Here is a 55,159-nt window from a genome sequence, read left to right as displayed (position 1 = left end):
CGCGCTCGGGCTGTATCTCGTGATGCTGCTGTTCGTGATCGCGACGGCCCCGGTGGCCGCCATCGGACCGATGAAGATCGCCCAGCACATTCCCCAGACGTGGTCCAACGCGATGAAGTACGGGTACTGGCCCGCGCTACTGCTGGGCATCGTGCTGGCCGTGACCGTGCTGTATCGCGTTGCGCTGCCCCAACCGCTGCCGACCCATCGGCTGCTGTTCGGCGCGGTGCTGGCGACCGTGGTCTTCGTGGTGGCGACGGTGGGCCTGCGGTTCTATCTGACCTGGATCACCGCGACCGGCTACACCTACGGCGCGCTCGCGACGCCGATCGCGTTCCTCCTGTTCGCCTTCGCGCTGGGATTCGCCATCATGATCGGCGCCGAACTCAACGCGGCGATCCAGGAGGAATGGCCGGCGCCGGACACCCACGCCCGGCGCCTGCGCGAATGGCTCGAAGAAAAAGCCGAGACCCTCACGGGCGATCAGCCCACCGATCAACCAGCCGAGCGGGTGGCCGAGCCGCCGGCCTGACCGGTTGCGGCTATTTCTTCATCTGTTCGTAGATGCGCTTGCAATCCGGGCACACGGGCGACCCGGGCTTGGGTGACTTGGTCACCGGGAACACCTCGCCGCACAGCGCGACGACATGGGTGCCCATGACGGCACTCTCGGCGATCTTGTCCTTCTTGACGTAGTGGAAGTGCTTAGGTCGGTCGTCGTCCGTACCGTCGTCGACCTGTTCATCGGAATCGGTGCGTTCGAGGGTGTCGGTCTGCATGGATTCATTGTGGCACCTCAGGCGAACCGGTCGCGGCGGCACTGAGCCAGATGTGGGACAGTGGAGCTATGAAACACGGCCCTGAGCTGAGTTTCGACGACGACGGTCGGCCGGTCCTCATCACTCGCGCAGCACCCGCCTATGAGGAGCAGCACCGCGCGCGCGTCCGTCGCTACCTCACCATCATGTCGTTCCGCGTGCCGGCGCTGTTGCTGGCCGCACTGGCCTACAGCATCTGGCACAACGGCCTGATCTCGCTGGGCATCCTGATCGCATCCATTCCCCTGCCGTGGATCGCGGTGCTGATCGCCAACGACCGCCCACCGCGCACCGCGCAGGAACCGCGCCGCTACGACGCGGCCCGCCGGGCGCCGATGTTCCCCACTGCCGAGCGGCCCGCGATCGAGGACCGGCACCCCGTCATCGACGGGGATATCGAGTCTTGACCTCTACCTGAGTTTCCTTCTTTCTCCTTTCTAAGGACATTCTCAGGTCGACCTCGAAAAACCGCTGGTCAGAGGCCATGAGCCAAGAGGGCCTCGGGAACTTCTCCTGCCGCTGGGGCGTTGAAGCAAGTGACAGTTCGAGCTGAGCACGAGCAGGAGGCCGCAAATGGCAAACGCCACCACAAGCCGTATCGATTCCGATCTTGACGCCCAGAGTCCCGCCGCGGACCTGGTGCGCGTGTACCTGAACGGCATCGGTAAGACCGCTCTGCTCAACGCCGAGGACGAGGTGGAACTGGCCAAGCGCATCGAGGCCGGCCTGTACGCAGCCCACCTGCTGGAGACCAAGAAGCGACTCGGCGACAACCGCAAGCGTGACCTGGCCGCCATCGTCCGCGACGGCGAAGCCGCACGCCGGCACCTGCTCGAAGCCAACCTCCGCCTCGTGGTGTCGCTGGCCAAGCGTTACACCGGCCGCGGCATGCCGCTGCTGGACCTGATCCAGGAAGGCAACCTCGGCCTCATCCGGGCGATGGAGAAGTTCGACTACGCCAAGGGCTTCAAGTTCTCGACGTACGCCACCTGGTGGATTCGTCAGGCGATCACCCGCGGCATGGCCGACCAGAGCCGGACCATCCGGCTCCCCGTCCACCTGGTGGAGCAGGTCAACAAGCTGGCTCGGATCAAGCGCGAGATGCACCAGAGCCTGGGACGTGAGGCCACCGACGAAGAGCTCGCCGAAGAGTCGGGCATCCCGGTCGAGAAGATCAACGACCTGCTCGAGCACAGCCGCGACCCGGTGAGCCTGGACATGCCGGTCGGCACCGACGAGGAGGCTCCGCTCGGGGACTTCATCGAGGACTCCGAGGCGCTCTCTGCCGAGAACGCCGTCATCTCGGAGCTGCTGCACACCGACATCCGGCACGTGCTCGCCACCTTGGACGAGCGCGAGCAGCAGGTGATCCGGCTGCGGTTCGGCCTCGACGACGGCCAGCCCCGCACCCTGGACCAGATCGGCAAGCTGTTCGGCCTGTCCCGCGAGCGGGTCCGCCAGATCGAGCGCGAGGTCATGTCGAAGCTCCGCAACGGCGAGCGCGCCGAGCGCCTGCGGGCCTACGCGAGCTGATCGCCGCCACCCAACAACTGCACACCCTGGTGCCCGCCGGAATATCCGGCGGGCACCGTTTTTTCCGGCCGGTCTGCCCGCCGTTGTCCGCCGCAGGAATCACAGCGTCGATCGGCCGTGGTGGATGCCTGTTGACCCGGCCAAACCGGTAAGCTGGGCACCGGCGGAGGCCTGGAGGAATTTGGCATGAACGATCTGATCGATACGACCGAGATGTACCTGCGGACGATCTACGACCTCGAAGAAGAGGGCGTGGTGCCGCTGCGTGCGCGCATTGCCGAACGACTCGAGCAGAGCGGCCCCACCGTCAGCCAGACGGTGTCGCGGATGGAGCGCGACGGGCTGCTGCACGTCGCCGGTGATCGCCACCTCGAACTGACCGACAAGGGCCGCTCGCTGGCCGTGTCGGTGATGCGCAAGCACCGGCTTGCCGAGCGTCTGCTGGTCGATGTGATCGGCCTGCCGTGGGAGGAAGTCCACGCCGAGGCGTGCCGCTGGGAACACGTGATGAGCGAGGACGTCGAACGCCGGCTGGTCCAGGTGCTCGACAATCCGACCACCTCCCCGTTCGGTAACCCGATCCCCGGCCTCGCCGAACTCGGCGTCATCTCGACCGGTGACTCCGACGTCAGCCTCGTCCGGCTCACCGAGCTGCCCACCGGATTCCCGGTCGCGGTCCGCGTGCGTCAGCTGACCGAACACGTCCAGGGCGACACCGAGCTGATCGCCCGGCTCAAGGACGCCGGCGTCGTGCCGAACGCGCGCGTCACCGTGCAGGCCACCGAGCAGGGCAGCGTGCTGATCGTCATCCCCGGCCACGAACAGGTCGAGCTGCCGCATCACATGGCGCACGCGGTTCGCGTCGAGAAGGTCTGACCCGGGCCCACGAGGCTCACGCCGACCTGCCGAAGATGCGCCGCGGCGGCATCTGCACGCCGAGGCGCTCGGCCAGCTTGTAGCCCGTCAGCGCCAACTCGCGGATGCGGTCCGGCCGCATACCGTTTTGCAGGGCAGCGTCGAGCATGCCCGCCATCCGGTGCCCACTGTCGACGTCCAGTGCGGCCTGCAACGCCACCCCGGCGAGCGGTCCGTCGCCCCGGGCGTACGCGCTGAACGCCAGCAACACCAATACCTCCACCCGCCACGGCGCGGGCAGGGTGCGGGTCAGCGCGGCCCACACCGACTCGGCCGCGGCCGCGCGCTCCCCGACCGCCAACGCGTACAGCGTGTCCCGCACCCGCGAATCCGTCACCGCGCACGCCAGGCGCACCGCGTCGTCGTCGGGTAGTGGCGAGCCGTCCGGGGACCCGGTGGCACACGCCACCGCATGCTCGATATCGGCGCGCACCTCGGCATCGGGACGCCCGCGGTAATCCACTGTGGCAGCGCGCTTTTCGATCGCCGGCCGCAACGCCTCGGCACGCCGCGCGTCGGTGACGGCGACGACGTCGACGAGGTCCGCGCGCCGGGCGTAGAGGCGCCGGCCGTCGAGCACCGCGGCCATGGTGACGGGTGACGATTCGGGATCCTCGACGACGCCGGCGTTCCCGCAGCCGTCGGCGCACTGCCAGCGGCCGCCGGCCGCCACCCGGTCGACGACGTGCACCGCGAGCAGTTCGATGCCGCGCTCGGCCAGCGCCTCCTCGAGTTCGTCGGTCACGTCGCGGTACATGTCCGCGCACATCACGCAGTCGACGCCGTGTTCGTCGACGATCACCCCGACGGCGGCGTCCGCATCTGCCGCGGCGGCCATGCCGGAGAGATGGCCGAGGGCCTCGGGCAGGGCCTCGAAGAATCCTGCCGAGAGGTCCACGCGCAGGACCGCGCCCATCTCACCGCCGATGATGGTGACGAGGACCAGCGACTTCTCGGGCGCGAACCCCAGGACCGCGGGCACTGCCGCGATCAGGGCGCCGGGCCGGTTCAGTTGGAAATCGAATGAGCTGAAAGTTGTCATGCCCTGAACGTGGCAGCACGGTCCGTCAGGAATCGTCGGCCGACACCGCCGGCGACCCCGGCTGTGGATGAACTCGGATCTGTGGATAACGGGCCGCACCCGTGGTGTTTCCGCAAAGTTCGCCGATGATCCGGCTGCATGATCACGCGTGCCGTGCCAACCTGGCTGTCATGGGTTCCACGCAGGAGTTCGACCTCGTCGTCATCGGATCCGGTCCCGGCGGGCAGAAGGCTGCGATCGCCGCCGCCAAGCTGGGAAAATCCGTCGCAGTCATCGAGCGTGGGCGCATGCTCGGCGGGGTCTGCGTGAACACCGGGACCATCCCGTCCAAGACATTGCGTGAGGCGGTCGTCTACCTCACCGGGATGAGTCAGCGCGAACTGTACGGCTCCAGCTACCGGGTCAAGGAACGGATCACCCCCGCCGATCTGTTGCGCCGCACCACGCACGTCATCGGCAGGGAACAGGACGTGGTCCGCAACCAGCTGCTGCGCAACGGGGTCGAGCTGTTCGAAGGCCACGGCCGGTTCCTCGACCCGCACACCCTGGTCATCGAGGACCCCACCCGCGACGAGAACGTCAACATCAGGGCGCGGTATGTCGTCATCGCCACCGGTACCAAGCCGGTCCGTCCGGCCGGGGTGAAGTTCGACGAGGAACGCGTCCTGGACTCCGACGGGATCCTGGACCTCAAGAGCCTGCCGCAGTCGATGGTGGTGGTCGGCGCGGGAGTCATCGGTATCGAGTACGCGTCGATGTTCGCGGCGCTCGGCACCAAGGTGACCGTGATCGAGAAGCGCCCGACAATGCTGGACTTCTGCGATTCCGAGATCATCGAGTCCCTCAAATTCCACCTGCGCGACCTCGCGGTGACCTTCCGGTTCGGCGAAGAGGTGACCGCGGTGGACGTGGGTCCCGGCGGAACCTTGACCACGCTCGCCAGCGGAAAGCAGATCCCCGCCGAGACGGTGATGTACTCGGCCGGCCGGCAGGGGCAGACCGAGCACCTCGACGTCGGCCAGGCGGGCCTCGAGGTCGACAGTCGCGGAAGGATTTTCGTCGACGACAACTACCAGACCAAGGTCGACCACATCTACGCCGTCGGTGACGTCATCGGCTTCCCGGCGCTGGCCGCGACCTCGATGGACCAGGGCCGGCTGGCGGCGTACCACGCGTTCGGCGAGCCCTGTAAGGGCATGACCGACCTGCAGCCGATCGGCATCTACTCCATTCCCGAGGTGTCGTACGTCGGCGCCACCGAAGTCGATCTCACCGACAGCTCGATTCCCTACGAGGTCGGGGTGTCGCGCTACCGCGAACTGGCGCGCGGGCAGATCGCCGGTGACTCGTACGGCATGCTCAAGCTGCTGGTGTCCACCGAGGACCTGACGCTGCTCGGCGTGCACATCTTCGGCTCCAACGCGACCGAACTGGTCCACATCGGCCAGGCCGTGATGGGGTGCGGCGGGACGGTGGAATACCTGGTCGACGCCGTCTTCAACTACCCGACCTTCTCGGAGGCCTACAAGGTCGCCGCGCTCGACGTGATGAACAAGCTGCGGGCGCTGAACCAGTTCAGACGCTAGGCGCTGCAGCCGTCGTCAGGGGCGCCGGTGGCGCGGTCCGCGGGACCGCCCTCCTGGGCTCGCTGATACAGCAGCTGGATCTGCACATCGAAGGGTGACGAGTACGACACGTCGTTGCCGCTGCAGCCACCGCCCTGCAGGCCGCCGACCACTCCCCTGACCTCGGTCGCCGACACCCACGGCGAGCCGCTGGTGCCGTCGACCAGGCCCGGGCAGCGCAGCGCCGGGAACCCGCGGTCGGGGCGTGATGTCGGCGCACTACAGCTGACCTGGTCCCCGCCGTCACCGAGCGGGTATCCCGTCACCGTGATCGGAACGTCGGGGCCCGGTGCGGCGCCGAGCACGAAGCCGCCGCCGGCGTGACGTTCCAGCGTCTCGGTCGTGGCCGCGCCGCCGTGGCTGACGCGGGCGATCGCGTAGTCGGCGGCCGGGTCCTGGCTGCGAACCCAGCGCGGGTCCAGGTACACCGCATCGATGTGCCAGAAGTCGCCGGGCACACCGCCGCGGTAACCGGGCGCGAACGTCGCGTCGAACGCCGCGTCCAGGCAGTGTGCGGCCGTGATGATCAGATTCCCGGCCAGCGAGTCGAGGACCGCGCCACTGCAGGTGTGCACGGAATCGCTGCCCAGGAACACCGCTCCGACGCGCGGATCGGGCCGGGGTCCCGGGACCACGGCCGCGCCGGCGGCGACCGTACCGGGGTCGCCGGCACGGGGATCGGCCTTGATCGCAGGCGGGCTGCACGCGGTGGCCAGCAGCGCGGCGAATGCGCTCACGGCCAGTCGGGTGCGAAGCATCTGTCCGATCTTGCCCGATACCGACGGCACGAGCAGCACCTGGTGCACCATGCGTACTGCGGGCCGACACCGGGAACAACACAAGAATGCGCGACACTTGTAGGAGACACATCCGGCGAGATGTGAACGCACGACGGCAAGGAGTGTGAAGGTGAGCGAGCACGACGGGAACGCGCGCAACGCGAGCGGCCAGCGGCCCGACAACAGCCGGGGCCAGCAGTATCAGCCCGAGCAGAGCGGTATGTACGAGCTGGAATTCCCCGCGCCCCAGTTGTCCGCCGCCGACGGCCGCGGACCGGTGATGGTGCACGCCCTCGAAGGCTTCTCCGATGCCGGTCACGCCATCCGGCTGGCCGCCGAGCACCTGAAGAACACGCTCGACACCGAACTGGTCGCGTCGTTCGCCATCGACGAACTGCTGGACTACCGGTCACGCCGGCCGCTGATGACGTTCACCACCGACCACTTCACCAAGTACGACGATCCCGAACTGAACCTGTACGCGCTGCACGACACCGCCGGGACGCCGTTCCTGCTGCTGGCCGGGATGGAGCCGGATCTGCGCTGGGAACGTTTCATCACGGCGGTGCGGCTGCTGTCCGAGCGGCTCGGGGTCCGGCAGATCATCGGGCTGGGCGCCATCCCGATGGCGGTCCCGCACACCCGCCCCGTCACCATGACGGCACACGCCGGCAACAAGGAGCTGATCGCCGATCACACGCCGTGGGTTGGCGAGGTACAGGTTCCGGCCAGCGTGTCGAACCTGTTGGAGTACCGGATGATTCAGCACGGCCACGAAGCCCTCGGCTTCACCGTGCATGTGCCGCACTACCTAGCGCAGACCGCGTATCCGCCCGCCGCCGAGGCGCTGCTGGGTGAGGTCTCCCGGATCGCGTCGCTGCAGATTCCGCTGCACGCGCTGTCGGAGGCGGGCGCCGAGGTGTACGCCAAGATCAGCGAGCAGGTGGAGGCCAGCGCCGAAGTCGCTCAAGTGGTCAGTGCACTGGAACAACAGTACGATTCGTTCGTCGCTGCTCAGGAAAATCGGTCGTTGCTGGCACGTGACGAGGAACTACCCAGCGGCGACGAACTCGGCGCACAGTTCGAGCAGTTCCTCGCCGAACAGTCCGGTGACGGATTCTCCGATCCCCAAGCCGGCGACGACGGCACTGTCGGCGACTGACCACGCGGTCGGCTTGGCCGACACCATGGGAAGGAGCTGGGACGATGTCCGATGGAAAGCCCAACCTGCACTCGGTGCGCGACGTGACGCCGCGGCTGGAGTACCGCACCATCCATGGTTACCGCCGCGCGTACCGGGTGGCGGGCTCGGGGCCGGCGATCCTGCTGATCCACGGCATCGGCGACAACTCCACCACGTGGGAAACCGTTCAGACGCGCCTCGCCCAGCGGTTCACCGTCATCGCCCCTGACCTGCTGGGCCACGGCCAGTCCGACAAGCCGCGCGCCGACTACTCGGTGGCGGCGTACGCCAACGGCATGCGGGACCTGCTCAGCGTGCTCGACATCGAACGCGTGACGGTCATCGGCCATTCACTGGGCGGCGGCGTGGCCATGCAGTTCGCCTATCAGTTCCCGCAATTGGTCGATCGCCTCGTGCTGGTGGGTGCCGGCGGTGTCACCCGCGACGTGAACATCGCACTGCGACTCGCGGCGCTGCCGCTGGGCACCGAAGCGCTGGCACTGTTGCGAATCCCGTTGGTACTGCCCGCCCTTCAGCTCGCCGGGCGTCTCGGCGGAGCGCTGCTCGGGTCGACCGGCCTGGGCCACGACCTGCCGAACATGCTGCGCATCCTCAACGACCTGCCCGAACCCAAGGCCTCATCCGCCTTCGCCCGGACCCTGCGCGCAGTGGTCGACTGGCGCGGCCAGGTGGTCACGATGCTGGACCGATGTTATTTGACCGAAGCCATTCCGGTGCAATTGGTTTGGGGCACCCAGGATGCCGTCATCCCGGCCGCCCACGGAGAACTCGCCCACGCCGCGATGCCGGGCTCCCGGCTCGAGTTCTTCGACAACTCAGGACATTTCCCATTTCACGACGACCCCGATCGGTTCGTGAAACTCATCGAGGAATTCATCGACACGACGGCGCCGTCGGTCTACGACCGTGATGCGCTGCGCGGACTCCTGCAGACCGGTGTCACCGCGAAGTCCATCGACGCCCCGCAAGATACGAAGTATGCGGTTCTCGACGCCATGGAGACCGACGAGCGCAGCGCGACCTAGCTGCCGTCAGCCCGACGACGTCACACCGCGGTGCGCCCGCAGCGCCTCGATTTCGCGTTCGAAGTCCTCCGCGGACGAGAATGAGCGGTACACCGACGCGAACCGCAGATAGGCGACCTCATCGAGGTCACGCAGAGGACCGAGGATCGCCAACCCGACCTCATGGCTCGGCACTTCGGGAGATCCGGTGGCCCGCACCGCATCTTCGACCTTCTGCGCCAACTGGTTCAGGGCATCGTCGTCGACCTGCCGCCCCTGGCAGGCGCGCCGTACGCCCTTGATCACCTTGTCCCGGCTGAACGGTTCGGTGACGCCGCTGCGTTTGACCACCGCGACGACTGCGGTCTCCACCGTGGTGAACCGGCGACCGCACTCCGGGCATGACCGGCGACGCCGAATCGCCTGCCCTTCGTCAGCTTCTCGTGAATCGACTACACGCGAGTTCGGATGCCGGCAGAACGGACAGTGCATCACCGCTCCTTCGCCGCACCGACAATCGACCGTTTCGAACGGTCTCGAGCCTACCCGTGCCGCTCTGACGCGGCCGGGCGCCGTGCCGATCGACGCGCGCACGGACTGTCCTCAGCCGACCGGCGCGATCAGCGTCTGCCCGGCGTTCAGGGCCACCGACGGGAGCTTGTTCAGCTCCTTGATGCGGTCGACGACGGCACTGACCGGCGCGTCGGGCGCCACCCGCCGCGCGACCTGCTGGATCGACTCCCCCGTCTGCACCCGGACCACCGCGAGCTGCGCGGGCACGGAGGCCGTCGAAGAAGTCGGCTGGACCGCTTCGCCGAACTGCGCCACCAGACCCAGCCACACCGTGATCCCGGCCGCGACCAGGGCCAGCATCACCGTGGTCAACGGGGTGATCGGATTGCGGCGGTGCGAGGCACGCGACGTCAGCACGCCCGTACCCCGGTGCCGGAAGGCCGCGCCCGAGGGACGCGCGCCGGCCGGCCGCAGCCGGGCCTGGCGGTGCCGGTTGACATCTGAACGCCGAGGCACGGTGCGGACGACGACGTCGGTCGGGTATTCGCGGGTGATGACGGTCATGTCGGTTCCTCTCAGGAGTTCGTACATAGGTTCGATCGCTCTTGTGTTCGACTATATCGCCCAAATGTTCGAAGGGTAGAACATGTGATCGAACTGTTGCGAACGATACGACCACCCACCGACAAGTTCCGTACCCCGACTCCGCCACCCCTTTCACGACGTCACCACCGGATCACGCCCGCGACACGCCGAGCCGCCCGATCTCGAACACATGTTTGATGAATCGGGTGCGCTGGGCTAGATTCGTCTCCATGAGCGACAGCACCGATACCCCGGACACCCAGGCAGGCGGACGGTCCAGCAGCCTCACCGAGCGCCAGCGGACCATCCTCGATGTCATCCGCACCTCGGTCACCACGCGCGGTTATCCGCCCAGCATCCGGGAGATCGGTGACGCCGTCGGTCTCACCTCGACATCGTCGGTGGCCCACCAGCTGCGCACATTGGAGAAGAAGGGCTACCTGCGCCGTGACCCGAACCGCCCGCGCGCGGTGGACGTGCGCGGCGCGGACGATTCGACCGGAGCCACCATCACCACCGATGTCGCCGGTTCGGACGCGCTGCCCGAGCCGACCTTCGTCCCGGTGCTCGGCCGGATCGCGGCCGGTGGCCCGATCCTGGCCGAAGAGGCCGTCGAAGACGTCTTCCCGCTCCCCCGCGAACTCGTGGGCGAGGGCTCGTTGTTCCTGCTGAAGGTCGTCGGCGAGTCGATGATCGACGCCGCGATCTGCGACGGCGACTGGGTCGTCGTGCGGCAGCAGAACGTGGCCGACAACGGCGACATCGTCGCGGCGATGATCGACGGCGAGGCCACGGTGAAGACCTTCAAGCGCACGAAGGGCCAGGTGTGGCTGATGCCGCACAACCCGGCGTTCGATCCGATCCCGGGCAACGACGCGGTCGTACTCGGCAAGGTCGTGACCGTCATCCGCAAGATCTGACGCCGGCCAGACCTACAGATGAGCCCCGCTGCAGTCGCTCGCAGCGGGGCTCAGTCGTGACTCCGGTCAGCCGCGGATGAACCCGTTGGTGACCGCGAATTCCTCACTGGCAAACCAGATTTGGACAGGCGCCTCGGCATATCCGGGAGACCCCGGCACCCAGTACAAACCCGACTCCGTATTGGCCTTGATGTCATAGCCCTCGGGCGGCTCGGCACCGGTGGCCACGCGGAACGACATCTGCGCGGTCTCGGGTTCCTCGGCCCCCAGCGCATGGTGTCTGCCGCTGGCGGGACCGGCCACCACCGTCTCCTCCGGCGGTGTCGCGACCGCAGGCGGCTCGTGCACAGGAGGCTCGTCCACGGGCGTCTCGGTGGCCGGTTCCGCTGCCGGTGTCTCAGCCGCCTCGACCTCGGGGGCCTGTTCTTGCGGCTCGGGCGCGCACTCGTCACCGGCCTGGGCGTCGGCGTCGCGGCCGTCGGCCGGCGCTGCCCAGACGCGGTCGCCGGGGTCCCGGGGCCGTAGGCCCGCGAAGCCCGCCAACCCGGCCGCGGTGAGGCCTGCCGCCGCACCGCCGCGACGCAGGGCGTCGGGCAGTTGCACCGATGTCGTCGGCTCGTCGGCGGATTCGTCGGCGTCCGGCTCCGGCTCCGGCTCGGTGGGCTCGGCCGCGTCCACCGGCTGGGCCTCGGCTTCGGCCTGCGCCTCGGGCACCTCCTCGGACCGCTCACCCTCGGCCGTCTCGGCCGGCGTTTCAGTGGGCTGTTCGGCCGTGAAATCCGGGTACACCGTCGGCGCGGTGTCGATGACATCAGGGTTGCTCTGGAACGCGGGGCCGCCGTGCGGGTTGTCGAACTGCTGGTCCTCGGCCGCGTACTCGTCGCCGTACTCGCTGTCGGCGCCGCCATCGGCATACTGCGGGTCGCCGTACTCGCCGTCGCCGAACTCGTGGTCGTCGTAGTCGTACGCGTCCTGGTCGTCGATGGCGTCCTGACCGGCATTCCGCCGGCGCCGCAGCAGTGCCGCGATCACGATGCCGACCACCACCAGCAACAGCGGGATGATCGCCAGCAGCCACCACCAGTGGAACTGGTACCACTTGCCGGACTCATCGGCCTGCGAGGTCACGCCACCCGGCAGATCGACACTGGGCACCTGGAGGCCGCTCAGTTGCGACGCCAGCTCGGCGGGCTCGGTGCTGAACGCCCGGGTGGACTTGTTCCACGAGATCGAACCGCCGGTGAACTTCTGGCTGACGACGTCGCCCTTCCAGGACTCGTCGGCCGTGGGTACGCCGAGCTTGCCGGTGGCGCCGCCGAGCTTGTCCCACGCCGCGTTCATCGCGCCACGGACGACGAACGCGCCGTGCTCGGGCGTCCAGAAGATCGCCGGGTTGTCGGCTGCGGCGAAGGTGGCGATCCGGCTCGTCGGGGAAATGCCGCCGTCGGTCTCGTTGCTCGCCGGGAAGCCGAGATCGCCCTGCGGTCCGCCGGCCGCGCGGTACTTGGCCAGCACATCGCCGGTGATCGCGTGCGCCCCGGTTGCCGGCGAATAGAAGATGGTGCCGCCGGCGAAGTTCTGTGCCACGCCGTCGCCGACCTTGTACTGGGCCCCCTGCTCGTCGCCCAGCGTGCCCTGCGGCCCGCCGGCCGCCCGGCGCGCCGCGGCGATGGCCGTCGTCGCGTCGCCCGGCACGTCCAGCCCGGTCAGTTGGCCTGCCAGGTCAGCGGGCGTGGTGGTGAACGTCTTGGTCTTGGCGTTCCAGCTCACCTCACCGCCGGTGAAGGGCTGGGTGACGACGTCGCCCTTCCAGGACTCGTCGGCCGTGGGTACGCCGAGGGTGCCCGCCGAACCGCCCAGCTTGTCCCAGGCGGCGTTGATGGCGCCGCGAACCACCCAGGCGCCATTGTCGGGCGTCCAGAAGATGACCGGCTTGTCGGCCGCGCTGAACGTGCTGTTCCGGCTGTCGGTGGCCTTGCCCGCACCCTCGTCGATGGTCGGGAAGCCGAGATCGCTGTCGGCAGCGCCGCCCAGCGCCTGGTACTTGTCGAGAATCGCGCCGTAGATGAGATGAGCGCCGGTGCTCTCGCTGAAATAGATCTTTCCGCCCGCGAAGTTCTGCGCGAACCCCGCGCCGACCTGGTAGACGTCGCCGTCCTTGGCGCCCAGCTCACCTGTGTCACCGCCCGCGGCATCCCAGGTGTGGGATATCGCCGCGTCGGCGTCGCTTTCCGGTGTCGCAAATGCCGTCGGCGCCATGAGCAATGCCACCGCGACAGAAAGGGCACCGATACCAGCCCATCCGCCGCGGGTTCGCAGCCCGGTCATCGAATTCCTCCCGCGGTCGGCAAAACTCCGGACACAATTCCGTCAGACAAACTCTCTTGATCGAGAGATTCTGTCAACTTTGCTTCAGTTCATGCCCATAGTGCGGGATATCCGGCGGTGACGCACCAGTGTGTCGCGGATCGATTTGCGAATAAATTCCGCATGGTCAATTAGTTAAACGCCCAATCCGCGCCCGATGATCTCCTTCATGATCTCGGTGGTGCCGCCGTAGATGGTCTGGATCCGCGAGTCCAGGAATGCCCGCGCAATGGGATATTCGCGCATATAGCCGTAGCCGCCGTGCAACTGCAGGCAGCGGTCCACCAGCCGGACCTGCGCCTCCGTCGAATACCATTTGGCCATCGCCGCCTGGTCGATTGTCAGCTTTCGATCGAGATGCAGGCGAATGAACTCGTCGACCATGATTCGGACGGCCGTGGCCTCGGTCGCCAGTTCCGCCAACACGAATCGACTGTTCTGGAAGCTGCCGATCGGCTTGCCGAACGCCTTACGCTCCTTGGCGTATTGCAATGTCGATTCCAGCACCGCCTCCATCGCCGCAGCAGCCATCACGGCGATGGAAATGCGCTCCTGGGGCAGGTTCTGCATCAGATAGACGAATCCCATGCCCTCGACGCCGAGCAGATTCTCGACCGGGACTTTGACATCGGTGAACGACAATTCCGCGGTGTCCTGCGCGTCGAGGCCGATCTTGTCGAGGTGACGGCCGCGTTCGAAACCCGCCATGCCACGCTCGACCACCAGCAGGCTGAAGCCCTGTGCGCCCTTGTCCGGATCGGTCTGTGCGACGACGATCACCAGGTCGGCGTGAATACCGTTGGTGATGAACGTTTTCGAGCCGTTGAGCACGTAGTGGTCACCGTCCCTGACCGCGCGGGTCTTGATGCCCTGCAGGTCACTGCCGGTGCCCGGCTCCGTCATCGCGATGGCGCAGATCAGTTCGCCACTGCAGAACCCGGGCAGCCAGCGCTGCTTCTGCTCGTCGTTGGCCAGCTCCAGCAGATACGGCGCGATGACGTCGTTCTGCAGCGTGAAGCCCAGACCGCTGTGGCGTCCCGCCGCGGTCTCCTCGCTGACGATGACGTTGTAACGGAAGTCCGGGTTCCCGCCGCCGCCGTACTCCTCCGGCACGGCCATGCCGAGAAAGCCCTGCTTACCCGCCTCGCGCCAGACCTCGCGGTCGACGATCTTGGCCTTCTCCCATTCCTCGCGGTAGGGCTCGGCGTGCCGGTCGAGGAACGCGCGGTACGACTCCCGGAACAACTCGTGCTCAGGTTCGAACAACGTGCGGTCGTACTTGATGACACCCATGCGAGACCTCCGGTACTGGATAAGTTTGCACCAACTTATCCCAACCGGACGGTTGGTTGTGAGCGGGCCCACACCCGGCGCGTCGCCGGGCACGAACTACCGCGACTGGCTACGTCCCGACTGGCTACGTCCCGACTGGCTACGTCCCGACTGCGAACGGCCCGACTGCGACTGCGAACGGCCCGACTGCGCACGCCCGGGAGCCTGCAGGCCACCCGTGCTGCGGCGGCGGCGACGCTGCGCCTGACCCGCAGTGGCCGTCTTGGCCGGCCGGTTTCCGCCACGCGGCGCGGGCGCCTCCTTGGGTGCGGGCGCGCGGTACGGCGCGATCTCGCCAACCAGCGCCTGCACCGACGCAGAATCGGCGACGACCTCCTGCGGACGGGCGGTGATACCGGCCTTGCGCAGCAGCTGCTGGGCGTCCTTGCGTTGCTCGGGCAGCACGACGGTGACGACGTCGCCGGCGCTCCCGGCTCGGGCCGTACGGCCCGAGCGGTGCAGGTATGCCTTGTGCTCGGCGGGCGGGTCCACATGGACCACGAGTTCGACCTCGTCGACGTGGACACCGCGCGCGGCGATGTCGGTGGCGACGAGGACGCGCGCCTCTCCCGAGCTGAATGCGGCCAGGTTGCGGTCACGCGCCGGCTGGGACAGGTTGCCGTGCAGGTCGACCGACGGCACGCCGGCCTCGGTGAGCTGCCGGGCCAGCTTGCGGGCCTGGTGCTTGGTGCGCATGAACAGGATGCGCCGGCCGGTGCCCGACGCCAGCCGCTGCACCAGGTCGCGCTTCTCCGCCGCACCGGCGACGTGGAACACATGGTGGGTCATGGCCGGCGGCGGCGCGTCGATCTCGTCGACCGAGTGGGTGATCGGGTCGGACAGGAAGCGCCGCACCAGCTTGTCGACGCCGTTGTCGAGCGTCGCCGAGAACAGCAGCCGCTGACCGCCGGCAGGGGTGGCCGCGAGAATTCGGGTGACACCCGGCAGGAAGCCGAGGTCGGCCATGTGGTCGGCCTCGTCCAGCACGGTGATCTGCACGGCGTCGAGGCTCACCAGCTTCTGCTTCATGAGGTCTTCGAGACGGCCCGGGCAGGCGATGACGATGTCGACGCCCGCCTGCAGCGCCGCCACCTGACGGTTCTGCGACACGCCACCGAAGATGGTGGTGACGTTCAGCCCGACTGCGCTGGCCAGCGGTTCGACGGTCGCGGCGATCTGGGTGGCAAGCTCGCGGGTCGGGGCCAGCACCAGACCGGTGGGACGCGACGGGCGTCGCGCGGCGCCGGCCAGCCGCGCCACGAGCGGAATGGAGAAGGCCAGCGTCTTGCCGCTGCCCGTGCGGCCGCGGCCGAGCACGTCCCGGCCCGCGAGGGTGTCGGGCAGGGTGCTGACCTGGATCGGGAAGGGCGCGGCGATACCGCGTCCGGCGAGCGAGGCGACGAGCGCCTCGGGAACGCCGAGCTCGGCGAACGACGATGATTGTTCTGCGGACATGAGGGATTACAGCCTTTCAGGCACGGTGGGTCGACAATGCCGGCGGCAATATCGGTCGCCGCGAGAAATGCTGGTGCAGAGGGAACTGAAGGCTCTCAGCCGTTCCACGACGTGATCGGCGGCCATGACCTGCGAAGGTGCGCAGCCGATGTTGGTCAAAGCCTAGTGCCGAACGAGTCGCCTGCGGACGACCGCCTATGGCCCCGCCCCGCCCGCGGCGCCAAACACCTTGCCCCGCAAGCGGTATCGCCTCGGTGTGATTTCACCCACGGTCGACCGGTACGGGCGTACCGAAGAATCGACACGCTCGACAAATTTTCGGCAAACACCGGATACCGGCAAGGTCACAGTGCGACGATGCGAAACGGGTGCCGATGAGCAGATCGGCGACGTCGAAAGGGGGCGAGGGATGCGCACACTCGGACGCACGATTCCCGCAACGCTGGCCGTGATGCTGACGGTGCTCGGCACGGTCCTGCTCGGCGTGGTGTCGATGGTCACGGCCGCGTTCACCCTCGCCGCGACCGCGCTGATCGTCCCGGGCACCGGCACACCCAACGCCAACATCGTGCCCGGCTACCGGGAGAACGCGGACACCTACTACATCGCACCGTTCAACCCGGCGTGCACGCTTCAGAACAACTGCAACCTGCAAGGCATCAACTATCCCGCCCAGTTCTGGCCGATCCCGCTGCCCGGCTGGGGCGGACTGTCCGGCGCCAAGTGGAACGACTCGACGGGCCAGGGCATCCAAGCTCTGGATACGGCGCTACAGCTGGCCCTGCCGACAGCGACGCCCCAGAATCCCGTCATCATCTTCGGCTACTCCCAGGGCGGCAACATCGTCAGCCGTGAGAAGGCCACGCTGTCGGGTCTCACCGATGCCCAGAAGGCCAAACTGGCGTTCGTCATGATCGGCAACACCAACCGGCCCAACGGCGGCCTGTTCGAACGACTGGCCTTCCTGGGCACCGTGCCGATCTGGGACGTCACCTTCGGCCTGCCGGCACCCACCAACACCGGCATCAAGACCACCGACATCGCGTTCGAGTACGACGGCGTCGCCGACTTCCCGCTGTACCCGATCAACCTGCTCGCCGACCTCAACGCCATCGCCGGTTTCTGGTACACCCATGGCACCTACCTGGCACCCAACGAGAACAGCGATGCCGGCGAGATCCCCGACCTCGAGTACACGCCCACAGAGTTGGACGCCGCGTTGAAGGACCCGGCGAACCAGACCACATACGGCGACACCACGTACATCACGATCCCGACCAAGACCCTGCCGATCGTGCGGCCGTTCCTGGAGTTCGGCGGCTTCACCCACACCAGCTTCATCATCAAGCCGCTGGTCGACCTCGTCTCACCGGTACTGCGCGTGCTCATCGACACCGGCTACGACCGCAGCCTCAGCCCCGGCGTCCCGGCACCGTTCCGGTTGATCCCGCTGCTCAACCCGATCACGCTGACGCAGGACCTGATCAACGCGGCCGGCGCGGGCGTCAAGGCCGCGATCAGCGACATCACCGGCGGCAAGGTGCAGCTTCCGATCGCCGCGACCACCCCCGCCCCGACCCCGGCGACGGTGGCGGCCCGCAACGTGTCGAGCACACCGACGGCGGTGTCCGCCACGCCGACCGGTGACACCAAGGTCGCGCCCGTCACGGCACCGAAGGTGACGACGACGGCCGATACCAAGGACACCGATACCAAGGACACCGACACCAAGACCCCGGACACCAAGGTGACCGACCCGGAGACCCCGGACACCAAGGTGACCGACAAGACCCCCGACACGACCGGCCCGAAGCAGGACCCGAAGCCCGGCACCGATCAGGGCCCGGCCAAGGACGGCCAGACCTCGGCCGGCGAGAAGGGTGGCGACAAGGCCACTGACAAGGGCGACAAGGCCACCGACAAGAACTCGGACAAGGCCAAGAAGCCGAAGAAGGACAAGAAGGTCAAGACCCCCAAGGCCGTGAAGCCGGCTGCCGACAAGGCCGACAAGCCGGCCAAGGCTGCCGCCTGATCAGGCGGTGGCGAACTCGCCGAGGCTGGCGGCCAGGGCCATCGGCACCCAGCCCTTGATCCGGGTGCCGTCGGCGGTGTGCTCGGTGGCCTCGACACGACCTTCGGCGTGCACCCGGGCCACGAGGTCGCCCCGCTCGTAGGGAATGGTCACGTCGACGGCCGCGTCGGTCGGCTCGACCAGCTCGCACATGCGCAGCCGCAGCCGGTCCAGCCCCTCACCGGTGTGCGCGGACACGAACACGGCGTCCGGCAACGCGCGCCGCAGGTGGGCCAGCGACAGATCCCCGGCGGCGTCGATCTTGTTGACCACCAACAACTCTCGTGGAGCAGTGATGTCGTACTCGGCGACGACTTCGCCGACGACCTTGCGTACCGCGTTGATCTGCGCCAGCGGATCGGCGTCGGAGCCGTCGACCACGTGCACGAGCAGGTCGGCGTCGACGACCTCCTCCAGCGTCGACCGGAACGCCTCGACCAGCTGGGTCGGCAGGTGCCGCACGAACCCGACGGTGTCGGTCAGGGTGAAGGGCCGGCCGTCGTCCAACTGTCCACGGCGCGTCGTCGGTTCGAGGGTGGCGAACAGCGCGTTCTGCACCAGCACGCCCGCGCCGGTGAGGGCGTTCAGCAGGCTGGACTTGCCCGCATTGGTGTAGCCGACGATCGCGACGGACGGGGTGTCGCTGACCCGGCGGCTGTGCCGCTGGGTGTCGCGAATCTTCTTCATGTCCTTGATCTCGCGGCGCAGCTTGGCCATCCGCTCGCGGATCCGTCGCCGGTCGGTCTCGATCTTGGTTTCACCGGGACCACGGGTACCCACGCCGCCACCGGCACCACCGGCACGACCACCGGCCTGCCGGGACATCGACTCACCCCAGCCGCGCAGGCGCGGCAGCATGTACTCCATCTGGGCCAGCGACACCTGGGCCTTGCCCTCGCGGCTGGTGGCGTGCTGGGCGAAGATGTCGAGGATCAGCGCGGTGCGGTCGATGACCTTGACCTTCACCACCTTTTCCAGCGAGTTCAGCTGCGCGGGGCTCAGTTCACCGTCACAGATGACGGTGTCGGCGCCGGTGGCGAGCACGATCTCGCGCAACTCCTGGGCCTTGCCGGAGCCGATGTACGTCGAGGCGTCCGGTTTGTCGCGGCGCTGGATGAGGCCTTCGAGCACCTCGGAGCCGGCGGTCTCGGCGAGCGCGGCGAGTTCGGCGAGGCTGTTGTCGGCGTCGGCCGACGTACCGTCGGTCCAGACACCGACCAGCACCACGCGTTCGAGGCGCAGCTGGCGGTATTCGACTTCGGAGATGTCGGCCAGTTCGGTCGACAGACCGGCAACGCGGCGCAGTGCCGCCCGGTCTTCGAGGGCTAGTTCACCGACGCTGGGTGTTTCGGGATAGGTCATAGGTAGTTATCGATGGTGCCCGCAAAGTCAGCGGGCCGCATCTGAATTTCCTTCGTTCTCGTGCCACCATTCGGCGGCCAGTTCGCCGTGCGCCAGCAGCACCGACGGCCCACGCAGGTAGCTGGTGTCCGCGGTGATGGTCACGCTGACCTCGCCGCCGGGGATCACCACCCGCAGGCTGCCGGTGTCCGCGCCGGTGTGGTTCAGTGCTGCCAACGTCGCAGCGACCGTTCCGGTTCCACAGGAGCGGGTTTCGCCCACGCCGCGCTCGTGCACCCGCATGGCCACCACCCCGTTGGCGGGCGCGGTCAGCACCTCGACGTTGACGCCCTCGGGGAACTGGTCGGCGTCGAAGGACACCGGCGCCGCGATGTCCAGCGCGGTGAGCCCGGCCATGTTCAGCGCCGGATCGACGCACGCCAGGTGCGGGTTGCCGACGTCGACGGCCAGGCCCTCGAAGGTCCGGCCGGCGATGACCGCCTTGCCGTGCCCGTACGAACGGGCCTTGCCCATCTCGACGGTGACCTCGGCGTTGACCGCGTCGGCGCCGTGCAGGGTCACCGGACGCGGCCCGGCCAGGGAACCGACCACGAATTCGTCACGGTGCTCGAGCCCGGAGGCGCGCAGGTAGTGCGCGAAGACACGGACGCCGTTGCCGCACATCTGGGCGATGGAGCCGTCGGCGTTGCGGTAGTCCATGTACCAGTCGTCGGCGGCCACGCCGTCGGGCAGGCGGTCGAACACGCCGGCCTCCTGTGCGGCCCCGGCCTTGGTGACCCGCAGCAGGCCGTCGGCCCCCAGTCCGCGGCGCCGGTCGCACAACGCGGCGATGACCGAGGGGGTCAGCTTCAGTTCGGCGTCGACATCGGGCAGCACCACGAAGTCGTTCTGGGTGCCGTGCCCTTTCGAAAACCGCACAGCTTCAGGATACGTGGCGCCACCGACGCGCCACCTCGGCTGCGTTGTCCGGAGCGTCACCGGCCAGCCAGACGATCCGGTGATCGCGCCGGAACCACGACCGCTGCCGGCGCACGTAGCGCCGGGTGCCGATGAACGTCCGCTCCTTGGCTTCTGCCATCGCGGCATCGGCCGTAGCGGGGTCGCCCCCGGCGTCCAGCGCCGCCAGCACCTGCGCGTAGCCCAGGGCCCGGGCCGCCGTCACTCCGTCGCGCAGGCCGCGGGCACGCAGCGCCACCACCTCCTCGACCAGCCCGGAGGCGAACATCAAGTCGGTACGGCGCTGCAGCCGGTCATCGAGAACCTCTGTGTCCCAGTCCAATCCGACGATCAGGGTGTCCCAGCGCGGGGCCCCGATCTGTGGCGCCGACGCCGCGAACGGCTGCCCGGTGAGTTCGACGACCTCGAGCGCCCGCACGATGCGCCGGCCGTCGGTGTTCAGGATCGACGCGGCGGCCTCGGGGTCGACGCGCGCCAGCTCGCCGTGCAGGGCGGTGACCCCGACCTCGGCCAGCCGGTCCTCCCACCGGGCCCGCACCGCGGGATCGGTCGCCGGGAACGACCATTCGTCGAGCAGTGCCTGGATGTACATCATCGATCCGCCGACGATCACCGGCACGGCGCCGCGAGCGGCGATGTCCTCGATGTCGGCCGCGGCGGCCGCCTGGTACTTCGCGACGGTCGCGTTGTCGGTGACCTCGAGGACGTCGAGCTGGTGGTGCACGATGCCGCGCCGCTCGGGCACCGTCAGCTTGGCGGTGCCGATGTCCATGCCGCGGTAGAGCTGCATGGCGTCGGCGTTCACGATCTCGCCGCCCAGCTGTTCGGCGAGGTCGAGTGCCAGGGCCGACTTGCCGGTGCCGGTGGGGCCGACGACCGCGATGGGCCTCACTGCGCGGTCCAGGTACCGACGAAGTAGCCGACGCCGTAGGGCGCGCCGCGATACAGCTCCGTCGCTTTCGGGTCGGGTCCGGCCAGCCCGGCCAGCACCTGGTAGGCGACGCGGCCGAGGACGCCGGACAGCCCCGCGATCGCCGCCACGTCACCGGTGGCCAACGCGTCATCCCACTGTGCTTGTCGCGCAACGGAATCCGGATCGAAGCCGCCGGGCGCCGCGGCCGTCAGGGTGTTCGCGCCGTCGGCGACCACCAGCACGCCGACGGGGTCAGCGACCGCGTCCAGCTCCGCGCGCAGGGCACGGCCGCGCTCCAGCGCGATGTCCGACGCCAGACCGTCGGCGAAAACCCGCACGTCGACGGTCGCTCCCGCGTCGACACTCCCCCGCAGCCAGCCGGCGATCAGCGCGCACAGCGGCAGAGGCCGTACCTCCCCGTCCGCGGCCGGCGTGAACGTCACCCGGACGTCTGCGCCGTAACCGGCGAAGGTGCCGACCGCGTCGCCGGGCACCCGGCCATCCTCCGGACCGACGCCGACCGCCACCCAACGCGACGGCAGGTCCTGCACCGCCCCGCGCACGGCCGCCGTCAGGTCGGCCAGTTCGACCGCCGCGCCGGACGCCAGCTCAGGCACCAGAATGGGGGCCGACGGGACGATGGCGATATGTGTCAGGCCGGCGCTACGCACGCGTCCACGCTAACGAGTCCGGCAAACGCCTGCGCAGACGGCGGGTCGACCTGTTTGAATAGCGTGCGAGTACCAGATGACGGCGCCGCGTCGCGCGGCAGAAGCGTGGGTCACCCACGCGCGGGCATGAGGAGCACGAGATGACCACCACCGAACCCGGCAACACCCCGAAACCGACTCCTCGGCCCGGTCCGCCGCGCCCCGGTCCCAAACCGAGCGCCATCCCGCACCACCCTCCGGCGCCACCTGTGGCTGCCGCGCCGACGTGCGATCCGCACCGCTTCGGCCGCGTCGACGACGACGGCACGGTATGGCTCATCACCGCCGCCGGCGAGCGCAAGATCGCGTCGTGGCAGGCGGGCGACGCGGAGGCCGCGTACGCCCACTTCGGCCGCCGGTACGACGACCTGAGCACCGAGGTGGCGCTGCTGGAGCACCGGCTCGGTAGCGGTAGTGGCGACGCCCGCAAGATCAAGTCGGCCGCCGCGACGCTGCTGGAATCGCTGCCGGAGGCCTCGGTACTGGGCGATGTCGATGCCCTGAGTGCCCGGCTGAGCACCATCGTCGAGCAGGCGGGCGCCAGCGCGCAGGAGGAGCGGGCCAAGCGCGACGAGCACCGGGCCGCCCAGACTGCCCGCAAGGAAGCCCTGGCCGCCGAGGCCGAGGAGATCGGCGCCAACTCCACACAGTGGAAGGCCGGCGGCGACCGGCTGCGCGCGATCCTCGACGAGTGGCGGACCATCACCGGCCTGGACCGCAAGGTCGACGACGCGCTGTGGAAGCGCTACTCGGCGGCCCGCGAGGCGTTCAACCGGCGCCGGGGCTCGCACTTCGCCGAGCTCGATCGCGAGCGGGTCGGCGTCCGTCAGGCCAAGGAGGCGCTGTGTGAACGCGCCGAGGCGCTGTCCAGCTCCACGGACTGGGGCGCCACCTCCGCGACATTCCGCGATCTGCTGACGCAGTGGAAGGCCGCGGGCCGCGCCGCCAAGGACGTCGACGACGCCCTGTGGAAGCGGTTCAAGGCCGCCCAGGACACGTTCTTCAGCGCCCGCAACGCGGTCAACGCCGAGAAGGACGCCGAGTTCAACGCCAACGCCGACGCCAAGGCCGAGCTGCTGGCCGAGGCCGAGAAGATCGACATCAGCGATGTCGAGGCCGCGCGCGCGGCATTCCGGGCCATCGGCGACAAGTGGGACGCCATCGGCAAGGCTTCACGCGACCGCACCGCGGAGCTGGAGCGCCGGCTGCGGGCCGTCGAGAAGAAGATCCGCGACGCCGCGCAGAGCGGCTGGAGCGACCCGGAGGCGCAGGCCCGGGCCGACCAGTTCCGCGAGCGCGCCGAGCAGTTCGAGCGTCAGGCCGAGAAGGCCGAGGCCGCCGGCAAGACGAAGGATGCCGAGAAGGCGCGGGCCAGTGCGGCGCAGTGGCGTGAGTGGGCCGACGCGGCTTCCGCCGCGATCAAGAAGTAGGTTCGTCCGGGCCGTCGAGCAGCCCGCGTTTCTGCTGCTCGGCGGTCGATTCGCGGCGCTGCGCCTCGGCGGCCAGCTGCACCGCGGTGCGTGACCACACCACGCGGGCCCAGTGGAACGTCAGCAGGATGACGGCGATCCATGCCAGGTAGAGCCCGAATCCGGGTCCCGGGTAGGGCTTGACGACGGTGTTGCGCGACCAGATGGCCAGCATCCCGAGGAAGCACGACACGGCGGAGCCGGCCAGCGCGATCCAGGCCAGGCCCCAGCGGCGGGTCAGCAGCGCCAGCATCGAGAAGCCGACGCTGAAGACCAGGATCAGCCAGACGAACACCCGCGACGGCAGCAGAATCTTGGCGTCCAGGGCGGCCTGATCGCCGAGCAGGACGTCGAAGCCCTTGACGCCACCGGTGTGCGGCAGCACAAACGACAGCAGGATGACGAAAACGCAGATCGCCACGACCATGGCGCGGCCGCCCGGGTCGATCTCCCGGGCGATGCGCTGCTCGGCGGCGTCGATGTCGTCCTTGAATTCCTCGAATTCGCCGTTCGCGCCGCCGTTGGGCTGTCCGGGCTTGGTGTCGTTCATCGTGAACATCCCTGCTCTACGGGCGTGACGGGGGGCGCGCCGATCTGCGGCATGCCCAGCCCGACGCCGGTGGTGGGTTTGCGGCCCGCGGCGTGCGCGTCGCCCGCGCGGGTGCGGCGGTGGCTGATGATCGGCGTGTCGGCGATCAGGTGGTGCGGGGCGGCACCGGTGACGGTCGTGGCGACGATGTCGCCGGGACGGATGTCGGCGTCACCCGGGGTGAAGTGCACGAGCCGGCCGTCGCGCGCACGGCCCGACATTCTCTCGGTCGCGGAATCCTTGCGGCCTTCGCCGGTGGCCACCAGCAGCTCGACCTCACGGCCGACCTGTGCCAGGTTCTCCTCCCAGGAGATGCGCTCCTGCAGCTCGATGAGCCGCATATACCGTTCGGACACAACCTCTTTCGGAAGCTGGTCGGGCAGCTCGGCGGCCGGGGTACCAGGCCGCTTGGAGTACTGGAACGTGAAGGCGCTGGAGAACCGGGCGCGTTCGACGACGTCGAGGGTGGCCTGGAAGTCCTCTTCGGTCTCCCCGGGGAACCCGACGATGATGTCGGTGGTGATGGCCGCATGCGGGATCGCGGCACGCACCCGTTCGATGATGCCGAGGTACTTCTCGGCGCGGTAGGAGCGGCGCATCTCCTTGAGGATGCGGTCCGATCCCGACTGCAGCGGCATGTGCAGCGTCGGGCAGATGTTCGGGGTGGCCGCCATGGCTTCGATGACGTCGTCGGTGAACTCGGCGGGGTGCGGCGAGGTGAACCGGACCCGCTCGAGGCCCTCGATGTCGCCGCAGGCGCGCAGCAGTTTGGCGAACGCGCCGCGGTCGCGCTCGATGTCGGTCCAGGCGTCCGGATTTTCGCGGAGTCGTTCGTCCTGCGAGAACGAAACGCCATACGCGTTGACGTTCTGGCCCAGCAGCGTGATCTCCAGGACGCCCTGGTCCACGAGGGACTTCACCTCGGCGAGGATGTCGCCGGGACGCCGGTCGACTTCCTTGCCGCGCAGCGACGGCACGATGCAGAACGTGCAGGTGTTGTTGCAGCCCACCGAGATGGAAACCCAAGCGGCGTAAGAAGATTCGCGCGTGGCCGGCAGCGCCGAGGGGAACTCCTGAAGGGCCTCGACGATCTCGACCTGGGCTTCGCGGTTGTGGCGGGCGCGTTCCAGCAGCACCGGCAGTGAGCCGATGTTGTGCGTGCCGAACACCACGTCGACCCACGGCGCCTTGCTCAGCACCGTGTCGCGGTCCTTCTGCGCCAGGCAGCCGCCGACGGCGATCTGCATGTTCGGGTCGGCTTCCTTGCGCGGCGCCAGGTGGCTGATGTTGCCGTAGAGCTTGTTGTCGGCGTTCTCTCGCACCGCGCAGGTGTTGAAGACCACGACGTCGGCGTCGGTGCCGTCCTCGGCACGCCGGTATCCGGCGTCTTCGAGCAGGCCGGCGAGCCGCTCGGAATCGTGGACGTTCATCTGACACCCGTAGGTGCGGACCTGGTAGGTGCGTCCCGCGCCGGAACCCGTAGCGGACTCCGTGGCGTCAGCTTCCACGTCCGGAGTCGCTGTCGAAATCACGTGCCAATCGTACGGGCGGCGCGATTTATACCAAATTTGCCGAAGGGTTTCCGGGTTTCTGTGACTGATCCGCGCGCCGTGGCTTACCTGGGTAGTGTCTGTGCGCATGGTCACCGGCGAGTCACCTGCCACCCCGATGATCTCGGTCAAGGGGGTCAACAAGCACTTCGGCGCACTGCATGTGCTGAAGGACATCAATCTCGAAGTCCCGCGCGGACAGGTGGTGGTGCTGCTCGGGCCGTCAGGTTCGGGTAAGTCGACGTTGTGTCGCACCATCAATCGGCTGGAGACCATCGACTCCGGGTCGATCCACATCGACGGTGAGCTCCTGCCCGAAGAGGGCCGCAAGCTGGCCACGCTGCGGTCCGAGGTCGGCATGGTGTTCCAGTCGTTCAACCTGTTCGCGCACAAGACAATTCTCGAGAACGTCACGCTCGCGCCGATGAAGGTGCGGCGGAAGAACAAGGACGAGGCCCGCAAGAAGGGGCTCGAGCTGCTGGAGCGGGTCGGGGTCGCCAACCAGGCCGACAAGTACCCGGCGCAGCTGTCCGGTGGTCAGCAGCAGCGCGTCGCGATCGCCCGGTCCCTGGCCATGGGCCCCAAGGTGATGCTGTTCGACGAGCCCACCAGCGCGCTGGACCCCGAGATGGTCAACGAGGTGCTGTCGGTGATGACGTCGCTGGCGACCGAGGGCATGACCATGATCGTGGTGACGCACGAGATGGGCTTCGCCCGCCGCGCGTCGAACCGGGTGGTGTTCATGGCCGACGGCACCATCGTCGAGGACGCCGAGCCCGACGAGTTCTTCACGGCGCCGAAGTCCAACCGGGCCCGGGACTTCCTGGGCAAGATCTTGGACCACTGATCGTGGAACGATCGATTGGGCAGAGGTTCGTGACGCGCACTCTGCGCCGCCTGGCCGCCGTCACTGTGCTGATCGTGGCGTTGTTGTCGCTGAGCGCGTGCGGCGCCAACAGCAAGAAGATCACCATCGGCACCAAGTTCGACCAGCCCGGCCTGGCCGCGAAGAAGCCCGACGGCACGCTGGCCGGCTTCGACATCGACGTCGCGACCTACGTGGCCGGGCAGCTGGGCTACAAACCCGACGACATCGAGTGGAAAGAAGCACCGTCGGGTCAGCGCGAGAACCTGATCCAGAACCACCAGGTCGACTTCATCGTCGCCACCTACTCGATCACCGACGCCCGTAAGCAGAAGGTGTCGTTCGCCGGACCGTATCTGGTCACGGGCCAGAGCCTGCTGGTGCGCGCCGACAACAACGAGATCACCAGCGTCGAGTCGCTGCAGAACCACAAGAAGCTGTGCTCGGTGTCGGGTTCCACACCGGCACAACGCATCAAGGACAAGTACCCGGGCGTGCAGCTGCAGCAATACGACACCTACTCGGCGTGCCTGGAGGCGGTGAAGACCGGCGCCATCGACGCGCTCAGCACCGACGAGGTGATCCTGGCGGGCTACGCCGCGCAGACGCCGGGTGCCTTCAAACTCGTCGGCAAGCCGTTCTCGGTGGAGAAGTACGGCATCGGATTGCTCAAGGGCGACAAGGAATTACGCCAGAAGATCAACGACGCCATCGAGAAGATGCAGAAGACCGGCGAGTGGCAGGCCGCGTTCGACCGCAACCTGGGGCCGGCCGGGTTGTCGGCGCCGCCGCCTCCTCCGCTGGACACCAACATCAATGGCGCCGGCGGCGCCAAGCGCGTCGATCTGTGGGGCACCTACGGCGGCAAGATCGTGAAGGCGTTCTGGACGACGATCCAGCTGACGCTGCTCGCCGCGGCCGGGGCACTGATCCTGGGCACCGTGCTGGCGGCGATGCGGCTGTCGCCGGTGCCGGTGCTGCGCTGGCTGGGCACGGCATACGTCAACGTGGTCCGCAACACCCCGTTGACGCTGATCATCCTGTTCTGTTCGTTCGGTATCGGGAACACCCTGCGGATCACCCTGGTCGATCCACATTCACCGACGGCCGTGGTGGACAGCAACTTTCGGCTCGCGGCGCTCGGGTTGACGGTCTACACCGCGTCGTTCGTGTGCGAGACGCTGCGTTCGGGCGTCAACACCGTGCCGCTGGGGCAGGCCGAGGCCGCGCGCTCGCTGGGCATGAGCTTCGGGCAGAACCTGCGGTTGATCCTGTTGCCGCAGGCTTTTCGCGCGGTGATCAATCCGCTGGGTTCGGTGCTGATCGCCCTGGTGAAGAACACCACCATCGCTTCGGCCATCGGCGTGGCCGAGGCGGCGCTGCTGATGAAGGAAATGATCGAGAACACCGCGGCGCTGCTGGCGGTCGGCTCGATCTTCGCCGCGGGTTTCGTGGTCCTGACGTTGCCGTTGGGGCTGTTGTTCGGTTGGTTGGGTAAGCGATACGCGGTGGTGCGGTGATGAGCGCTTGCGCGAAGAACAGAGGACTCCGGTTGAGCGCGTGCGCGAAGGGCGGGCACTGATGAGCGAAGCTTCCGTCCTCTACGACGCCCCGGGCCCACGGGCGCAGCGGCGCAACCTGTTGTTCGCCGCCGTCATCGTCGCGGTGATCATCGCGATGGCCGGCTGGGTGCTGTGGCAGTTCGAGTCGAAAGGCCAACTGACCGAAGCGAAATGGCACCCGTTCCTGACGGCGAACCTGTGGACGACGTACGTGCTGCCCGGGGTGGCCGGCACGTTGACGGCGGCCGCGGTCTCGATCGTGCTGGCGCTCGTCCTAGGTCTGGCGCTGGGCATGGGCCGGTTGTCGGATGCTCGTCCGGTGCGCTGGGTCTGCTCGGTGGTCGTCGAGTTCTTCCGTGCCGTCCCGGTCCTGATCATGATGTTGTTCGCGTATTTCCTGTACGCGCTGTACGACGTCTTCCCGTCGCGCCAACTGGCACTGGCCGGCGTGATCACCGGCCTGACGCTGTACAACGGCACCGTGATCGCGGAGATCGTGCGGGCCGGTGTGCACGCGCTGCCGCGCGGCCAGCGTGAGGCCGCCGTCGCACTGGGTCTGCGGCCCGGTCAGACCCTGCGACTGATCCTGCTCCCCCAGGCCGTGACGTCGATGCTGCCGGTGCTGGTGTCCCAGATGGTGGTGGTGCTCAAGGACACCGCGATCGGCTACCAGATCACCTTCGTCGAGATGGTGCGCCAGGGCACGAACATCGGTTCGGCGTACAGCAACTACATCCCCGCGCTGCTGGTGATCGCGGCCCTGATGATCAGCCTCAACTTCGCGTTGTCGGCACTGGCGACCCGCCTCGAAGCCCGGCTGCGCAAGTCCCGGCGCAGCCCCGAACCACTGCAGATCAAGACCGGGGTTCAGGAGGATGCGCCGGGAACCCCGGCCTGACGCGGTTCGGGCCAGGCGCGCAGCGCCTGATCGGCGACCGCGTGCAATTCGTCGCGGTCGGCACCGCTGTTGGCCTGGACTGCCAGGCCCTGACAGACCGCCCCGATCCAGCGGGCCAGCACCTCCGGGTCCGCCCCGGGTAGTTCGCCCACACGTTGGGCTGCGGTGAACCGTTCGGCCATGTGAGCAACGGCGTCTTCGCGCAGTTGCGCCAGTTCGGCGTGCAATGCCGCCGCCTCGTCGCCGGAGGCCAGGGCGCTCTGCACCAGCAGGCAGCCCCGCGGACCCGCTGTCCCCGCTGACGCGTCGACGGCGCCGTGCACCATGGCGTACGCGGTATCCCATGCGGTGGGCAGGGCCAGCGCCCGTTCCGCGTACCTACCGGGTCCGGCCTGGTAGCGCCGCACGGCGGCCCGGAAAAGGTCGGCCTTGGAACCGTATTCGGCGTACAGCCCGCGCCGGTTCACCCCGGTGGCGGCCGCGAGATCGGCGATGGACACTCCGTCGTAACCGTGCGCCCAGAACAGTCGCATCGCAATGTCCAGGACGCACTCCGGGTCGTACATGCGAGGTCTGCCGATCGCCATCAGCCCCCCTTGTGTGATCCGGGCCACAGTTCGGAATGAAGTCCCGCCGTAGCAGCTTGTCCTGAGCGTACTTAGTAACCGATCGGTTCGAAAGAATCATCCCCACGACTTGGAGAGCTCATGAGCACCACCTCGGAAGCACCACTTGCCGGCCGACGTGCACTGGTCACCGGCGGTTCTCGCGGCATCGGCGCCGCGACTGTGCGCCGGCTCGCCGCCGACGGCGCCGCGGTCGCGTTCACGTACCAGTCGTCGCCCGATGCCGCGCAGGACCTGGTCGACGAACTCGAAGCGACCGGCGCCAAGGTGGCCGCCATCAAAGCCGACAGCGCCGATGCGCTGGCCGTCGCCGCGGCCGTGGATGAAGCCGTCGAGCGGCTCGGCGGCCTCGACATCCTGGTCAACAACGCCGGCGTCGCGCACATCGCCCCGATCGACGACTTCCCGTTGGAAGAGTTCGACCGCCTGGTGAACATCAACGTGCGCGCGGTGTTTGCCGCGATCCAGCGCGCGGTACCGCACCTCGGCCAGGGCGGACGCATCATCACCATCGGCAGTGTGAACGGCGACCGGTCGCCGGTGGGCGGCCTGTCCGTCTACTCCATGACCAAGGCGGCCGTGGCCGGCCTGACGCGTGGCTTGGTGCGCGAGCTCGGCCCACGCGGCATCACCATCAACAACATCCAGCCGGGCCCGATCGCCACCGACATGAACCCTGACGAGGGCGAGCTCGCCGAGTCCCTGCGCCCGCTGATCGCCGTCGGCCGCTACGGCCAGCCGCGCGACGTGGCCAGCGCCGTCGCCTATCTGGCGTCCCCCGAGTCGGGGTTCGTCACGGGCGTCAGCTGGAACATCGACGGCGGTTTCGTGATCTGACGCCGCGTCATCGCAGCAGTCCGCGGGGTTCGCCTTCCCGGTGAACCCCGCGGGCATGCATGTCGTGTCCCTGATGGAGGTTCACTCGATCCCGGGAGGCGTCATGAACGTCGCGGTACGTGCGTTCACAGCAGTTCCAGCTCCAACCCAGACCGTCGCGGCGCTGTGCACCGCGTGCCTGGTTCTCACCGCGGCACCGTCGCCAGGGCGCGCCGCCGCGCAAGCGGTGCCGGTGCTCACCGAACCGAGCATCTCGCTGACGGCGCAGCCGCTGCCGCTCGATCTGCTCAACCAGCAGGTGATGTTCAACGTCGGGCTGTTGGTCGACTGGGTCACCACCGGCGCCGCCCTGTTCCAGCGCCAGGCGCAGATACCGGGGAACTTCGTGGCGGCCATCGGCAGTGGCACGCCGCCACCGGCTGCCGCCGCGCAAGCCTTGAGTGCGTTCGCCGACATCGAGTTCGAGGCCGGACGCGATCTCGTCGGGTTCGCCCAGGACATCGCGGTGTTCCAGCTCCAGTTCCGAGCCACCACCCTGTCCGCATTCCCGCCGTTCAACTCGGGACCCGGTCAGCAGTTCGTCGTCGACACCACCACACTCGGCCTCAACGTCACACAGCAGATGGCGGACTTCGCACGAGCGGTGATCACGTCAGTGGAAAAGTTCACCCACAACATGCTGGGGACACCAGTGCCGACAACGATCGCTGCGGTGAATCCCACCGCAGCCATTGACGTCCCGCAGACACCGAAGACACTGGCCCCCACGAAAACACCGACCATGCAACAGGATTCGATCGCCTCGACGTTCAGCCCCAAGCCACCCAAGCTCCCGGCGCCGCCGAAGAAGCCCCGCCAACTTGTCGACGTGGCGGCCGGCGACATCGATCACCCACCGGCCGGCAAGTTCGCGCCACCGAAGTTGTCGGCACCCAAGTTCTCGGCGCCGAAGTTCTCCGCGCCCAAGTTGTCGCTACCGAAGCTGTCGCTGCCCAAGATCACGCACCCGCAACCCAAGGGAGCGGCCAAAGGCTAGACCGCGCGGCGCTGCCGTTCCTGCGTGAGCTGGGTGTTGACCACATCGAAGGCCATGCCCTGGCTGTACCCGCGGCGTGCCAACATCGCGACCAGGCGCCGGGTCACCTTCATCTCGTCGTCGAGGTTCTCCCGCCGGAGCTTCGCGGCGACCAGTTCCTCGGCGCGCACCCGCCACTCACCCGCGTCGACGCTGTCGAGCGTCTCGGCGATCACGTCGGCGTCGATTCCTTTGGTCCGCAACTCAGAAGCCAAGGCACGCTTGCCTTTTCCCGCATTGGTGCGACGTTCACGCACCCACTGCTCGGCAAAGGCCACGTCGTCGACGAGGCCGACCTCGGCGAGCCGGTCCAGCACCCGGGCGCTGACATCCTCGGGGAAGCCGCGCTTGGTCAGCTGAGCTTCGAGCTCGGCCCGACTGCGCGCCCGGGTGGTGAGCAGACGCAGGCACACGTCCCGCGCCTGCTCCTCACGCCGCTGCGGCTGCGCCGGCTCGGCCTCAGAAGTCGACCGGGGCGGGAAGGACGTCATCGGCCGCACCATCGGTCACCACTGCACCGATACCGAGCTTCTCCTTGATCTTCTTCTCGATCTCGTTGGCGGCATCCGCGTTCTGCAGCAGGTAGTTACGGGCATTCTCCTTGCCCTGCCCCAGCTGCTCGCCGTCGTAGGTGAACCACGAACCGGACTTACGGATGAAGCCGTGCTCGACGCCCATGTCGATGAGCGAGCCCTCACGCGAGATACCGCGACCGTAGAGGATGTCGAACTCGGCCTGCTTGAACGGCGGCGACACCTTGTTCTTGACGATCTTGACGCGGGTGCGGTTACCGACCGCGTCGGTGCCGTCCTTGAGCGTCTCGATACGGCGCACGTCCATACGCACCGAGGCGTAGAACTTCAAAGCCTTACCACCCGTGGTGGTTTCGGGCGAACCGAACATCACGCCGATCTTCTCGCGCAGCTGGTTGATGAAGATGGCGGTGGTACCGGAGTTGTTCAGCGCACCGGTCATCTTGCGCAGCGCCTGGCTCATCAGGCGGGCCTGCAGACCGACGTGGCTGTCACCCATCTCACCCTCGATCTCGGCGCGCGGCACCAGGGCGGCGACCGAGTCGATGACCAGGATGTCGATGGCGCCGGAGCGGACCAGCATGTCGGCGATCTCCAGCGCCTGCTCACCGGTGTCCGGCTGGGAGACCAGCAGCGCGTCGGTGTCGACGCCGAGCTTCTTGGCGTACTCGGGGTCCAGGGCGTGCTCGGCGTCGATGAACGCCGCGATGCCGCCGGCCGCCTGGGCGTTGGCCACGGCGTGCAGGGCCACGGTGGTCTTACCCGAGGACTCCGGGCCGTAGATCTCGACGACGCGGCCACGCGGCAGGCCACCGATACCGAGCGCGACGTCCAGTGCGATGGATCCGGTCGGAATGACCGAAATCGGTTGGCGCGACTCTTCTCCCAGCCGCATGACCGAGCCCTTGCCGAAGCTCTTGTCGATCTGTGCCAGCGCGAGCTCGAGTGCCTTCTCGCGATCTGGGGCCTGTGCTGCCATGGTGGTCTCCGTCCTCGTGGGTGTCCGTTGATCGGGTTTCCGATCGGTTGGCCGTGACGCTAGATGAGGCCACCGACAAGTTTTTCGAACTGACACCACAGTAGCGAACAGATGTTCGACTTCAAGCGGACACGCCGATCAATGACCGGTCACGCGGTGATCGCCACGGTCTTCGTGGTCATCGCCTTCGAGGTCACAGTGAACGCTGGCGCCGCAGGCCCAGCGCCCTCATCAGGGACAGCGCGCGCAGACCGGCGGCCGGTGCCACGTCGGTACCGCGGGCGATCACGCCGCGCCAGCGCGGTACGACACGGAAGATCTGACGGGAATCCATCAGCTCCAGGGCAGCTCGTGCGATGTCGTCGGCCGCCAGCGGCTTGGGACCCGAGAACAGCAGCGCCGCACCGGGGTCGTGGGTCCGCGAGTTGACCATCTCGGTGTTCACCACATCGGGGCACAGCGCCCTGACCCGGATCGGCAGGCCCGCGCCGCGCAGTTCGCCCTGCAGAGAGGTGGTGTACGACAGCACCGCCGCCTTGCTCGCGGCATACACGGCCAGCCCCGGCACCGGCGTCAGCGCCGAGATGGACGCGATGTTGAGGATGACACCGCCACCGGCTCCCATGGCGTTGACCGCCGCCATGCAGCCCGCCATCATGCCGCGGACGTTGACGTCGAGGGTCTGCACGACGTGCTCGGCGGGCTGCTCCCAGGAGTTCCCCGCGTGCAGCACACCGGCGTTGTTGACCCACACCGCGAGTCGGCCCTGCTGCGCAGCCAGTGCCGCCACGGCCTCATGGCCGGCGACGTCGCGCACATCCTGGGCGACGCCCCACGCACCGCGCCCGACGGACTCCGCCGCGCGCTGTGCGGCGTCCCCGTCGACGTCGGTGATCAGTACGCGGTGTCCCGCCGCGGCAAGGGCTTTCGCGATGGCGAGGCCGATTCCCCGCCCAGCTCCGGTGACTACGGCAATGCTGGCGCTCATCGGCGTGTTGTCGTCCTTCCATCGTGGGGTTCACGCACGACGCTATCGGGGCACTCTCGGCGAACACCATGTCGTCGGCCGACAAACACCGAAGCGTGAACCGTGCGGAGAGACCAAAAGACCGGCGCTCACCACTGATCGCGCGGGACGTCGAAGTCCGCGCACAGGGCGCGCCAGACGTCGCGGGGTTCGACGCCCGCTTCGATCGCTTGCGCCGGGGTACGGCCACCGAGCGCGGCCAGCACATGGTCCGACACCAACGCAGCGCCGCGCGCCGCACCGAACTGCTCTTCGATCAGCAGGGTGAATTCGGTCAGTCGCACCGCACCAACCTACTCAGCGGCGCCGCCGAGCGCCGCTCGGCATACGGCCACCGGGTCGGCGACGTCCGCGCCGCTGGCACCGGCGCGCCGGGCCGCCTCCCGGTACGACGGCGTCGCCAGCACGCGGCCCACTGTCGCCACCAGTGCTTCGGCGGTCAACGGCCGGATCAGCTCGCCACTCCCCTGTCGCACAATCCGATTGGCGATCTCCCACTGGTCACCGCCACCGGGCACCACGACCAGCGGTACCCCGGCCAGCAGCGTCTTGGACACGATGCCGTGGCCACTGCCGCAGATCATGACATCGGCCCGCTTCAGCAGTTCGTCCTGCCGCCCGAGCCCGACGGCGGCCCACGGCGGCACCGGCGCGTCGGGACCGCGCAGCCGCGAGACGACGACGCGCGCGCCGTCGGGCAGCGTCTGCCCGGGGATCAGCGTCTCGAGCGCCAGGTCGTCCAGGCCCTGCATCCCCGTCGTCGCGGTCGACGGCGCCACCACCACGACCGGCCCCGAACCGGGCGGTATGTCGAGCACCGCGGTCGTGGGCTCGAAGTGCAGCGGCCCCACGACGACGGCTTCGGCCGGCCAGTCCGGCCGCGGCACCTCCAGCCCGGGCAGGGTCGCGATCAGCCGCCGCGCAGGCCCGGGATCGGTTGCGGGCAAGCCGATCCCGACGCGCGCCGCGGACCGCTGCCGGTTGCCCTGACGCACCGAACGAGCCGTGAGGAACCGTAGTGTCGCGTCCCGCAGCCGGCCCCGCACGCCGACGCCGGGCGCCAGGCCACTGCCCAGCGGCGGCAATCCTTTCGACGGCAGGTACAGCGGGTGCGGGGTCAGTTCGACCCACGGCAGGCCCATCGACTCGGCGACCATCCCGCCGCAGGCCGTGATGACGTCGGACACGATCAGGTCGGGCGCCGGCTCTCGCAGCGACGAGTCATTGAGCACCGCCATCCGGGCCGCACGCTCGTGAATCTTGGCGCCCGAGTCGAGGTCGTCGTCGCCGTCCTCGGGATCCAGCCCGAGCAGCTCCCGCGCATCGACGCCGGCCTGCCGTGCGGTGTCGAGCCATTGCCGGCCGGTGAACAGCACCGGATGGTCGCCGGCAGCCCGGAACCGGAGGCACAGCGCGATGGCCGGAAAGGCATGGCCGGGGTCCGGCCCGGCAACGACGGCGACGCGCATCGGGTCACCCTGTCACACCGGGGCCTGTGCGCCGGCGGGCAGGCGCACTACCGTGGCCGGTATGACACAGAGCACACCGGCCGTGACCCAGACCAACGCCGAGATCGTCGAATCCTTCCTCTACGCCCTGCAGGCCGAGGACATGGACACCGCCGACTGCCTGCTCGACGACAACCTCGTCTACGAGAACGTCGGGCTGCCGACCATCCACGGCCGCACGCGCGCGATGAAGCTGTTCCGCCCCATGAAGAAGAGCCCGGTCAGTTTCGAGGTCAAGTTCCACCGCATCGTCGGCGAGGGCACGACGGTGCTCAACGAGCGCACCGACGCGCTGGTCATCGGTCCCGTGCGCCTGCAGTTCTGGGTCTGCGGGGTCTTCGAGGTGCACAACGGCAAGATCACGCTGTGGCGCGACTACTTCGACATGTTCGACATGGCCAAGGCCACGCTGCGCGGCCTCATCGGCGCCGTCGTCCCGGCTCTGCGTCCGACCATGTGACCCCCGGTAAAATCGGCCACCATGGCCAATGAGAACCGCCCGAAGCCCAACGCCTGGCAGTACATCAAGTACAGCTACGGCGGCCGGCTGCCCGACTCGATGCGGGCGTGGGTGACCGAGGACCTCATCGGCAAGGGCGCGACGCTGCGGATCGTCATCCGCATGTTCGTCCCGGCGTTTCTGATCCTGATCCCGATCTGGTTCCTGCCCGAGCTCCTCGGCATCACCGGAGGGCAGGATCTCGTCATCCGCCTCAGCGCGACAGTGCCGATCCTGATCCCGGTGATCTACTTCTCGCACGCCCTGAACAAGATCTGGCGCCGCCACATGCTGGTCAAGCACGGCATCGACCCGAAGCTGCTCGAAGAGTCCTTGCGGCAGAAGAACGCCCACATCCACGCGGCCTACGAAGAGCGGTACGGCCGCCGGTCCGACGACGGCACGGGCAGCACCACGATCTAGCGGCCGTCAGGCCTGGCGCAGCCGTCCGAGTTCGTCGAAGGCCTGCGCCCAGGCGCTGAGCCGGTCCGTGGCGGCGACCAGTTCGCTGCGGTAACGCTGCTCGGACATCGACCGCGCCGAGCCCGCACCGCTGTTCGCCGCGGACACCAATTGTGCTGCCGCCGTGGCGATGTCGCCGTACTGCCGCACGCCTGCCTCGAGCTGGGCCGTGTACGCCTTGATGGTCGGGACCAGATGTCCGCGGGACTGCGGGACCGAGCCGGCCGCGCGTTCCATGGCGACGACTTCCGCGGCCGTACCGGCCAGCGCCGCAGCCGACACGTTGGCCGCGGCGGTCACCTCGGCGATCTCGCCGGCCGGCAGCAACTGGCCGCGCTGGATGACGCTCAGCAGCGAGTACAGCCCGCGTTCGGCCGATGCCAGGGTCTCCATCGGACGCCGGGCCGCCGAGCCTCTGGGCGGCAGCCGCCGTGAAGTCCGCGCGGGCGGCAGGGGCTCGCCGCGCAGCCACCGGTACCGCAGGAAGCACAGCGTGGCCAGGAAGGCGGCGCCGCCGGCGATGGGGCCGGTGATGATCAGCACCCAGAACGGCGTGCTCCAGGCCGCCAGCAGTGCCGTCAGCCCGATCCAGAAGGCGCTGGCGCCGGCGAAGAGCCAGCCCAACCGCAGCGCCCAGCGGCGCTTGCGCAGCAGGCGCGCCCGCGGGTCGGCGGCGGCGCCGAGGCGCTGGGCCACCAGGTCGGACAATTCGGCAGCGGTGTCGATGCTGCGTTGCAGGACTGCCTGCCAGCCCCGGGTCTCCCCGGGACGGCCGGCCGACTGGGCGTTCACCGCTGCCCCCTCACATCTCGAAAGTTACTGCGACAGTGGATTTTCCGGAGCCGGGTTGGCTGCCGGAGCCGCGGGAGTGGCCGGTGCGGCGGCGCCGCCGGACGGCAGGGAGTTGCCCTGCATCGAGGCACGGATCTGCTCCAGGCGCGAATGCCCGGCCATCTGCACGCTGGCCTGCTGGACCTCCATCATGCGGCCCTGCACCGAGTTCTGCGCCAGCTCGGCAGAGCCCATGGCGTTGGCGTAGCGACGCTCGATCTTGTCGCGCACCTCGTCGAGGCTCGGGGTGTTGCCCGGCGCGGCGATCTCGGTCATGGAACGCAGCGAGGCGCTGACCTGCTCCTGCATCTTGGCCTGCTCGAGCTGCGACAGCAGCTTGGTGCGCTCGGCGATCTTCTGCTGTAGCACCATGGCGTTCTGCTCGACGGCCTTCTTGGCCTGCGTCGCGGCCTGCAGCGACTGGTCGTGCAGCCCCTTGAGGTCCTCGACGCTCTGCTCGGCGGTCACCAGCTGGGCGGCGAAGGCCTCGGCGGCGTTGTTGTACTCGGTGGCCTTGGCGACGTCGCCGGCCGCGGTGGCCTGGTCGGCCAGGGTCAGCGCCTGACGGACGTTGGCCTGCAGCTTCTCGATGTCGGCGAGCTGACGGCTCAGGCGCATCTCCAGCTGGCGCTGGTTGCCGATGACCGAGGCGGCCTGCTGAGTCAGGGCCTGGTGCTGGCGCTGGGCCTCCTCGATCGCCTGCTGAATCTGCACCTTCGGGTCGGCGTATTCGTCGACCTTGGAGCTGAACAGCGCCATGAGGTACTTCCAGGCCTTGACAAAGGGATTGGCCATGAGATCGGTCCGCCTTCGTGTCGTTCGTTGATTCGGGATCGGTTGTCAGGTTGCCGGCCACACGGTGGCAGCGCGTCTACAGCCAACCTAGTGGGTATGGACAGCCGGACGCAGCCCGCATGCAGGATTACGGCGCGGCGAATGCCAGACGCGTTCGAGCTGCGGTTCCGGCCCCGGCGACTCAGGCAACTGCCATGGCGAGAGCCTGTGGGATGACGACCTTGGTCGCGACGTCGATGTTGGCCACCGTGCGGTCGGCCTCGGCGCGCTCGGTGTGCAGCATCTGCTCGGCGGCGTCGGCCAGAACCTGGGACAGCGGCACGTCCAGGGCGCCGCAGATGGCACCGAGCAGTTCACTCGAGGGTTCCTTGCGGCCCCGCTCGACCTCGGACAGGTAGCCCAGGCTCACCCGAGCACCGTCGGACACCTCGCGCAGTGTGCGTCCCTGCCCGGTACGGGCCTGACGCAGCACGTCGCCGATGACCTCACGCAGCAATGTCGTCATCGTGTTTCCCTTCGCCCTGAAGTAACAGCAGCCGCGCAGCCCGGCCGGACCACCCGTTCTACACGGTCTTGTAGGCACCAACGTGGCGACGCACCGCTTTGGTTCCCGGGCTGCCGGATCAGGGCCGGCGAAAAGCGGAGACGACGTAGTCGATGCCGGTCAGCACCGTCAGCACGACGGCGGCCCACATGAACACCCAGGCGGTGGTCAGCCATGGCGCGGGCCAGGCGTGCAGGGGCAGGACGAACAGGCCGATCGCCACGGCCTGCACCAACGTCTTGAGCTTGCCGCCGCGGCTGGCGGGGATGACGCCGCGCCGGATCACCGCGAAGCGCAACAGCGTCACCGCGAGCTCGCGGGCCAGGATCACGACCGTGATCCACCACGGCAGGTCGCCGAGCATCGACAGCCCGATCAGCGCGGCGCCGATCAGCGCCTTGTCGGCGATGGGATCGGCCAGCTTGCCGAATTCGGTGACCATGTCGAAGCTGCGGGCGATCTCGCCGTCGAACCGGTCGGTGATGACGGCGGCCGCGAACACGACGAAAGCGGCTATCCGCCAACGAGTTTCGTGACCGTCTCCGGCGAACAGCGCGGCCAGGAACACGGGCACCAGCACGATGCGCAGTCCGGTCAGCAGATTGGCGATGTTCGCCACGCCGGCGCGCGAGGCGCGCGGATCGGTATCTGACTGGCCTGTCACCGACACAGGATATCCGGTCACCTACCGGGCGATACGCAGCCGATACCCTCCACATGTGAGCGACGCACCGAAACCCGCCACCACTGGGCTGGTGGTTCGCCGCGCCCGGACTTCCGATGTACCGGGAATCAAGGCCCTCGTGGACATCTACGCGGGAAAGATCCTGCTGGAAAAGAACCTGGTGACCCTCTACGAGGCGGTCCAGGAGTTCTGGGTCGCCGACCTGCACGGCGAGATCGTCGGCTGTGGCGCATTACACGTGCTGTGGGCCGACCTCGGTGAGGTGCGTACCGTCGCCGCGCACCCCAAGGTGCGCGGCATGGGCGTCGGGCACGCCGTGGTGGCCAAGCTGCTCGACGTGGCGCGGGAACTGCAGTTGCAGCGCGTCTTCGTGCTGACCTTCGAGACCGATTTCTTCAGCCGCCACGGCTTCAAGGAGATCGAGGGCACGCCCGTCACCGCCGAGGTGTACGAGGAGATGTGCCGCTCGTACGACACCGGTGTGGCGGAGTTCCTCGACCTCTCCTACGTCAAGCCGAACACCCTGGGCAACACCCGGATGCTGGTCACGCTGTAGCTAATCGGCGCTGTCGGCCGCGGCGTTGCGGCGTGCGACGATTCGGTCCCGCATGTCCATGATCGCGGCCCGCCGGCGGGACCGCCCGCCCCGGCCGAACGACGGCAGTGTCGGGATCACCTCGATCTTGTCCGAGACCCCGATCATCAGCTCGGCGATCTCCAGCACCAGTTCGTTGAGCTCGTCGACCTGCTGGCCCATCGCCATGAAGGCGCTCAGCGACTCGAGGACCACCCGCGCCACCAACACGATCGCGACGCAGGTCACGGGGCCGGCGAGCAGCAGCCAGAACACGCCGAGCCAGGGGGACAACTCGAAGGCCACGACGGCGCCCGTCAGGTACAGAACCACCGCACCGGCGATGACGAGCCCGTACAACAGCGGGACCACGTGCTGCGCCGTCGACTTCCGGAACCCGAAGTCGGTGAACGCCGTCAGCGCGGGCCGGCTGCGGCCACCGGATTCGTACTCGGCGTCGAGCTCCGCTTCCGTCGCTGCGCTGCGCGAAATGTCAACCACGGCAAAGCCTCCTTAGGAGTCCAGCCTCCCACAGTCGGCGCCGTCAGCCACCGATCGTCGGTGTTATCCGCACCGCCGATCAGCCCGGGTGTGACCCCGGCAACACCGGTCAGAAGCCCGGGTCGTCGCCCGCCGAGCCGTTGGCGTCGGAGCCGCCCTGGATCAGCATCAGGGTGCCGGCAAGCTCGTCGGGCTTGACCAGGACCTCGCGGGCCTTGGAGCCCTCGGACGGTCCGACGATGCCGCGTGTCTCCATCAGGTCCATCAGGCGGCCGGCCTTGGCGAACCCGACCCGCAGCTTGCGCTGCAGCATCGAGGTCGAGCCGAACTGGCTCGACACCACGAGCTCCACGGCCTGCAGGAAGACGTCCATGTCGTCGCCGATGTCGCTGTCGATGTCGCGCTTCTCGACGGTCTTGACCGTGACGCCGTCGATGAACTCGGGCTGGGCCTGCTGCTTGGTGAAGGCGACAACGGCCTGGATTTCGTCGTCACTGACGAAGGCGCCCTGCACACGGATGGGCTTGGGTGCCTCCGACGGCTGGAACAGGCCGTCACCCTTGCCGGTGAGCTTCTCGGCACCGATCTGGTCGAGGATGACGCGCGAGTTGGTCGCGTTGGTGACGCCGAATGCCATGCGGGACGGCACATTTGCCTTGATCAGACCGGTCACCACCGACACCACCGGCTGCTGGGTGGCCAGCACTAGGTGGATGCCCGCGGCGCGGGCCTTCTGGGTGATGCGGACGATGGCGTCCTCGACGTCGCGCGGCGCCTGCATCATCAGGTCGGCCAGCTCGTCGACGACGCACAGGATGTACGGATAGGTCTTGTAGACCCGCTCGCTGCCCAGCGGTGCGGTGATCTCGCCCGAGCGCACCTTCTTGTTGAAGTCGTCGATGTGCCGGACACCGCTGGCGCTCATGTCCTGGTAGCGCTGCTCCATCTCCTCGACGAGCCAGGCCAGCGCGGCGGCGGCCTTCTTCGGGTCGATGATGACGGGCGTGATGAGGTGCGGAATGCCTTGGTACGGCGGGAATTCCACCATCTTCGGGTCGACGAGGATCATCCGGACCTCGTCCGGGGTGGCGCGCTGCAGCAGCGACACCAGCATCGAGTTGATGAAGCTCGACTTACCCGAACCGGTGGAGCCGGCCACCAGCAGGTGCGGCATCTTGGCCAGGTTGTAGCTGATGAAGTGGCCTTCGACGTCCTTGCCGATGCCGAACACCATCGGGTGGTGGTCCTTGCGGGTGGTCGGCGCGTTCAGCACGTCCTTGAGCCGGACCATCTCGCGGTCGCTGTTCGGGACCTCGACACCGACCAACGACTTGCCGGGGATCGGGGCGAGCAGTCGGATGTGCTCGTTGGCCACCGCATAGGCGAGGTTGCGCTGCAGCTGCGTGAACCGCTCGACGCGTACACCGGGCCCGAGCTCGATCTCGTACCGGGTGACGGTCGGGCCGCGCTGAAATCCCACGACCGTGGCGTCGACCTTGAACTGCTCCATCACCTCGGCGATGGCGTTCATGATGCGGTCGTTGTCGCGGCCGACGCGCTTTGGCGGGTCGCCGTCGGCGAGCAGGTCCAGCGGCGGCAGGGTGTAGTCGCCCTCGATGACACGGTCGATCGACAAGCCGTCGTCCGGCGCCTTTTCCACGGCCTTGGCCTTGGTGGGCACGGGATCCGCGACGTTCTGCGCCTTGCGGCGGCGCGGCTTGGCGGCCGGCTCGGGAGTCGTCGGCGCCTCGTCGGCGGCCGGCTCGACCGGGTAGTTGTCCATCGGCGTGCGGCCCAGCGGCCGCGTCATCGCCGCGGTGGACTGGTCCGAACCGGGCCAGGCCTCGGGCTCGTCCCGGTTGTACGTCGGGTCGTCGTAGTAGCCGTCGGAGAAGTCATCGGCGAAGTCGTCGACGAAACCGGCCGGCGCGTCGTCGTCCTCGTCATGCTCGCCGTGCAGGCGACCGGAAACCATGTAGCGCAACGTGTCCGGCAGTTCGCGGATCGTCGTGCCGGTGACCAGCAGCAGGCCGAACAGCACGCCCATGATGAGCAGCGGCGTGGCGATCCAGACGGTCAGGCCGTCCGACAGCGGCCCGCCGATGACGAAGCCGACGAAGCCGGCGGCGCCGCGGCGCTCCCCCGGCTCGGTGGGCCCGCCGGCCCAGATGTGCCACAGGCCCAGTACCGGCAGCCCGATCATCGCGGCACCGAGGATCAGCCGGGGCCGGGCGTCGGGATTCGGGTGGGTACGCATCAGCGTGACGGCCAGCGCGAGCAGCAGCACCGGCAGCACCACGACAGCGGATCCGACGACGGTGCGGACGCCGTAGTCGATCCAGGCACCGACCGGCCGGGCCGCGTCGAACCAGGAGCTCGCAGCGATCAGGAAGGCGACACCGAGCAGCGCCAGCGCGATGCCGTCACGGCGGTGTCCGGGCTCGAGTTCGCGGGCGCGGCCGACGCTGCGGGCGGTGGTTCCGGCACCCTTGGCGAGCATCAGCCAGCCGGCGCGGGCGCCACGACCCACCGCTGCGCCGGCGGTCGCGACGGGAGACGGATGCGGCGCGGGTTTGCGGGCCGGCTTGCGGGCGGGCGATTTCGGGGCCGGCGGACGCGCCGGCCGGCCCGACTTTGCACTGCCTGACTTCGATGAACGCGCCCCCGAACCGGCTGCGCCACGATTCGCCGACCCGGCCTTGGCCCGGTTAGCTGAGCTCGTTGCGGTTTTACTCGCCATGGCTGCCAGCCTAGTCGCAATTACCCCATCTGCACCATCTGCCACACAAGTAACGCTTGGGTCACGACCCCGGCCACATATCCGCTGGTCATGCCGCAGTGGGAGCCACGTCACACGCGCCGCGCGGCCGGGTCTAACGTGGACACCTGTCTAGGTCAGCTAGCTATCGAGGAGTCGTTCATGCCCGTCGTCGTCGTCGCCACCATGAAAGCCAAGCCCGAGTCCGTCGACCTGGTCCGCGCCGCGTGCGTCGAGGCCGTCGACGCCGTCCACGGCGAACCGGGCTGTGAGCTCTACTCACTGCACGAGGCCGAGGGCGGCACCTTCGTGTTCGTCGAGCAGTGGGCCGACGCGGACGCCATCAAGACCCACAGCACCGCCCCGGCCATCGGCAAGCTGTTCGGCGCCATCGGCGAGCACCTCGACGGTGCGCCCGACATCAAGATGCTGGCTCCCGTGGTCGCCGGCGATCCGGCCAAGGGCCAGCTGCGGGCGAGCTGACGATGGGTGAGCTGAGCGGCAAGGTCGCCTTCATCACCGGCGCGGCGCGCGGCCAGGGCCGTGCGCACGCGGTGAAGCTGTCGTCGATGGGCGCCGACATCATCGCCGTCGACCTGTGCGACCAGATCGCGTCGGTCCCCTACCCCATGGCCACGCCCGACGATCTGGCCGCGACGGTCAAGCTGGTCGAGGACAACGGCGCGCGAATCGTCGCCAGTCAGGCCGACGTCCGCGACCGCGACGCCCTCGAAACCGCGCTCAAGGCCGGCGTCGACGAGTTCGGTGGGCGGCTGGACATCGTGATCGCCAACGCCGGGATCGCCCCGATGGCCGGCGAAAACGCCTGGCAGGACGTCATCGACGTCAACCTCACGGGTGTCTACAACACCCTGGACGTGGCAGTGCGCCCGATGGTCAAGGCCGGCAATGGCGGGTCGATCGTGCTGATCAGCTCGGTCGCCGGACTGGTCGGACTGTCCTCACCGATGGCCGGGTCGGTGGGCTACGCCGCCGCCAAGCACGGCATGGTCGGCCTGATGCGCGTGTACGCAAACCTGCTGGCCTCGCAGAACATCCGGGTCAACTCGATCCATCCGGCCGGGGTCAACACCCCGATGATCGACAACGAGTTCACCCGGAAGTGGTTGAGCCAGTTGACCGAGGAAACCAAAGCGGGCCCGGACATGACGAACGCGCTGCCCGTGCAGGTGCTCGAGGTCGAGGACATCGCCAACACCGTGGCCTGGCTGGTGTCGGAGGCCGGCCGGTACATCACCGGCGTGACGCTGCCGGTGGATGCCGGCTTCGTCAACAAGCGCTGACGCGGCGGGCCGCCGCCGGCCCCGGCACGTCTGCCTGTGTGCGCGGCAGGCGCTGCCACCGGCGAAGCCGGCCCCACCGCGGCATCGGGTATCCCAGTGCGTGAACGAAGCCGGATTCACCGTGCAGCAACACGTTGACTTCACTCGGACCTGATACCGGATAACAGCTGTTGGAATCACCGACCGGAACGGTCTCGATCTCGTTGCCGAGAAAGACGGTGACCTGGACGACTTTCGGCGTGCCGAAAAGCAGTTGGCGGGTGCGGTTGTGCCGATCACCCAGGGCCAGGACCCCAGAGGCGATGTCGAGCTGCCCATCGAACGCCGGCTCGCCCAGTCCGCGGGTGTCCGTACCCGAATACACCCGCACGCGCACCATTCTGCCGACGAGATCGCATTCGTGGATGTTCATGGTGTGAACCCACAGCGCCCGCACGACGCCCCCATCACCGTACCCACCCGGGTGCACGTAGACGCCCGAAACACCGCCCGCGCCAACGTCTTCGATCACCACGACACTGCTGTCGGGCGCAATCTCGCTGTCGCACAGCAGCTTGTTCGTCGTGACCCCCACAGCGAAACCCCTTCCGCCGCCGCAACCGGGCAGCCGTCCCCTCGGTCCCATGTCGCTCTGCGCGCCCGGACTCATCGAATTGCCGAGGAGCGCCTCAGCACCGAGACTCTCGCCGACCGCCGGCGCCCTGCCCCCGGCAGTGCCTCGAATTCAACATTTCAGCAACAACTGACGCCTGACTGGCCGCGGCGCCCGCAGCTCCGCACAGCGAACCCACAGCTATGACACGTCGAGCGAGGTGAACACCCCGCAGTCCACCCCGCAATCCCTCCCCTTCCAGCGCCAACACCGGCACACACTCCCCCAAGCTGCCCGGATTCTGCTTTCGCGCCGAAGAATTACATATAGCGGACTGACGTGTCAACCTTTCATTTTTCGCCAGCTGTAGCGAAGTTGACGGTGGTGGGCTAACGTACTCGCTCCAGGTGCTTGGCGAACATCTGTTACATCGCCATCGGACCCGGAACGCTCCCCCAAGCGGCCACGACCGGCCATCTGGTTCCCGCACGTGCGCAGCACGTCAGAGCCAGGCAACACCATTTGGGGGAACGACATGTACGACAGGAAGCACCCGCGGAAGCCGGCGGCGAACGCCGCCTTGTTCGCCGAGCGGCTCAACAATCTCTTCGCGAGCAGCTATCCACCGACGCGGGGCCCGTATCGGAACTGCGAAGTGACTCAAGCGCTGGCTCGCCGTGGCTACGACTTGTCGGACCCCTATCTGTCGCAGCTGCGCCGTGGCGTGCGCACCCGCCCGTCCCGCCTGACAGTGCACATGTTGGCCGAATTCTTCGGTGTCCGAACCGAATACCTCGACGGCGAAGACTCCTGTTACACCCGTGCTCTCGAAAGCGAATTGGACTGGCTCCGCCTCGCCCGCAATCAATCGGTGCGCGAGGTCACCACCGCGCTGATGACCCTGCGGCCGAGCGACCGCGAGGCCCTGCTCGACTCTGCGAGTTCCCTTGCCAACCTGGACAACTCGGTTGTAAACCAGGCTGGAGGGATTCGGTTCGGCGCCATGCCCATCAATGTCGAGGCAGGCCACGTTGACGCCTGGTGATCAGCCCACCGACCGCGCCGTGCGCGGCGCACGCGTCGGGCAGGTCGCCGCCCGCGCCGCGGCGCGCCGGGCAACGAACGCCGTTCGACAGCCTTTTCTGTCCGAAGAGCAGAAAGCGCGGGCCCGCGACGAACAGATGCTGCGTCTGGCCGACGACCTCGCCACCACATTGGGCACCATGAAGGGTGCGGCGATGAAGGTCGGCCAGCTGCTCTCGCTGCTGAATTTCGGCCTCAGCTCCGCACAGACGCGGGATGAATTCTCGCGCCGGCTGTCTCCGTTGTTCAGCCGTGCCCCCGCCGTCGACAACGCCGTCATGTTTCGGTTGATGGACTCCGAGTGGGGCGCGCTGCGCAGCCAGGTGCGCACCATCGAAACCGAACCGCTGGCCACAGCGTCGCTGGGGCAGGTTTACCGAGCCCAGCTGAACGACGGCCGCGACGTGGCGGTCAAGGTCCAATACCCGTGGGCGCGTAGCGCGGTCCGCGCGGATCTGAAGAACCTGGCCCTGCTGGTACGGCTACGTGCCAGGGCCTACCCGGTCAGGGGACTGAATGCGGTGGTGGCCGAGGTCAGCCGGCAGATCACGGCAGAGCTCGACTACCGCCAGGAACTCGCCAACCACCGCGCGGTCCACGAAGCACATCGTGAACATCCGGTGTTCGTGATCCCCGAGCCGATCGACGAGTTGTGCACCGACCGCGTCTTGGTGACCGAGTACCTGGACGGCACCCAGCTACATCAACACACCGACGTCGAGCAGACGGTGCGCGACCACATCGGCGAGGCGGTCTTCCGCTTCTACTGCGCCAACATCTACACCAGCGGCGAGTTCTGCGCCGACCCGCACCCGGGCAACATCCTGCGCCTGCCGGACAACCGAATCGGTTTCCTCGATTTCGGCCTGTACGTACGGATGAGCCGAGCCCAGGTCGATCTGGAACGGTCGGTGCTGAAGGCGGTCATGCGCGGCGACGCCGCGACCGCACATCGGCTGGCCAGCACGGCCGGATTCATCGTCGATGCCGAGGCGCTGCCCCCGGAGATGGCCTTGGAGTACATCCGGGCCGTCGCCGGGTGGTATCTCACTCCGGGGCTGAGCCAGGTCACCGACAAGGTCGCGTACAAGGCGTTGTCACAGGCGATGCTGCCCCAATCCGATTACCGCTCAGGGATATTCAGGCAGCGCATGCACAGCGCACACGCTTTCTCACGCCGGACGGAGATGAGCGTGTGCGCACTGTTGGGCACGCTGCAAGCTCGGGGTCGCTGGCACGACATCGCTTCGGAATGGGTCCTGGACGCCGCGCCCACGACCGAGATGGGACAGCAGATAGCCCGCTGGCGCTCACGAATCCGGTAGCACCCGGCGCAGCCCGCCCAACAGAAAGGCCGCACATGACTGCGCGATGGGCTCCGGGTCGACGTCGGTGCCGTCACCGACGAGCATCGGGAACGTCGCCATCAACACACACGACACCACCGCCTGTCCGGCGGTACGCACATCGGCGTTGTCGCGAATCCACCCCTGCCGGCGTCCCACCTCCAGGAATGCGGCCACCTGCGCCCCGAGTTGTTCGTATGCGGCAAGCACCGATTCGTAGGCCTGTTCGTCAACGCCGGGTGCGGCAATCGCCACGAAGGACACCAGCGCACGGTTTTTCGCGATGTAGGTCACGGCGCGGCGCACGCGGTCGGTGAACTCGGCGACGTACGCGGTGCGGCTGGTCCATTCGGCCGGCTCATCTTCGCCGGCGATCGCGGCCGAAATCTCTTGGACGGTCCGGGACTGGACGGAATCGAGGAGGTCCCGCTTGCTGCGGAAGTAGTTGTAGAAGGTGCCGTGGCCGACCCCGCAGCGGGCGGTGATATCGGCGACGTCCACGTCGCGGTATCCACGCTCGATGAACAAGTCGGTGGCCGCCGCGTACAGCTCGGCAGCTCTCTCAGGCATCGCTGGTCTCCCCGTCGGCGGTGTCCTCGGTCAGCAATCCCTGATCGGCGATCCCCGAGATCGACGCCAGAAAGGTGGCGCGCGACTCGGCCGTCCTGTCCCCCCGCATCGACATCAGCAACCCCGGGCCGGACAAACCGACCACCAGGCGGCCCAGCAACGCCCACGTGTCGCGGTGATCCACCGAGGCGTAGTCGGGGTTCGCCGTCTCGAACAGCCGCGCGAACGCGACGTCCACCGTCGACAGGAGCCCGCTGACCCGGAACCGCAGTTCGGGGTCGATGGCGCTGCTTTCCACCGTGAGCAGCCGGACGATCGCAGGATCCTCGTCGACGAGATCGAACAGACGGGTCCCGAACAGCGTGATGAGCTCCATGGCCTGGTGGTAGTCGGTCAGGTCCAGGCTCGCCAGCGAGCCGATCCGCAGTGCCCGCGCAGCTTTCGTGACCGCGTAATCGAAGACGTCGTCGAGCAGATCCCGCTTGCTCGGGTAATACCGGTACAACGTGCCCTGGCCGACGTTGGCGTGACGGGCGATATCCGACATCGTCGTCTGGTCATAGCCGCGAGCGGTCAGCACGGCATACGCAGCCCGCACGATCTCCTTGCGCCTGGCAGCTCGCAAATCGGCGTTGGCCGGCCTGCCGCGCGCACGGCGATCGGAGGCTTGACCCCCCCGCGGCAAAGTCACCGGGCCGAGTTTAGTGGTACGGACCGACCCCGATGCGAGTTTCCCTCGTACCGAGGCTTTACGCCGGTTATTGTCGCGGGGCTAAATTTCGAGAACGGTCGGCACGATCATCGGCTGGCGCCGGTAGGTCTCGCCGACCCACTTGCCGACGGCCCGCCGCACCGCCTGGGCAATGCGCGCCGGATCGGTAACCTGCTCGGAGACAAGAGTTTCCAGCGCCGCCTGCGCCTTCTCGGCGCCCGGCTCGAGGGCCTTCGGGTCCTCGGAGAAGCCGCGCGAGTGCAGGTGCACCGGGGCCACCGGCTTGCCGGTCTCGCGGCTGATCACCACGGTGACCGCGATGAAACCCGAAGTCAGCGTGAGCCTTTCGCCCAGGGTGGCGTCGCCGACATCGCCCAGCACCAGACCGTCGACGAACACCTTGCCGACCGGCACGGCGCCCGCGATCCGGGCCTGCCCGTTGATCAGGTCGACACTGACGCCGTTCTCGGCGAGGACGACGTTCTCCTCCGGCACCCCGGTACGCATGGCGAGTTTGGCGTTGGCACGCAGGTGCCGCCAGGTGCCGTGCACGGGCATGACGTTGCGCGGCCGCACCCCGCGGTACAGGAACAGCAGCTCGCCGGCAAACGCATGGCCGGAAACATGCACGCGCACTTGCTGATTGGTCACGACGCGGGCGCCGATCTTGGCCAGCGAGTCGATCACGCCGTAGACGGCTTCCTCGTTGCCGGGGATCAGCGAGCTGGACAGGATGATCAGGTCACCCGCCGTCAGCGTGATGCTGCGGTGCTCGCCGCGGGACATCCGGGACAGCGCCGCCATGGGCTCGCCCTGCGTACCGGTCGTGATCAGCACGACGCGGTCGGCCGGCAGCAGCTCGGCCGCACCGATGTCGATGACGTCATCGTCGTCGACGTTGAGGAAGCCGAGTTCCTTGGCGATCCCCATGTTGCGGACCATCGAGCGGCCGACGAAGGAGACCTTGCGCCCCAGCGCCACGGCGGCGTCGATGATCTGCTGCACACGGTCGACGTTCGAGGCGAAGCACGCCACGATGACGCGGCCGTCCGCGCCGCGGATCAGCCGGTGCAGGTTGGGACCGACCTCGCTCTCGGAGGGACTGACGCCGGGAATCTCGGCGTTGGTCGAGTCGCACAAGAACAGGTCGACGCCCTGTTCGCCGAGCCGGGACATGCCGGGCAGGTCGGTTGGCCGGCCGTCCGGCGGCAGTTGGTCGAGCTTGATGTCACCGGTGTGCAGCACCGTGCCGGCGCCGGTGTGCACGGCGATCGCGAGGGCGTCGGGAATCGAGTGGTTGACCGCGAAGTACTCGCACTCGAACACCCCGTGGGTGCTGCGCTGACCCTCGGCGACGATCTGCATGTTCGGCTTGAGCCGGTGCTCGCGGCACTTGGCGGCCACCAGGGCCAGCGTGAACCGAGAGCCCACCACGGGAATGTCCGGCCGCATCTTGAGCAGATACGGGATGGCGCCGATGTGGTCCTCGTGCGCGTGGGTGAGCACCAGGGCCTCGATATCGGCCAGCCGGTCCTCGATGTGCCGGATGTCCGGCAGGATCAGGTCGACGGCGGGCTCGTCGTGCGTCGGGAACAGCACGCCGCAGTCGATGATGAGCAGCCGGCCCAGGTGCTCGAAAACGGTCATGTTGCGGCCGATTTCGCTGATGCCGCCCAGGGCCGTCACACGCAGACCGCCCGGCTCCAATGGGCCGGGCGGTGCGAAGTCGGGTCTGGTCACGCAAGCACCGATGCCGTGCGCAGGTCCGCGGCGAGTGCCGTCAGCTGGTCCGGCGTGGCGGGCACCTGCGGCAACCGCGGGTTACCGACCTCGATACCCAGCAACCGCAGGCCTTCCTTGCTCATGGTGACGCCGCCCAGTCGGTTCTGCGCCTCGCCGAGCGAGTACAGGCCCACATGAATCTTGCGCGCGGTCGCGATGTCGCCGGAATTGAAGGCCGACAACATGTCCCGCAGCTGGCCGGCGGCCACGTGACCCCAGACGCTGATGAACCCGGTGGCGCCCATCGCGAGCCACGGCAGGTTGAGCGTGTCGTCGCCGGAGTAGTAGGCCAATCCGGTCTCGGCCATCATCTGCGCGCCGCCGTTGAGATCACCCTTGGCGTCCTTGACCGCGACGATGTTCGGGTGCGCCGACAGCGTGCGGATGGTGTCCCATTCGATCGGGACCGCCGAGCGCGGCGGGATGTCGTAGAGGACCACCGGGAGGTCGGTGGCGTCGGCGACGGCGGTGAAGTGCGCGACGAGGCCGGCCTGCGGCGGCTTCGAGTAGTACGGCGTCACCACGAGCAGACCGTGCGCGCCGGCCGCGGCGCTGGCCTTGGCCAGATGGACGCTGTGCGCGGTGTCGTAGCTGCCGGCGCCGGCGATGATGCGGGCCCGGTCACCGACCTCTTCGAGAACCGCCTCGAGCAGGGCGATCTTCTCGTCGTCGGTGGTGGTCGGCGACTCGCCGGTGGTGCCGGAAACGACGAGGCCGTCGCACCCCTTGTCGACCAGGTACTTGGCTACCTTCTTCGCACCAGCCAGATCAAGCGAGCCGTCCGGGCCGAACGGCGTCACCATGGCAGTCAGCACGGTGCCCAAGCGTGCGCTGACGTCGATTCCGGTGGTGGTCACGGGCGACAAGATTACCCGCTGGTTCGCCCTGGTTTTGCACCGCCGCCCGCTGCGGCCGCGCGCGGCGCCGAGCGGCGGGCTCAGTCGATGAGCATCCCGGCACGGCGCATCGCCGCCGAGATGTTCTCGAAATCGATTGCCACGTGAGCGCGTGCCAGCGCCTCGGCGTCATCGCCGCGGCCTTCGGTTATGGCGTCGACGAGCGTCGTGTGCTCACCCAGCGCGCGCAGTTCCATCTCCCGCATGGTCACCGGCTCGCCCCACACATGCGCCGGAGCGCCGATGCTGACGGACGCTTCCAGGTCGAGCAGCACCTGTTTGAGGACGGCGTTGTGGGCGGCATCCATGATCGCGAGGTGCAGGGCGCTGTCCGCTTGCTGGGCGGCCAAACCGCTGTCGGCCCGGCGGTAGTCGTCGAGACACCGCCGCAGCACGTCGATGTCGCCGTCGGTGCGGGATTCCGCCGCGGCGCGACTCACCGCGCCGTGGACGCGGCAGATCGCGTCACACCGGTCGCGAATCTCGTCGACCCGCATCCGCAGGGTGCGGACCACCGCTTCCGTGGACGAGTCCGGCCACTGCTGCAACACGTACGAGCCACCGCCACGGCCCCGCCGCGTCTCCACCAGACCGCGGTCCACCAAGCGGGCGAGTGCCGCGCGCACCGTCATCCGGCCGACCCGCAGCGACGCGGCCAGTTCACGTTCGGCGGGCAGCCGGGCATTGGGCAGGTATTCGCCGATGGCGATGGCAGTGACCAGCCGATCGGTGATCTCGTCGACCCGAGTCGATGATTCGAGTTCGCGGTCGAGCAGGCCGGGGGCATCCACACCGTGGAGATGTGTCATCGCCGGCTCCCTTCCTGTCGACACACAGAGTATCGACACGGATTGTTAAATCTCGATTAATGGTCTTGTGATGAGACCATTAATGAAACATGCTGGCCGTCATGCCGACCACCCGCCACCACGTGCCGTTCCGCGACTACGAGACCTGGGTCCAGGTGACCGCGCCCGAGTCGCCCGCGCCGGGTGCTCTGCCGCTGTTCGTCCTGCACGGAGGGCCGGGCATGGCCCACAACTACGTACGCAACATCGCCGAACTGGCCGCCGAAACCGGCCGCACCGTCATCCATTACGACCAGCTCGGCTGCGGCAACAGCACCCATCTGCCCGACGCCCCCGCCGCATTCTGGACACCGGAGCTCTTCGTCGACGAATTCCACACCGTCCGTGCCGCCCTGGGCATCGACGAGTACCACCTGCTGGGCCAGTCCTGGGGCGGCATGCTGGGCGCGGAGATCGCCGTGCGCCGGCCACCGGGGCTCGCGTCGCTCGTCATCTGCAACTCGCCGGCGTCGATGGAACTCTGGATGGCCGGCTGCGCACAGCTGCGCGCGCAGTTGCCACCGGATGTCGAGGCCGCGCTGACGCGCCACGAGGAAGCGGGCACGGTCGACGATCCGGAGTACCTGGCGGCGACCGACGAGTTCTACGCGCGCCACCTGTGCCGCGTCGTCCCCATGCCGCAGGATCTGGCCGACACCATCGCGCAGATGGAGGCGGAGCCCACCGTCTATCACACGATGAACGGGCCCAACGAATTTCACGTCATGGGCACGTTGCGCACGTGGAGCATCATCGATCGGCTGCCCGCGATCGACGCGCCGACGCTCGTCATCGCCGGCGAGTTCGACGAGGCCACCCCCGACTCCTGGCAGCCGTTCCTCGACCACATCGACGGTGCCGTCGGCCACGTGTTCCCCGGCACCAGTCACTGTTCGCATCTCGAGAAGCCCGCGGAATTCCGCGCTTTCGTCGCCGCATTCCTCGCCAACCACGACGCCAACCACGATCTGGCCACCGACGCCCTGGTCTGAACCCATCCGCTCGACCCGATAGGACTGCCATGGCAACCACCACCCGCCTCGCCACCGGCGAAGGTCAACGCGCCCTCGAATCATTCGGCTACAAGCAGGAACTCAATCGTTCCGTCTCGACTGTCGACCTCATCGTCTACGGGCTGGTGTTCATGGTGCCGATCGCACCGTGGACCATCTTCGGCGTCGTCTACAACAGCGCCGGCGGCATGGTGCCACTGGTGTATCTCATCGGCCTAATCGCGATGGTGTTCACGGCGACGGCGTACGCGCAGATGGCCAAGTCGTTCCCGCTCGCCGGATCGGTGTTCTCGTATGTCGGCCGCGGAATCCATCCCGGCGCGGGCTTTTTCGCGGGATGGGCGATCCTCCTGGATTACCTCCTGATACCGACGCTGCTGTACGTATTGGCCGCCGAATCGATGATCGGCCTCTTCCCCGGGACGCCGCGATGGCTGTGGGCGCTGGTGTTCGTCCTGGTCAACACCGTCATCAATCTGCTCGGCGTCGACTCACTCAAGATGGCCAACCGGCTGTTCCTGGTACTCGAGCTCGTCTTCCTCGTGATCTTCGTGGTCATCGCGGTGCGGGCCATCAACGGTGACTCGCTGCCCAATGTGCACTGGAGCACGACGCCGATCTGGAATCCGGAAACCGTCAGCGCTCCGCTGATCGCCGCCGCGCTGTCGATCGCCGTGCTGAGTTTCCTTGGCTTCGACGGCATTTCGACCCTCGCCGAGGAATCCACGGGCACCCGCAACCCGGCCGGCAAAGCGATGATCGGCGCGTTGTTCATCGTGGCGTTCCTGTTCATCGGCCAGACCTGGCTGGCCAGCCTGTTGGCCGGCGGTCGGACCTCGTTCAGCGACGACGAGGCAGGCAACGCATTCTTCAAACTGGTCGAGGCAGCGTCCAGCACGGGGTGGATGAACGCCTTCTTCGTCGTCAACGTGCTGGCCGTGGGATTCGCCAACGCGATGGCCGCGCAGGCCGCGACCAGCCGGCTGCTGTTCTCGATGAGCCGCGACCGGCAGCTACCGGCTTTCCTGTCCAACGTCAGCTCCCGCAAGGTGCCATACGCCGCGATCGTGTTGGTCAGCGCGATCAGCGTGGTGCTCGTGCTGTTCTTCGTCGGCCAGATCGCGCTCATCTCGTCACTGGTGAACTTCGGCGCGCTGTTCGCCTTCTGCCTACTGCACGTGTCGGTGGTGTGGTACTACCTCGGCCGCAAGAAGTCGCGGAACTATCTACTGCACCTGGTGGTGCCGACGCTCGGCTTCCTCATCATCGGCTACGTGCTGTTCAACGCGGATTCGCTGGCCAAGATCGGCGGCATCGTGTGGCTGGGCATCGGGACGGTGGTATTCATCGTCAACAAGCTGCGCGGCCGCGCCGTGCCCGCGCTCGGCGAAACACCGCAACACGACGTCACCGGCTAGCACCCGGCATTAGAGTCGGATGATGCTCGGCCATCTCGGCATCAACGTGCCCGATCTGGGGGCAGCCAAGAATTACTACGACGAATTGATGCCGTTGGTAGGTTTCGAGCCTTTCATCGCCGCCGATGATCAGTTCGCCTTTCGCCCGGCCGGCGGCAAACCTGGCACCTTCCTGTTTTTCTATCCGACCGCAGAGCCCGGTGACTACTCGCGGCACCGCACCGGGCTGCAACACCTCGCCTTTATGGGCTCTTCATGATTGAGGGTGTAGAACGGTCAGCTGCTGTCGGCCTGTGATTGGGGTGTCTGGTTGGCTGGGTGTG

General features: G+C 68.0%; 56 protein-coding genes and 2 pseudogenes (1 of these 58 cut by a window edge). 26 read left to right on the top strand and 32 right to left on the bottom strand.

From position 1 onward, the window contains the following. A protein-coding gene (locus ACJH6H_RS20705; protein ID WP_406775686.1) for a YihY/virulence factor BrkB family protein crosses the window boundary here: on the top strand, positions 1-532 show its 3' portion. The gene continues 446 nt to the left of window position 1, outside the view; the window shows 532 of its 978 coding nt (coding positions 447-978); its start codon lies beyond the left edge, outside the window; the stop codon is at positions 530-532. Between the two features lie 10 nt (positions 533-542). Here ACJH6H_RS20705 and ACJH6H_RS20700 read toward each other — a convergent pair whose 3' ends face one another. Beyond that, entirely contained in the window at positions 543-779 is a 237-nt protein-coding gene (locus ACJH6H_RS20700) for a DUF3039 domain-containing protein (protein WP_029105322.1), read from the bottom strand. A 50-nt stretch (positions 780-829) separates the two neighbouring features. On the opposite strand from ACJH6H_RS20700, the gene ACJH6H_RS20695 reads away from it, so the two are divergent. From ACJH6H_RS20695 to ACJH6H_RS20685, 3 genes are all read left to right on the top strand, one after another. Continuing rightward, positions 830-1,225 (top strand): DUF3099 domain-containing protein, encoded by a 396-nt coding sequence (locus ACJH6H_RS20695; RefSeq protein WP_212811711.1) that lies wholly within the window; start codon positions 830-832, stop codon positions 1,223-1,225. 166 nt (positions 1,226-1,391) lie between these two features. Then, entirely contained in the window at positions 1,392-2,351 is a 960-nt protein-coding gene (locus ACJH6H_RS20690; protein WP_212811712.1) for a sigma-70 family RNA polymerase sigma factor, read from the top strand. 186 nt (positions 2,352-2,537) lie between these two features. Next, positions 2,538-3,227: a metal-dependent transcriptional regulator gene (locus tag ACJH6H_RS20685; RefSeq protein ID WP_212811713.1), complete on the top strand. Its 690-nt coding sequence runs from the start codon at positions 2,538-2,540 to the stop codon at positions 3,225-3,227. A 16-nt stretch (positions 3,228-3,243) separates the two neighbouring features. Here ACJH6H_RS20685 and ACJH6H_RS20680 read toward each other — a convergent pair whose 3' ends face one another. Then, entirely contained in the window at positions 3,244-4,308 is a 1,065-nt protein-coding gene (locus tag ACJH6H_RS20680; protein WP_212811714.1) for a DUF4192 domain-containing protein, read from the bottom strand. A gap of 170 nt (positions 4,309-4,478) precedes the next feature. Between ACJH6H_RS20680 and sthA the strand changes: the two genes are divergently transcribed. Then, complete coding sequence (gene sthA / locus ACJH6H_RS20675) at positions 4,479-5,894, top strand: Si-specific NAD(P)(+) transhydrogenase (protein WP_212811715.1); 1,416 nt, start codon at positions 4,479-4,481, stop codon at positions 5,892-5,894. On the opposite strand, the gene ACJH6H_RS20670 is transcribed toward sthA, so the two are convergent. Continuing rightward, positions 5,891-6,742, bottom strand: coding sequence for a serine protease (locus tag ACJH6H_RS20670; RefSeq protein WP_212811716.1), 852 nt, complete (start codon positions 6,740-6,742; stop codon positions 5,891-5,893). The two genes, sthA and ACJH6H_RS20670, sit on opposite strands and share 4 nt — an antisense overlap. A gap of 190 nt (positions 6,743-6,932) precedes the next feature. Here ACJH6H_RS20670 and ACJH6H_RS20665 point away from each other — a divergent pair, with 190 nt between their 5' ends. Then, positions 6,933-7,874 carry a proteasome assembly chaperone family protein gene (locus ACJH6H_RS20665; RefSeq protein ID WP_212814839.1) on the top strand — a complete coding sequence of 314 codons (942 nt, stop codon included), beginning with the start codon at positions 6,933-6,935 and terminating at the stop codon, positions 7,872-7,874. 44 nt (positions 7,875-7,918) lie between these two features. Then, positions 7,919-8,941, top strand: a complete 1,023-nt coding sequence (locus ACJH6H_RS20660; RefSeq protein WP_406775685.1) for an alpha/beta fold hydrolase — start codon at positions 7,919-7,921, stop codon at positions 8,939-8,941. 6 nt (positions 8,942-8,947) lie between these two features. On the opposite strand, the gene nrdR is transcribed toward ACJH6H_RS20660, so the two are convergent. Both nrdR and ACJH6H_RS20650 read right to left on the bottom strand, forming a co-directional pair. Further along, positions 8,948-9,412 (bottom strand): transcriptional regulator NrdR, encoded by a 465-nt coding sequence (nrdR, locus tag ACJH6H_RS20655; protein WP_138248984.1) that lies wholly within the window; start codon positions 9,410-9,412, stop codon positions 8,948-8,950. Positions 9,413-9,523: 111 nt separating this feature from the next. Next, positions 9,524-9,997, bottom strand: a complete 474-nt coding sequence (locus ACJH6H_RS20650; RefSeq protein WP_212811718.1) for a LysM peptidoglycan-binding domain-containing protein — start codon at positions 9,995-9,997, stop codon at positions 9,524-9,526. 251 nt (positions 9,998-10,248) lie between these two features. Between ACJH6H_RS20650 and lexA the strand changes: the two genes are divergently transcribed. Further along, positions 10,249-10,938 carry a transcriptional repressor LexA gene (gene lexA / locus ACJH6H_RS20645; RefSeq protein WP_212811719.1) on the top strand — a complete coding sequence of 230 codons (690 nt, stop codon included), beginning with the start codon at positions 10,249-10,251 and terminating at the stop codon, positions 10,936-10,938. Between the two features lie 66 nt (positions 10,939-11,004). On the opposite strand, the gene ACJH6H_RS20640 is transcribed toward lexA, so the two are convergent. The 3 genes from ACJH6H_RS20640 to ACJH6H_RS20630 form a co-directional block, all read right to left on the bottom strand. Further along, on the bottom strand, positions 11,005-13,266 hold the full coding sequence (locus tag ACJH6H_RS20640; protein WP_406775684.1) for a hypothetical protein: 2,262 nt from the start codon (positions 13,264-13,266) through the stop codon (positions 11,005-11,007). 174 nt (positions 13,267-13,440) lie between these two features. Continuing rightward, entirely contained in the window at positions 13,441-14,598 is a 1,158-nt protein-coding gene (locus ACJH6H_RS20635; RefSeq protein WP_212811721.1) for an acyl-CoA dehydrogenase family protein, read from the bottom strand. A gap of 96 nt (positions 14,599-14,694) precedes the next feature. Then, positions 14,695-16,092 carry a DEAD/DEAH box helicase gene (locus tag ACJH6H_RS20630; protein ID WP_406775683.1) on the bottom strand — a complete coding sequence of 466 codons (1,398 nt, stop codon included), beginning with the start codon at positions 16,090-16,092 and terminating at the stop codon, positions 14,695-14,697. 409 nt (positions 16,093-16,501) lie between these two features. Between ACJH6H_RS20630 and ACJH6H_RS20625 the strand changes: the two genes are divergently transcribed. Continuing rightward, the gene (locus ACJH6H_RS20625; protein ID WP_406775682.1) at positions 16,502-18,124 is read left to right on the top strand and encodes a PE-PPE domain-containing protein; all 1,623 of its coding nucleotides are present in this window, start codon (positions 16,502-16,504) and stop codon (positions 18,122-18,124) included. Here ACJH6H_RS20625 and hflX read toward each other — a convergent pair whose 3' ends face one another. Genes hflX through ACJH6H_RS20605 form a run of 4 tightly spaced genes read right to left on the bottom strand, consistent with a single transcriptional unit; the run spans position 18,125 to position 22,066 of the window. Then, positions 18,125-19,525, bottom strand: coding sequence for a GTPase HflX (gene hflX / locus ACJH6H_RS20620; RefSeq protein ID WP_212811724.1), 1,401 nt, complete (start codon positions 19,523-19,525; stop codon positions 18,125-18,127). It lies immediately after the preceding gene. A 27-nt stretch (positions 19,526-19,552) separates the two neighbouring features. Further along, complete coding sequence (gene dapF / locus ACJH6H_RS20615) at positions 19,553-20,443, bottom strand: diaminopimelate epimerase (RefSeq protein ID WP_212811725.1); 891 nt, start codon at positions 20,441-20,443, stop codon at positions 19,553-19,555. A 4-nt stretch (positions 20,444-20,447) separates the two neighbouring features. After that, positions 20,448-21,374, bottom strand: a complete 927-nt coding sequence (gene miaA, locus ACJH6H_RS20610; protein ID WP_212811726.1) for a tRNA (adenosine(37)-N6)-dimethylallyltransferase MiaA — start codon at positions 21,372-21,374, stop codon at positions 20,448-20,450. Beyond that, complete coding sequence (locus ACJH6H_RS20605; protein WP_212811727.1) at positions 21,371-22,066, bottom strand: hypothetical protein; 696 nt, start codon at positions 22,064-22,066, stop codon at positions 21,371-21,373. The genes miaA and ACJH6H_RS20605 overlap by 4 nt, the downstream gene beginning before the upstream one ends. A gap of 140 nt (positions 22,067-22,206) precedes the next feature. Here ACJH6H_RS20605 and ACJH6H_RS20600 point away from each other — a divergent pair, with 140 nt between their 5' ends. Further along, on the top strand, positions 22,207-23,535 hold the full coding sequence (locus tag ACJH6H_RS20600) for a DUF349 domain-containing protein (RefSeq protein WP_212811728.1): 1,329 nt from the start codon (positions 22,207-22,209) through the stop codon (positions 23,533-23,535). Here the strand turns inward: ACJH6H_RS20600 and ACJH6H_RS20595 are convergent. Together ACJH6H_RS20595 and miaB are read right to left on the bottom strand one after the other, a co-directional pair. Continuing rightward, entirely contained in the window at positions 23,525-24,133 is a 609-nt protein-coding gene (locus ACJH6H_RS20595; RefSeq protein WP_212811729.1) for a hypothetical protein, read from the bottom strand. The genes ACJH6H_RS20600 and ACJH6H_RS20595 overlap by 11 nt on opposite strands. Continuing rightward, positions 24,121-25,671: a tRNA (N6-isopentenyl adenosine(37)-C2)-methylthiotransferase MiaB gene (gene miaB, locus ACJH6H_RS20590; RefSeq protein ID WP_212814840.1), complete on the bottom strand. Its 1,551-nt coding sequence runs from the start codon at positions 25,669-25,671 to the stop codon at positions 24,121-24,123. Before miaB ends, ACJH6H_RS20595 begins: the two co-directional genes overlap by 13 nt. Before the next feature lie 160 nt (positions 25,672-25,831). Between miaB and ACJH6H_RS20585 the strand changes: the two genes are divergently transcribed. From ACJH6H_RS20585 to ACJH6H_RS20570, 4 genes and pseudogenes are all read left to right on the top strand, one after another. After that, on the top strand, positions 25,832-26,560 hold the full coding sequence (locus ACJH6H_RS20585; RefSeq protein WP_165605466.1) for an amino acid ABC transporter ATP-binding protein: 729 nt from the start codon (positions 25,832-25,834) through the stop codon (positions 26,558-26,560). A 29-nt stretch (positions 26,561-26,589) separates the two neighbouring features. Then, positions 26,590-27,384, top strand: a pseudogene (locus ACJH6H_RS20580) (glutamate ABC transporter substrate-binding protein); the annotation flags it as partial. 39 nt (positions 27,385-27,423) lie between these two features. Then, positions 27,424-28,098 carry an amino acid ABC transporter permease gene (locus ACJH6H_RS20575; protein WP_234791633.1) on the top strand — a complete coding sequence of 225 codons (675 nt, stop codon included), beginning with the start codon at positions 27,424-27,426 and terminating at the stop codon, positions 28,096-28,098. Between the two features lie 61 nt (positions 28,099-28,159). Continuing rightward, positions 28,160-29,038 (top strand): amino acid ABC transporter permease, encoded by an 879-nt coding sequence (locus tag ACJH6H_RS20570; RefSeq protein ID WP_212811731.1) that lies wholly within the window; start codon positions 28,160-28,162, stop codon positions 29,036-29,038. Here the strand turns inward: ACJH6H_RS20570 and ACJH6H_RS20565 are convergent. After that, positions 29,008-29,625 (bottom strand): TetR/AcrR family transcriptional regulator, encoded by a 618-nt coding sequence (locus ACJH6H_RS20565; RefSeq protein WP_212811732.1) that lies wholly within the window; start codon positions 29,623-29,625, stop codon positions 29,008-29,010. The two genes, ACJH6H_RS20570 and ACJH6H_RS20565, sit on opposite strands and share 31 nt — an antisense overlap. Before the next feature lie 120 nt (positions 29,626-29,745). On the opposite strand from ACJH6H_RS20565, the gene ACJH6H_RS20560 reads away from it, so the two are divergent. Both ACJH6H_RS20560 and ACJH6H_RS20555 read left to right on the top strand, forming a co-directional pair. Next, a complete protein-coding gene (locus tag ACJH6H_RS20560; RefSeq protein WP_212811733.1) occupies positions 29,746-30,501 on the top strand; it encodes a 3-oxoacyl-ACP reductase family protein in 756 nt (251 codons plus the stop codon). Positions 30,502-30,574: 73 nt separating this feature from the next. Next, positions 30,575-31,537, top strand: coding sequence for a hypothetical protein (locus ACJH6H_RS20555; RefSeq protein ID WP_212811734.1), 963 nt, complete (start codon positions 30,575-30,577; stop codon positions 31,535-31,537). Here ACJH6H_RS20555 and recX read toward each other — a convergent pair. From recX to ACJH6H_RS20530, 5 genes are all read right to left on the bottom strand, one after another. Next, positions 31,534-32,067, bottom strand: coding sequence for a recombination regulator RecX (gene recX, locus ACJH6H_RS20550; RefSeq protein WP_212811735.1), 534 nt, complete (start codon positions 32,065-32,067; stop codon positions 31,534-31,536). The two genes, ACJH6H_RS20555 and recX, sit on opposite strands and share 4 nt — an antisense overlap. Then, a complete protein-coding gene (recA, locus tag ACJH6H_RS20545; RefSeq protein WP_212811736.1) occupies positions 32,036-33,088 on the bottom strand; it encodes a recombinase RecA in 1,053 nt (350 codons plus the stop codon). The genes recX and recA overlap by 32 nt, the downstream gene beginning before the upstream one ends. Before the next feature lie 193 nt (positions 33,089-33,281). Beyond that, positions 33,282-34,076, bottom strand: a complete 795-nt coding sequence (locus ACJH6H_RS20540) for an SDR family oxidoreductase (protein WP_212811737.1) — start codon at positions 34,074-34,076, stop codon at positions 33,282-33,284. Between the two features lie 128 nt (positions 34,077-34,204). Beyond that, positions 34,205-34,399 (bottom strand): DUF3046 domain-containing protein, encoded by a 195-nt coding sequence (locus ACJH6H_RS20535; protein ID WP_212811738.1) that lies wholly within the window; start codon positions 34,397-34,399, stop codon positions 34,205-34,207. Positions 34,400-34,408: 9 nt separating this feature from the next. Continuing rightward, complete coding sequence (locus ACJH6H_RS20530; protein WP_212811739.1) at positions 34,409-35,584, bottom strand: glycosyltransferase; 1,176 nt, start codon at positions 35,582-35,584, stop codon at positions 34,409-34,411. Positions 35,585-35,645: 61 nt separating this feature from the next. On the opposite strand from ACJH6H_RS20530, the gene ACJH6H_RS20525 reads away from it, so the two are divergent. Both ACJH6H_RS20525 and ACJH6H_RS20520 read left to right on the top strand, forming a co-directional pair. Continuing rightward, positions 35,646-36,083: a limonene-1,2-epoxide hydrolase family protein gene (locus ACJH6H_RS20525; protein WP_212811740.1), complete on the top strand. Its 438-nt coding sequence runs from the start codon at positions 35,646-35,648 to the stop codon at positions 36,081-36,083. A 21-nt stretch (positions 36,084-36,104) separates the two neighbouring features. Beyond that, positions 36,105-36,545, top strand: a complete 441-nt coding sequence (locus ACJH6H_RS20520) for a DUF5313 domain-containing protein (protein WP_212811741.1) — start codon at positions 36,105-36,107, stop codon at positions 36,543-36,545. Between the two features lie 6 nt (positions 36,546-36,551). Here ACJH6H_RS20520 and pspM read toward each other — a convergent pair whose 3' ends face one another. From pspM to pgsA, 4 genes are all read right to left on the bottom strand, one after another. Next, entirely contained in the window at positions 36,552-37,376 is an 825-nt protein-coding gene (gene pspM / locus ACJH6H_RS20515; protein ID WP_212811742.1) for a phage shock envelope stress response protein PspM, read from the bottom strand. A 24-nt stretch (positions 37,377-37,400) separates the two neighbouring features. Next, positions 37,401-38,210 (bottom strand): phage shock protein PspA, encoded by an 810-nt coding sequence (gene pspA, locus ACJH6H_RS20510; protein ID WP_061006850.1) that lies wholly within the window; start codon positions 38,208-38,210, stop codon positions 37,401-37,403. Positions 38,211-38,391: 181 nt separating this feature from the next. After that, the gene (gene clgR / locus ACJH6H_RS20505; protein WP_212811743.1) at positions 38,392-38,715 is read right to left on the bottom strand and encodes a transcriptional regulator ClgR; all 324 of its coding nucleotides are present in this window, start codon (positions 38,713-38,715) and stop codon (positions 38,392-38,394) included. A 118-nt stretch (positions 38,716-38,833) separates the two neighbouring features. Next, positions 38,834-39,418 carry a CDP-diacylglycerol--glycerol-3-phosphate 3-phosphatidyltransferase gene (pgsA, locus tag ACJH6H_RS20500; protein WP_212811744.1) on the bottom strand — a complete coding sequence of 195 codons (585 nt, stop codon included), beginning with the start codon at positions 39,416-39,418 and terminating at the stop codon, positions 38,834-38,836. Positions 39,419-39,473: 55 nt separating this feature from the next. Here pgsA and ACJH6H_RS20495 point away from each other — a divergent pair, with 55 nt between their 5' ends. Beyond that, a complete protein-coding gene (locus ACJH6H_RS20495) occupies positions 39,474-39,995 on the top strand; it encodes an amino-acid N-acetyltransferase (protein WP_020101886.1) in 522 nt (173 codons plus the stop codon). Here the strand turns inward: ACJH6H_RS20495 and ACJH6H_RS20490 are convergent, their stop codons facing one another. Together ACJH6H_RS20490 and ACJH6H_RS20485 are read right to left on the bottom strand one after the other, a co-directional pair. Beyond that, entirely contained in the window at positions 39,996-40,514 is a 519-nt protein-coding gene (locus ACJH6H_RS20490) for a DUF4282 domain-containing protein (RefSeq protein ID WP_406775681.1), read from the bottom strand. Between the two features lie 109 nt (positions 40,515-40,623). Next, positions 40,624-43,254, bottom strand: coding sequence for a DNA translocase FtsK 4TM domain-containing protein (locus ACJH6H_RS20485; protein ID WP_406775680.1), 2,631 nt, complete (start codon positions 43,252-43,254; stop codon positions 40,624-40,626). A 180-nt stretch (positions 43,255-43,434) separates the two neighbouring features. Here ACJH6H_RS20485 and ACJH6H_RS20480 point away from each other — a divergent pair, with 180 nt between their 5' ends. Both ACJH6H_RS20480 and ACJH6H_RS20475 read left to right on the top strand, forming a co-directional pair. Continuing rightward, complete coding sequence (locus tag ACJH6H_RS20480; protein WP_318984370.1) at positions 43,435-43,755, top strand: putative quinol monooxygenase; 321 nt, start codon at positions 43,435-43,437, stop codon at positions 43,753-43,755. 2 nt (positions 43,756-43,757) lie between these two features. Continuing rightward, entirely contained in the window at positions 43,758-44,576 is an 819-nt protein-coding gene (locus ACJH6H_RS20475; RefSeq protein WP_406775679.1) for a mycofactocin-coupled SDR family oxidoreductase, read from the top strand. Here ACJH6H_RS20475 and ACJH6H_RS20470 read toward each other — a convergent pair. Beyond that, positions 44,563-45,150, bottom strand: coding sequence for a hypothetical protein (locus tag ACJH6H_RS20470; RefSeq protein WP_406775678.1), 588 nt, complete (start codon positions 45,148-45,150; stop codon positions 44,563-44,565). The genes ACJH6H_RS20475 and ACJH6H_RS20470 overlap by 14 nt on opposite strands. Positions 45,151-45,658: 508 nt before the next feature. Here ACJH6H_RS20470 and ACJH6H_RS20465 point away from each other — a divergent pair. Beyond that, positions 45,659-46,213, top strand: a complete 555-nt coding sequence (locus tag ACJH6H_RS20465; RefSeq protein ID WP_406775677.1) for an XRE family transcriptional regulator — start codon at positions 45,659-45,661, stop codon at positions 46,211-46,213. Then, on the top strand, positions 46,200-47,576 hold the full coding sequence (locus ACJH6H_RS20460) for an ABC1 kinase family protein (protein WP_406775676.1): 1,377 nt from the start codon (positions 46,200-46,202) through the stop codon (positions 47,574-47,576). The genes ACJH6H_RS20465 and ACJH6H_RS20460 overlap by 14 nt, the downstream gene beginning before the upstream one ends. On the opposite strand, the gene ACJH6H_RS20455 is transcribed toward ACJH6H_RS20460, so the two are convergent. From ACJH6H_RS20455 to ACJH6H_RS20435, 5 genes are all read right to left on the bottom strand, one after another. Then, a complete protein-coding gene (locus ACJH6H_RS20455; protein ID WP_406775675.1) occupies positions 47,562-48,167 on the bottom strand; it encodes a TetR/AcrR family transcriptional regulator in 606 nt (201 codons plus the stop codon). The genes ACJH6H_RS20460 and ACJH6H_RS20455 overlap by 15 nt on opposite strands. Further along, the gene (locus ACJH6H_RS20450) at positions 48,160-48,765 is read right to left on the bottom strand and encodes a TetR/AcrR family transcriptional regulator (RefSeq protein WP_406775674.1); all 606 of its coding nucleotides are present in this window, start codon (positions 48,763-48,765) and stop codon (positions 48,160-48,162) included. The genes ACJH6H_RS20455 and ACJH6H_RS20450 overlap by 8 nt, the downstream gene beginning before the upstream one ends. A 174-nt stretch (positions 48,766-48,939) precedes the next feature. Further along, a complete protein-coding gene (locus ACJH6H_RS20445) occupies positions 48,940-50,619 on the bottom strand; it encodes a ribonuclease J (RefSeq protein ID WP_406775673.1) in 1,680 nt (559 codons plus the stop codon). Then, positions 50,616-51,518, bottom strand: a complete 903-nt coding sequence (dapA, locus tag ACJH6H_RS20440; RefSeq protein WP_406775672.1) for a 4-hydroxy-tetrahydrodipicolinate synthase — start codon at positions 51,516-51,518, stop codon at positions 50,616-50,618. The genes ACJH6H_RS20445 and dapA overlap by 4 nt, the downstream gene beginning before the upstream one ends. An 80-nt stretch (positions 51,519-51,598) precedes the next feature. Beyond that, positions 51,599-52,366, bottom strand: a complete 768-nt coding sequence (locus ACJH6H_RS20435) for a FadR/GntR family transcriptional regulator (RefSeq protein ID WP_406775671.1) — start codon at positions 52,364-52,366, stop codon at positions 51,599-51,601. A gap of 101 nt (positions 52,367-52,467) precedes the next feature. Between ACJH6H_RS20435 and ACJH6H_RS20430 the strand changes: the two genes are divergently transcribed. From ACJH6H_RS20430 to ACJH6H_RS20420, 3 genes and pseudogenes are all read left to right on the top strand, one after another. Beyond that, positions 52,468-53,397, top strand: coding sequence for a proline iminopeptidase-family hydrolase (locus tag ACJH6H_RS20430; protein WP_406775670.1), 930 nt, complete (start codon positions 52,468-52,470; stop codon positions 53,395-53,397). 29 nt (positions 53,398-53,426) lie between these two features. Continuing rightward, a complete protein-coding gene (locus ACJH6H_RS20425; RefSeq protein ID WP_406775669.1) occupies positions 53,427-54,836 on the top strand; it encodes an APC family permease in 1,410 nt (469 codons plus the stop codon). A 22-nt stretch (positions 54,837-54,858) separates the two neighbouring features. Further along, positions 54,859-55,083 (top strand): annotated as a pseudogene (locus ACJH6H_RS20420) (extradiol dioxygenase); the annotation flags it as partial. Positions 55,084-55,159 lie beyond the last annotated feature (76 nt).

The organism is Mycobacterium sp. SMC-21, from assembly GCF_045310825.1.
Classification (GTDB): Bacteria; Actinomycetota; Actinomycetes; order Mycobacteriales; family Mycobacteriaceae; genus Mycobacterium.
Note: the sequence above shows the minus strand (reverse complement) of the source record. Positions and strands in the feature narration are given on the sequence as shown.

Bases quoted from the DNA above. Each gene is read 5' to 3' on its own strand.
- ACJH6H_RS20700 (WP_029105322.1), bottom strand. From the start codon at position 779: ATGCAGACCGACACCCTCGAACGCACCGATTCCGATGAACAGGTCGAC.
- ACJH6H_RS20695 (WP_212811711.1), top strand. From the start codon at position 830: ATGTGGGACAGTGGAGCTATGAAACACGGCCCTGAGCTGAGTTTCGAC.
- ACJH6H_RS20690 (WP_212811712.1), top strand. From the start codon at position 1,392: ATGGCAAACGCCACCACAAGCCGTATCGATTCCGATCTTGACGCCCAG.
- ACJH6H_RS20685 (WP_212811713.1), top strand. From the start codon at position 2,538: ATGAACGATCTGATCGATACGACCGAGATGTACCTGCGGACGATCTAC.
- ACJH6H_RS20680 (WP_212811714.1), bottom strand. From the start codon at position 4,308: ATGACAACTTTCAGCTCATTCGATTTCCAACTGAACCGGCCCGGCGCC.
- sthA (WP_212811715.1), top strand. From the start codon at position 4,479: ATGGGTTCCACGCAGGAGTTCGACCTCGTCGTCATCGGATCCGGTCCC.
- ACJH6H_RS20670 (WP_212811716.1), bottom strand. From the start codon at position 6,742: ATGGTGCACCAGGTGCTGCTCGTGCCGTCGGTATCGGGCAAGATCGGA.
- ACJH6H_RS20665 (WP_212814839.1), top strand. From the start codon at position 6,933: ATGTACGAGCTGGAATTCCCCGCGCCCCAGTTGTCCGCCGCCGACGGC.
- ACJH6H_RS20660 (WP_406775685.1), top strand. From the start codon at position 7,919: ATGTCCGATGGAAAGCCCAACCTGCACTCGGTGCGCGACGTGACGCCG.
- nrdR (WP_138248984.1), bottom strand. From the start codon at position 9,412: ATGCACTGTCCGTTCTGCCGGCATCCGAACTCGCGTGTAGTCGATTCA.
- ACJH6H_RS20650 (WP_212811718.1), bottom strand. From the start codon at position 9,997: ATGACCGTCATCACCCGCGAATACCCGACCGACGTCGTCGTCCGCACC.
- lexA (WP_212811719.1), top strand. From the start codon at position 10,249: ATGAGCGACAGCACCGATACCCCGGACACCCAGGCAGGCGGACGGTCC.
- ACJH6H_RS20640 (WP_406775684.1), bottom strand. From the start codon at position 13,266: ATGACCGGGCTGCGAACCCGCGGCGGATGGGCTGGTATCGGTGCCCTT.
- ACJH6H_RS20635 (WP_212811721.1), bottom strand. From the start codon at position 14,598: ATGGGTGTCATCAAGTACGACCGCACGTTGTTCGAACCTGAGCACGAG.
- ACJH6H_RS20630 (WP_406775683.1), bottom strand. From the start codon at position 16,092: ATGTCCGCAGAACAATCATCGTCGTTCGCCGAGCTCGGCGTTCCCGAG.
- ACJH6H_RS20625 (WP_406775682.1), top strand. From the start codon at position 16,502: ATGCGCACACTCGGACGCACGATTCCCGCAACGCTGGCCGTGATGCTG.
- hflX (WP_212811724.1), bottom strand. From the start codon at position 19,525: ATGACCTATCCCGAAACACCCAGCGTCGGTGAACTAGCCCTCGAAGAC.
- ACJH6H_RS20600 (WP_212811728.1), top strand. From the start codon at position 22,207: ATGACCACCACCGAACCCGGCAACACCCCGAAACCGACTCCTCGGCCC.
- ACJH6H_RS20595 (WP_212811729.1), bottom strand. From the start codon at position 24,133: ATGTTCACGATGAACGACACCAAGCCCGGACAGCCCAACGGCGGCGCG.
- ACJH6H_RS20585 (WP_165605466.1), top strand. From the start codon at position 25,832: ATGATCTCGGTCAAGGGGGTCAACAAGCACTTCGGCGCACTGCATGTG.
- ACJH6H_RS20570 (WP_212811731.1), top strand. From the start codon at position 28,160: ATGAGCGAAGCTTCCGTCCTCTACGACGCCCCGGGCCCACGGGCGCAG.
- ACJH6H_RS20565 (WP_212811732.1), bottom strand. From the start codon at position 29,625: ATGGCGATCGGCAGACCTCGCATGTACGACCCGGAGTGCGTCCTGGAC.
- ACJH6H_RS20560 (WP_212811733.1), top strand. From the start codon at position 29,746: ATGAGCACCACCTCGGAAGCACCACTTGCCGGCCGACGTGCACTGGTC.
- ACJH6H_RS20555 (WP_212811734.1), top strand. From the start codon at position 30,575: ATGGAGGTTCACTCGATCCCGGGAGGCGTCATGAACGTCGCGGTACGT.
- recX (WP_212811735.1), bottom strand. From the start codon at position 32,067: ATGACGTCCTTCCCGCCCCGGTCGACTTCTGAGGCCGAGCCGGCGCAG.
- recA (WP_212811736.1), bottom strand. From the start codon at position 33,088: ATGGCAGCACAGGCCCCAGATCGCGAGAAGGCACTCGAGCTCGCGCTG.
- ACJH6H_RS20540 (WP_212811737.1), bottom strand. From the start codon at position 34,076: ATGAGCGCCAGCATTGCCGTAGTCACCGGAGCTGGGCGGGGAATCGGC.
- ACJH6H_RS20530 (WP_212811739.1), bottom strand. From the start codon at position 35,584: ATGCGCGTCGCCGTCGTTGCCGGGCCGGACCCCGGCCATGCCTTTCCG.
- ACJH6H_RS20525 (WP_212811740.1), top strand. From the start codon at position 35,646: ATGACACAGAGCACACCGGCCGTGACCCAGACCAACGCCGAGATCGTC.
- ACJH6H_RS20520 (WP_212811741.1), top strand. From the start codon at position 36,105: ATGGCCAATGAGAACCGCCCGAAGCCCAACGCCTGGCAGTACATCAAG.
- pspA (WP_061006850.1), bottom strand. From the start codon at position 38,210: ATGGCCAATCCCTTTGTCAAGGCCTGGAAGTACCTCATGGCGCTGTTC.
- clgR (WP_212811743.1), bottom strand. From the start codon at position 38,715: ATGACGACATTGCTGCGTGAGGTCATCGGCGACGTGCTGCGTCAGGCC.
- ACJH6H_RS20485 (WP_406775680.1), bottom strand. From the start codon at position 43,254: ATGGCGAGTAAAACCGCAACGAGCTCAGCTAACCGGGCCAAGGCCGGG.
- ACJH6H_RS20480 (WP_318984370.1), top strand. From the start codon at position 43,435: ATGCCCGTCGTCGTCGTCGCCACCATGAAAGCCAAGCCCGAGTCCGTC.
- ACJH6H_RS20475 (WP_406775679.1), top strand. From the start codon at position 43,758: ATGGGTGAGCTGAGCGGCAAGGTCGCCTTCATCACCGGCGCGGCGCGC.
- ACJH6H_RS20455 (WP_406775675.1), bottom strand. From the start codon at position 48,167: ATGCCTGAGAGAGCTGCCGAGCTGTACGCGGCGGCCACCGACTTGTTC.
- ACJH6H_RS20435 (WP_406775671.1), bottom strand. From the start codon at position 52,366: ATGACACATCTCCACGGTGTGGATGCCCCCGGCCTGCTCGACCGCGAA.
- ACJH6H_RS20430 (WP_406775670.1), top strand. From the start codon at position 52,468: ATGCCGACCACCCGCCACCACGTGCCGTTCCGCGACTACGAGACCTGG.
- ACJH6H_RS20425 (WP_406775669.1), top strand. From the start codon at position 53,427: ATGGCAACCACCACCCGCCTCGCCACCGGCGAAGGTCAACGCGCCCTC.